Genomic DNA, 57,671 nt, shown 5'->3' with positions numbered 1-57,671 from the left:
GATCGTGAAGATATCCATCGAATCTTCCAAGCTGTAAATGATAAGATTCTATCCGATCTGACCGTAACCAAGTAAGGAATTGAGATGTATTACTTGACGGGAATTATACGATAGTAATCAAGGAAATAAGTTGAGCCTGTCTGTCATGCGAAAAATGCCAGGTCCTAATCATAGGGCTTGGCATTTTTCATAAGTACGTTCATGAGAGTACAGAAGCATACAGCCTTTATGAAGAAGCCAACAGCCTGGCAGGCCAAAAAATATTTTTTTGCCGAATACACTTGTAATTAGAGCGCTTCCATATTAAAATGAAATCAATCCCACTTGTACGTACAACTAATCATTTTTCATCATAATTATGAGAAATAGATTGGATTGTACGTACATAATAGTTTATCTGTTAACACAGCTACAATTATATTTATTTCCTGACAGGAGGAATTTTTAATTATGAAACCGTTTAAATTTTGGTTTGCTACAGGAAGTCAGCATTTGTATGGACCCGAGACACTTGATCAGGTACAAGAGCATTCTCGTCAAATTGTAGAGGGATTGAACCAAAGTGGTCATTTACCATTTGAAGTGGTATTAAAGCCGGTTCTGACGAATTCTGACGCGATTCGCCGTCTTATTATTGATGCGAACGGGGATGACCTGTGCGCAGGGATTATTACCTGGATGCATACATTTTCTCCAGCGAAAATGTGGATTGCTGGCTTGACGCGTTTGGCAAAGCCTTTGCTGCACCTGCATACTCAATTTAACCGTGATATCCCTTGGGATAGTATTGATATGGACTTTATGAACCTGAACCAATCCGCGCATGGTGACCGTGAATTTGGCTTTATCGGTGCCCGTCTGGGTGTAACTCGCAAAGTCGTCGTAGGCTATTGGGAGGAAGAAGGCGTTCAGAAACGCATCGGCGGTTGGATGTCCACGGCTGCTGCTTATAGCGAAAGCCAAAATCTCAAAGTAGCCCGTTTTGGTGACAATATGCGTGAAGTAGCTGTAACCGACGGCAACAAAGTATCTGCTCAGGCCCAGTTGGGCTGGTCGATCAACGGCTATGGTGTGGGTGATCTGGTTGAGGTCGTTAATAGCGTGTCAGAGGGGGATATCAACTCTCTGTTCGAGGAGTATAACGAACTGTATGAGTTGTCCGCAGAAGCCAAGCAACCGGGTACAGTACGTGATTCCATTTTGGAGCAGGCCCGTATTGAGCTGGGCTTGAAAAAGTTTTTACAGGACGGAGAATTTGGAGCCTTTACGACAACGTTTGAAGACCTGCATGGTCTGAAACAACTGCCTGGTTTGGCGGTTCAGCGATTGATGGCCCAAGGCTACGGATTCGGTGGCGAGGGTGACTGGAAAACGGCAGCGTTGACGCGCCTGATGAAGCTGATGGCGAATAATGTGGATACTTCCTTTATGGAAGATTACACATATCATTTGGAGCCGGGCAATGAGCTGAATTTGGGTTCTCATATGCTGGAGGTCTGTCCGACGATTGCTGTAAACAAACCGCGTATTGATGTTCAACCATTGGGTATTGGCGGCAAAGCCGATCCGGCTCGTCTTATTTTTGAAGGCAAACCGGGTAAGGCGCTCGTAGCATCCATCATTGAGCTGGGAGGACGTTACCGTCTGATCATTAACCAAATCCATGCTGTGGAAAATAAAAAGCAAATGCCGAAGCTGCCTGTAGCCAGCGTGTTGTGGAAACCAGAGCCTTCGCTTGAAGTATCTGCAGAAGCATGGATTCATGCGGGTGGAGCGCATCATACGGTGTTGTCCTATGCTGTAACCACTGAGCAGTTGCTGGATTATGCAGAGCTGACAGGCATAGAAGCCGTCGTTATTGACAACAACACGAACATCCGTCAGTTCCGTCAGGAGCTGCAATGGAATGAACTGTACTGGCGTAATAAATAATGGTTGCAATAAATAACAAGCTTCTTGTTAAAGCAGCTTATTCATAGGATTTATCAGCGAACAGCCGCATGTTATGCGGCTGTTTTGCGTATGTTTTAGCAAGTATAAAACACTTTTTAAAATTAATATTTGACAATGAGAATCATTATCAAATATTATTTGAGTAGTAGGAATGAATGCATTCCATATGCCAAACAAAAGTGAGGGATGAACTTGGGTAAAATCATGATTGCTTATGCCAGTATGACTGGTAATACAGAGGAAATTGCGGAATTGATCGCCGAAGGCGTCCGCCAGGCAGGACATGAGGCGGAGTTGAAGGCTTCGTATGATTGCAGCGCGCAGGAACTGCTCGGTTATGACGGATTCCTGTTGGGTGTATATACATGGGGAGATGGTGAGCTTCCTGATGAATTTTTAGATTTTTACGAGGAACTGGATGAGCTTGATCTATCCGGTAAAAAGACCGCTGTATTTGGCAGCGGAGATACATCCTATACACAATTCTGCGGCGCGGTTGATCTGGTAGAGGAAAAAGTCAAAGAACGCGGCGCAACTGTTATTCAGGAGAGCTTGAAGATCGAATTCAACCCACTGGACGATGAGAAGGAAAATTGCCGGGCTTACGGAAGACAATTTGCACAGGCTGGTATTGGGGTGTCCTGAGAAGAGAGCGAGGGATAGGTATGCGCAATAGCGATAGCTTAAGCGGCTTTCCTCTTCTGCACGACTATCAGCTTGAAGAGATGTGGAGAACTCCGCAGTCTACCCGTCAATCACAGGGAAAACGCGGGCGTGAAGGCTGGAATTGGAGGCAACGGGTTCAATATGCGGTAGGGCATGCGCTAAATGAATACTTCGGAATGGAAGTAGAGGTGCGGCGGGAAATCCCCGTCCAGTACGTGCTGGAGAAATGGTGGCCCAAACAACCAACCGGCTTCGAATCGTTGTTCCATTACTGGGACGTTAAAAATAAAGTGTCAGGCGAGCTGTCTAAAATTTGTGCATTATATAGGGACTTGTCAGTGCCGGTGATGTTGTATGAGCAATTTTGCACGCCGGTCCCTGAGCTTGAGGTCGACATTTCACTTATTGTGCAGGCTGCCTGGCAACTGTCAGCTGGAGCCGATTCCTTGCTGATTCAGAAATACATCGTGGATTATAATCCCAACGTTATTCATACATTTCAACATTTGACGAATGTTTTTTGTTATTATGCATTTGGCGCTCTTCCGCAGCTTATTGAGGTCTACTGTCTGCTGGAAGGCAAAAAAATCCGCTTTATCCCGGGTCCTGCTTCTTTACAGCAATCTCTGGATTACGTTCGGCTATTGCGGGATTCCAGAGAGGATGTACACGCGACAACAGAACGATGTCGTTGCGGAGCCTGCCCGGGGGGACAACGATCACAGGGCAATAGCAACAGGCTGGATAAGAACAAAAAAGAGCAGCAGGAGGCCAAAAACCGTAAAGAACGGTCAGGGGGACCTTTGCTTTTCTCTTAGTTTATTTTTTGAAACCCTTTAAATGTAAGTAATACCTTTTCGTTGAAAGAGCCTTGTTTCCCAAGGCTCTTTTTTATGAAAATTTTTTTGAAAACTGAAAATTTATATTGCCTGAATAGATAAATATAACTATAATACTTCAATGTACGATATTTATATGAAAATATTTAAATATAAAAGGAGACGATGTGTGTGAGCATAGACAAGGATTACCTATGTACATAGATAATGTTCTTTCTTTTTGCATGGTATGCTGCCATGTGCTTATTTTACGTTCTCGGTTTGGTTTGATGGTCTAATATTTCAAAATTAAAATATTAGCGTTGAATAATAAAATTTTTTGGACAACAGGGGTGGAAGAAGTGAGTAAGAAAACCGTACTGCCAATTCTCATCGTACTGCTCGTTCTGAGCGGTGGAGTCATTGGCTACTATTATTGGTATCAGACAACACACTTTGTTAAGAGTGACGATGCGCGCATTCAAGCGGATCAGTATAAGGTAATGCCGCAAATTTCCGGAGAGATTACACACATTGATGTGGAGGAAGGCGATGTCCTTCAGCGTAATGAACCGATTGCCGAGCAGGATGTATCGGGGCTGGATTCCAGCATGATCAGCAAGTCCGTACTGCGTGCGCCGATCAACGGTACCGTCATTAAGATTTATTCGAAGGAGCATGAAATCGGTTCTCCGGGCAGTGCTGTTGCGACCATGGTTGATATGAACAGCCTGTATGTCTCCACGAATATTGAAGAAACCGATATTGACCGTATTAAACCGGGACAGCTTGTTGACATTACGCTTGATGCAGCAGGTGACAAGACGATTCAAGGCAAAGTGCGTAAAGTGGGAGAAGCCTCGAATGCGGTGTTCTCGCTCATTCCTGCGGTAAACACAAGCGGTAACTTTAACAAGGTGACCCAGCGTGTGCCTGTAGAAATTGCTGTTAACAAGCCGAAGGATATGAAGCTCATTCCAGGAACGAACGTGGAAGTTAAAATTCATACACCTTAAAAGGAGGGGTCCATGTGGCTGCCAATGAAACTGCTGCTGCTCCTTCGACAGATTCTTCCAAAGAACGCTGGCTTGCTTTTTTTGCCATCGTTTTAGGCGCCTTTGTCGCCATTCTGAACAACAGTCTGATCAATGTCGCCATTCCTCGATTGACGACGGACTTAGGATCAACGACGACACGTATTCAGTGGGTTATTACAGGTTACACGCTTGCATCTGGTGTAATCGTCCCGATTACCGGATATATGGAGCAGCGCATCGGATACAAAAAGTTTTTAATACTTGCGCTCAGCGTGTTCTCGCTGGGAACGGGAATATGTATTTTTGCATGGAGTGATTCTTCCCTGATCGCAGCACGGGTGCTGGCTGGTCTGGGAGGCGGTGTCATTATGCCGCTGAGTATGACGATTATTTACAAAATCATGCCGCGTGAACAAATCGGTATGTCCCTTGGGATATGGGGGATCGCCGCAATGGCGGCTCCAGCCGTTGGACCTACACTGAGTGGCTATTTAATTGAATGGCTTAATTGGCGTTTCTTGTTTATTGTCAGTGTGCCGGTAGCTTTATTTGCAATTTTAATGGTTATTCTTCTGATCAAGGAGCCGCCTAAAGTAAAACCAAAGCCGTTTGATTTACCTGGTTTTTTGCTGGCCGCAACTTGTGCAGGAACACTCTTGTACGCATTGACAAACGGACAGCATGATGGCTGGACTTCTTTTAAAATTGTATCTCTACTGTTCGTCGCCTTCTGGGCGCTTGTCTTTCTCATTTATGTAGAAAGCGGAAAAGACAATGCTGTAATCGAAATTTCATTATTCAAAAATTCAAAATATACGATTAGTGTCATTGCCTCTAGTTTTGTCATGATGGGGATGTATGGAGGAACTTTTTTGACACCGTTGTTTTTGCAAAATATTCAGCATGTGTCACCAATTGATACCGGAATCATCCTCATTCCACAGGCGATTGCAATGGCGGCTATGATGCCGATTGCGGGGCGGTTATTTGATAAGTTCGGCATTGTACCTCTGGGACTTGTTGGCCTGACACTGACCAGCTTTATGACATACCATTTGCATCAACTTACGCCAGACACACCGCATATTTGGCTGGAAACCGTAATGGCATTCCGAGGTCTTGGAATCGGTATTTGTATGATGCCATTGTCTACCGTTGGTATGAACGCAGTTCATCCGAGCAAGGTAGCGAATGCGTCTACAGCATCCAATCTGGTGCGTACCGTTGCAGCATCTATGGCCATTGCAGTGTTGACAGCGATTATGCAAAGCCGTTCGGCAGCTCATGCCCAACAAATTTCGGAGACTGTTACACCGGACGCGGCTCATGCGCTGCAAGCGACGTTGGGCAGCTCTTGGGTGTCATCTGTAAGTGGTTTAATCACGCTGGATGCCACATCGAGAGGGATTGGGGATACGTTCCTCATTTCATCCATACCGCTGTTTTGCACGATTCCACTGATCTTTTTGTTTATTCAAAGGAAGAAAGCAAAGACACAGCCGGAGGCTTAATCAAAATAACTACAAAATATCGACTGGATGGCTTACATTATTTCCACGGACAGAAAGAAAGGGAATTATCATGAAAATATTGAGAGTAGAAAGTACATTAGCGGCCTTGGTGCTCGGCGGCGCAGTGCTGGCAGGCTGCTCCAGTAATAGCGGAGCGGCGCAGGATATGGTCGTGCCTGTCAAGATTAGCCAAGCGCAGCAGGGTATCATTGGGCAAGGGAACATTTATACAGGAACGGTAACACCTTCGGAGACGGTGAATATTGTGCCAAAAGTGGGTGGTAAAGTAGTTGAACTACCTGTGGATATTGGCTCAGAGGTCAAAAAAGGTCAAGTGCTGTTCAAGCTTGATGACAAGGACATGCGGAATAATGTAGCGAAAGCCCGCGCCGCAGCAGCCGCGGCAGCAGCAGGAGTGAGCTCAGCTCAGGCGTCTCATGAATCGACGATGGTTCAAGCCAACTCAGGCGTAGTACAATCCAAAAGCGGCGTGATTCAGTCCCAAAGCGCAATCAATCAGGCGCAGGGAGCCATTAATCAGGCTACTACAGCCGTAGAACAGGCGACACACGGCGTCTCCTCGGCCGCCAATACAGTGAAGCAAACGCAGCAAGCGCTGGCGGATGCTCAGAAAAATGTAACGCGTACTCAAAGCCTGTTTGATGCGGGTGCGAGTACTCAAGCACAATTGGAACAAGCAAAAACAGCCGTTGTGAACGCTGAAGCGGCATACAACAATGCGCAAAACGCACAGGCTAATGCCCGGGACCAACTGGTAGCTGCTCAGAAGGCGCTCACTACGGCCCGTAACAGCTACGATTCAGCAAAAAACAGCTACAGTAATGCTAACAGCGGCTACAGCAATGCACAAAATCAACTGAAGGTATCTCAAAATACAGCGGTTATCGAGTCCAGCCAACAGTCTCTCAATCAGGCTCAGCTCAATGTGAGCATCGCTCAGGACGCACTCGACGATACAGTGATTACATCACCGATTAACGGTATTGTAGGTACGAAAAATGCAGAAGTAGGCGAAATGGTATCCGCACAGGCGCCTGCGCTGGTCATTGCCAACCTGAGTACAGTTAATACACTGATCTATGTACCGGCTGAGCAAATCAACAATGTAAAAGCAGGCGACAAGGTACAGGTACGTGTAGCAGCTTCCAATATTGTGACAACAGGTACCGTTAAAAATGTAAGCCCGTTGGACGCAAGTGGAAAAGGATATCCTGTGAAAATTTCGGTGGCTAATCCGGACGTGAAACTGAAATCCGGTATGCTGGCTGATATCAGCTTTGTCGCTGCAAATGCGCAAGAAGGTATTGTCGTTCCTACCGCAGCGATTCAAAAGGATCAAGGTAAACAATATGTATACGTTGTAAATGGTGACCATGCGAAACGCAAGGAAGTGAAGACGGTTCAGACGACAGGCTCACAAACACTGGTTACCAGTGGCTTGAGCAACGAAGAGAATGTAATCGTGAATAATCTGGCGTTGCTGTCTGATAACTCACCGATCACCATTAGCCAATAATTCGGCTTCAAAATCTCTTGTATTATATAGTAGAGATTTATTAGGGAGTATAAGCGCAGGGCAGACCGGAGCAGTTTTACCGGGCTGCCTTGTTTAATTTCATCGCTTACATTTTACATAGGATTGATGTCGTCAGGGGTCTATTTTTGACGAACATTGGTATGATAGGATAGACTAAACTGGAAATAGATAGTTTACGAGATAGGGATTTATTACATTTTCAGATCAGTGATCGGAGGTATTACGAGATGGAAGTAAAGCTGGTTGTGGATTATGAAGCTTATGAGAATGGTCAAACGATGGCTAAGTCTATTGAAGAACAGGCAGGTAAGCCAGAGAGCGCGGAAATTACAGATTTGATTATTGGAGACTGGGGCGGAGCCTATGAACAATCACCGGAGGATTTTATTCCGGTACTGGTAAAGCACAAAGATCAATTTCCGAAGCTGCGTAAGCTGTTTATCGGGGATATGGAATATGATGAGTGTGAGGTTTCGTGGATTAACCAGACGAATCTGTCTCCGCTGTTGGAGGCGTTTCCAGCTTTGGAATCCTTTTATGTCAAAGGAAGTCAGGACCTGAGCCTGGAGCCGTTACGGCATAAAAACCTTCAGGAATTGGTTATTATTTGCGGAGGTTTACCTGCGAGTGTCCTTCAGGAAATTCGTAATGCCGAGCTGCCTGAGCTGCGCAAGCTGGAGTTGTATTTGGGCGTGGATCAATACGGTTTTGACGGTGGTATGAAGGATGTATTACCGTTTCTGAATGACAATCTTTTTCCAAAGCTGACCTATTTGGGGCTGAAGGATAGTGAAATACAGGATGAAATCGCGATTGCTGCGGCAAACGCACCTGTGATTGGACAACTGGAGGTACTGGATCTGTCTCAAGGCACGTTGTCCGATAAAGGGGCTGAGACACTGCTCGCTAGTGAAAGTATCAAAGGGCTAAAGCATCTGGATTTGAGCTATCATTATATGTCGGATGAAATGGTAAAACGTTGGAAAAACTCCGGACTGTCTGTGAATGTAGAAGATCAGCAGCAAGCGGACGAGGAAGATGATTGGCGTTATCCATCGTTGACCGAGTAATCCATAAAAAGGACTCTTTACGATCAAGCTTATTCAAAAATTAAAGTGAGGCGTCTTTATGGTTGGGATATCAGACAGCAATATCAGCGAGCCGTTTATTTTGTTTGGCAATCCGGGGAATCGGCGGACCACAGGATTACAGGAGGCGCGAAGCAGATTGAAGCTGCCGCCCGCTGTTGAGATTTCCTATAAAAATGTGCTGGAAGCCATCCGGGAGAAGCAAAGTCTGGGGGAGTTGTTGGCCCGAATAGCTGCACAGGCTGCGCCAGACAGCGTAAATGCTAGTGTTTATGTGCAAGAGAGCATTCGCCAGTTACAGACGGGAAGGGCGGACATTAGTCCGCTGCTTCGTCTGGATGCACCCGGTGAAAGCTTTGAGGTAGAGCGTGAATTGATCGCTTTGGGCGCCTCGGATGCAGAAGGAGACGATTCTTTGTTTCTGTGTGCAGAATCAGCACATGGCACAAGTATATCTTCGGCAGAAGCGCGAGCCCTGCTGGAGCAGCACGGTCGTATTTGGCACCCGGCACAATGGTTCCGGGGCTATTGCCGTCTGTTGGCGTGGCTGCGGTATGAAGCGGCCCTGCTATGGCCCTCCTTGCGCTGGATGAATGACCCGGCGGAAGTGGCTGTGATGTTCGACAAACGGCATTGCAGCATCTTATTGGACAAGGCGGGTATAAGGGTACCACCTGTGCTTGTATCATCAGAGGGTACCTTTCGTGATGTTGCTGATCTGCACGCGGCGATGAAGGAGAGCGGGATTCACCGCCTGTTTGTGAAAATATTTTGCGGGTCTGGTGCTTCCGGTGTAATGGCCTATCAGGTGCATCCGCGGACACGGGCAGAGCTGGCAGTAACCACCATTGGAACGGAAATCGTACACGGTCAGCGTGTGTATTACAATGCGGGACGCTTGCGCCGTTATACGGACAAGCAGGATATTCATGCTATCCTGGGCTGGCTATGCTCGGAAGGGGTGCATGTGGAACGCTGGATACCTAAAGCGAGTCTGAACGGACGTGTTTACGATGTACGCCAGCTTGTTTGCGAATCAGAGGCTTGTCATGCCGTTTTACGTTTAAGCCGAAGCCCAATTACGAATCTGCATTTGCGCAATGAACGGCTGTTGCTGGAGGACGCCGGGTTGCTGCAGGATACGGTAGAATCGGTTCGGCAAATTGCGGAAGCCGCGATGAGCGCTTTTCCGGCCTCTATGGTTGCCGGGCTGGATGTGCTGGTTCCTGCACATGGTGGTCGTCCCTACGTGCTGGATGTAAATCCGTTCGGCGATCTGTTATACCGGGTGAAACATCAGGGGTGGAATCCATATGAATGGGAAATGCTGCATCTCGCCAATGGGACTGCAACTTTGGAAAGGAAAGGCTTATTATGACCGATATGAACCAGATTGTCGGTTCTCATGATATTGTCATGATTACGCTTGACACGCTGCGTTACGATGTAGCCAAGCTGGAGGAAGAAAACTGTCCGAACCTGTGTGGCTCCGGGCCGTGGGAAAAACGCCATACGCCGGGCAGCTTTACCTATGCTGCACATCATGCGTTTTTTGGCGGATTCTTGCCTACACCGGCTAATACGGATAAGGCATCTCACATACGGCTGTTTCATACTAAAGATACGGGACTGCGTACGCATCCGCATACGTGGCTGTTTGATGCACCGGATATTGTATCCGGGCTGGCGGGTGAGGGCTACCGGACTATTTGCATCGGCGGTGTTATTTTTTTTACGAAAAAAAACAAGCTTGCCAAGGTGCTGCCGGGGTATTTTCAGGAAAGCTACTGGCGTATGACCTTCGGCGTTACGAATCACCGTTCAACCGAGCATCAGGTAAATCATGCCCTAAAGCTGCTGGAGAAGGCAGACCCGGCGCAGCGGCTGTTTTTGTTCCTGAATGTGTCAGCTATTCATGGCCCTAATCACTATTTTCTGGAGGGCTCAGCCAAGGATTCGGTGGAGTCCCAACGCGCAGCCTTGCGTTATGTGGATGGGCAGCTTGGACGTTTGTTCGACGCATTACGAGAACGGGGAAAGACGTTTTGCATGGCCTTTTCCGATCATGGTACGGCTTATGGGGAAGACGGCTACGAAGGGCATCGTCTGGCGCATGAGGTAGTATGGAATGTACCTTATCGCGAATTTGTATTGTAGGGAAAAAGAAATGATAGACTGCACTGGTAAAATGTAAAGAATCAATCCAGCGCGAGGAGGGAGCAGAAATGAAAGCCATGAATCTGAATCACTCGCTTCTAACGGGAGCAGGAGCCAATCCCCCTGCGGGGCTGGACACAGGCTCAACATCTAGGTCTCTATGGCCTGAGAATCCTGTTGAATGGGCACGCACGATCCGTGAAGCTCCCTACCGCTCCTATTTGTACTCTTACCCGCATAAAACGGCCTATCGGCCTTTTGATACACCGCTCTCCTTGCAAGAGTTGTGGGAGAAGGAGGAGCTGGAGAGCTATTTTTTGTATATGCATATTCCGTTTTGCGCGGCTCGTTGCGGGTTTTGTAATCTGTTCACTTTGCCGGACAAACGGCTGGATGTGCATAAGGAGTATGTGGATGCGCTTGAAAGACAAGCTAGGCAATGGGCACCAATTATGGGCGGTCGGCCTTTTTCACGCTTTGCGATCGGCGGCGGCACGCCAACCTTGCTGGAGGCTCCTTTGGTTGAACGATTGTTTGATATTGCTGAGAATATAATGGGCTTAGACCCGGAACATGCTTCCATTTCGGTGGAAACGTCACCGGATACGGTAACCGAAGATCGGCTGGAGGTGCTCAAGCGCCGCCAAACGGACCGTGTCAGCATGGGAATCCAGAGCTTTGTGGAGTCGGAGAGTGCGGCCATATACCGCCCTCAGAAGCCCAAGCTGGTACGCGAAGCGCTTGCGCGGCTGGTAGAGTACGATTTTCCGCTGTTGAACGTGGATTTGATCTATGGTCTCCCCGGTCAAACGGCAGAAACCTGGCTGTATTCTCTGGAAGAGGCGTTATCATACGAACCGGGTGAAATTTTTATTTATCCATTATACATTCGGGAAAATACGATTTTAAAGCCGGGCTATACCGGGCTGGAGCATGATATTCGTCTGAGCTTGTACGAAGTAGCACGTGAAAGACTCCAACAGGCGGGATATGTGCAGTACTCCATGCGTCGTTTTGCCAAAAATGAGGATGCACCCGGCAAGGAGTTGCTGCCATATAGCTGTCAGGAGGAAGGCATGGCCGGTCTGGGCTGCGGTGCGCGTTCTTATACGCGTAATGTCCATTATGCCAGTCGATACGGTGTTAGTGCAGTGGCAACGCGTGGCATTATTGCTGATTATGTCGCCGCCGAGCGTCATGATCTGGCTGACTACGGCTTTATTTTAAATGTGGAGGAGAGCAAGCGGCGCTTTATTCTTAAGGCGCTTCTCCATCGGGAAGGTCTGGAGCTAGCTGCTTATGCGGCGCGCTTCGATGCGTCTCTGGCGGACGATTTTGCAGGAATGTCCTTGCTATTGCAATCTGGTATGGCGATGGTTGTGGATGGCACACTGCGACTGACCGAGGAAGGAATGGCTTATTCCGATGCGATTGGCGATTGGATGATCTCCACGGCAGTACGGGAGCGGATGGAAGGCTACGTAGGCGCATGAGAGCAACCCTATATTATCGTGGCTCGTTGACTTCCTGTAACTATGCTTGCCCTTACTGCCCGTTCAGCAAAAACGTGGATAGTCGTGAAACATTGGACAAGGATCGGGCGCAACTGGAGCGTTTTGCCGATTGGGTACGGGAGCAGGGAACTTTGGGACATCGACTATCCGTATTCTTTAATCCGTATGGAGAAGCTCTCATTCATTCCTGGTACCGCAAGACCATGATTGAGTTTTCCCATATGGCGCATGTGGATAAAGTGGCTGTACAGACGAATCTGTCCACTAAGCTGGATTGGGCCAGGGAACTGAATCCGAAGACGGCTGCGCTGTGGGCGACGTATCATCCGGGAGAGACGAAGGAGCAGGCTTTTATATCTCAAGGAATGAAGTTATATGAACTTGGTATTTCCTATAGTGTCGGCACCGTGGGACTGAGACAGGCTTTTCCCGCTATCCATTCCTTGAGATCACAGCTTCCGAAGGATGTTTATTTGTGGGTTAACGCCTATAAAGATCGACCCCATTATTATACCGAAGCCGAGATTGATGAATTAACGGCTATAGATCCCTATTTCCAATGGAATTTGCATGATTATAGTAGTCAGGGACGGGCGTGTCGCGCTGGAGAGGATGTATTTTACGTACAGGGTGATGGGCGTGTAAAACATTGCTATCAGGATCGGCGAGTGCTGGGTCACTTGTACAGAGATGGCCTTGAAGGACTAAGTGCTAAGCGTCCGTGCCGGATGAAGGAATGCGGCTGTTATATCGGGTACATTCATATGGAGGAGCAGCCATTTCGGGAAATGTACGGCAGTGGTCTGCTCGAAAGGGCGCCCCAGGTTCCGGTATTCTCAGTTCCACACATTTAGCTATGTCCTATAGAACGCAAGAAAAAGAACCGACCCTTGCATCAAGCGAAGGTCGGTTCTTCCGTTTCACTGCATATTCTGTTAGATGTCCCTATGCGTTATTCCATCAAGTCTGGACAATGGCAGTGATTTCTTCGTCCAGATCCAGTCTGACTTGCTCGCGATAGGCACGGATATTGTACTCGGAATGCAGGTATCTCAGGATAGCCTCGATCATGTTGGCTTCCACCAGATACTGGCTGCGACCCTGTACATGGACTTCTGCCGAGTATCCAGTATCCTCTTCCCAGCTTAATTCTACTGTCACATCAGTGGGCTGGACGCCTTTGCGTTCAGCCATATGCAGACAGATGGCGTTGATAATTTCATCCATACTTAAAATCATAGCTTAGTAACGTCCTCCACGGGAATCATCAGGTCTGCGACGATTTTTAATGGCACGGTAGATACCTACTCCAACCATGATCAGGACGTATATAGCGAGAACGTTGACCGCAAGGCCAAGCAAGCTTCCCAGTGCGCCCATGTTGCCGAACAATCCGCCGAATAGCATACCTGCCAAACCACCCAGCATCATGCCTTTCAGGAATCCGCCGCCACCGCCAAGGAATCCACCCGTTCTGCTTGTATTACCCGCAGTTGCACTGGATTTGGTGCCGCTATCGGACTTATTGACACCGTTGCTGTTTGTGGCCTTGCTCGGTGTAGATTGGTACGTTTTTTGCCCGGATTTAAATCCGCCGCCTCGCCTCGCGTCGGCTGTAGATGGTGCGACCATAACAATCAGCAGGGTAAAAGCCATCATCAGCATCATCATATTTTTCAAAGTAAATGTTTTTTTCATGTAAATATAATCCCCCTTGGTATGTTGGTTTGATATAGGTCAAACAGCCGCTTACCAGTAATACGAAACGGATAGAAAAGGGTTTCAAAAAATTTAAAACATTCAAATTTTATTGATATATAAAGCCTATGCATGATTGGACTAAAGCATTCAGTCTTATGGTTTAAGTGAAAATGGATTAGTGTCCGCTCTTACATCTCCGGCAAGCAACATACGCAGTACCATTTGGCACCACTCCAGACCCGCTTTGGCATTCATAAGCCCTTTTTGCACGAGAATGTAATCGCCGAAGTTTTTGCTGCCAAAATGCAGATCCTCGTCGGGAATGTCGTTCAGAATATCCTCAAGGTGCCTTATTCGCTGAATAAAATGACGTTTGCGTTCCTCCAGCATACGGTTGGCACTGCTTTTGTCCGTCAGCCAGAGACAGAACAGCCGCAGAGTTAATTCGTCCCGTGTGACCGGAGCGGCCAGTGATTCCTGGGACCATTGCTGAAGCATATGAATTCCCTTGTCTGTAATGGTATACATTTTTTTATCAGGTTTGTCGGACTGCTGAATCCAGCGGGAAGCAAGCAATTCCTTGCTTTCCATACGCGCTAGCAGTGGATAGATCTGACTGTGCTTAGCCTGCCAAAAAGGCTGGATACGCAGCATCAGATCATAGCCGGAGGATTCTTCTCTGGCGAGAAGGCCCAACAGACCATACGATAGTAAATTCATAGATTTTATCTCCTTCATCCATCTTAATAACGGTTATAACGGCTCTACGGCAGGTGTTCTGCCGCTTCATGAAAAGTGTACACTGAAACTGTATGGTTTGACAACTTTCAGATAGGCCGTTCACAGGTTAGCCAAAATTAACTCCGATCACCATACACTCATATGTGCTTATTTTCATAAAAAAGAGGGTATCTTTAGGTCGTAGAATACGGCCTAAAGATACCCTCTTAAATGTTAATTATAGGATTTTTACTGCTTATTTCCATCAACAACCAGCGTTAACTCCCCGGTGTCCGGATGGATGACCATACCGTGAACAGGCGCATTAGGCGGGAGCAAGGGGTGGTTTTTAATAAGCTTTACGGTACTTCTAACCCCTTCCTCGATGTTATCAAAACCTTTCAGCCATTTGTTTAGTTTAATCCCTGAATTTTCCAGAGTGCTTAGTACCTCTTGTGAAATCCCACGCTCCAGCATTTCATTGACCATGTGGTCGGCATTCAGCGCGGCCATACCGCATTCGTAATGGCCTATGACGAGCACTTCATCCGCTCCCAGCTCATATAGGGCAACGAGCACACTACGCATAACGCTTCCAAAAGGCTGGGAGATAATCGCACCCGCATTTTTAATAATTTTGACATCACCATTGCGCAGGTTCATGGCTTTGGGTAGCAGTTCGGTTAGACGCGTATCCATACAGGTAATAATGACCATTCTCTTATTAGGGAACTTGCCTGTACGATAGGCTTCGTATTCTTTGTTTTCCACGAAAACGCGGTTGTATTCCAAAATCTCTTTGATGTGATCCACGATTGTTCCCTCCGTATACTGTTTAATGTTGAACCATTTTTTTTTTGCAGACCAGCATGGAAGAAGCCTAATTCCGATCCACACGGACCGGCAATCAGGCTTTACTCCTTGGAAAATATGTACAATCCGACGGATTCCAAAGCCTCCAGGAGCTGGTCGTACAAGTTGTGTGTTGATTATACTTTTTAATATAAGTATCATCAAGTATAAGAAGTATAAAGTTTTATCCATTTTTAGATAAAGAGGTGACCTCAATTATGGTGCAACAGACGTTGAATCAATTGTTGGCTTTAAAAGAATTAGCACACAAAATCAGAAGTTATGGTGAAGCCGTAGGCTTATTACATTGGGATTTACGGACAGGTGCTCCGCGCAAGGGCATTGACATTCGTTCGGAAACATTGGGGATGCTGTCTACTGAAATGTTCAAGCTGGTTATTTCGGATGAAATGGGGCAATTGCTGCAATTTTTTGCCGCAGAAGACAAACTGGAGCAACTGGAGGACAATGATCGCAGACTGGTGGAGGAATGCCGCAAAAATTATGAGCTGAACCGTTCGGTTCCGGCTGACCGTTATCGGGAATACAGCGTACTCGCTGCTCAGGCGGAGAGCAAGTGGGAGGATGCCAAGGAACATAGCGATTTTGCCGGATTCGAGCCTTATTTGTCTAAAATCGTAGAGATGAAGCGTGAGTTTATCGGTTATTGGGGTGTTAAGGACACGGAATACGATACGCTTTTGGATCAATATGAGCCCGGGATGACGGTTGAAAAGCTGGATGCTGTGTTTGATCGTCTCAAAAAGCGCCTTGTGCCACTATTGTCTAAAATTCAGGCATCACCCAACCAGCCGGATTCGAGCTTTCTGGACGGTGTGTTTGATGTGAAGCAGCAAGAGAAGTTCGGCCTGTTCATTCTGAGACAAATGGGCTATGACTTCGACGCAGGTCGTTTGGATGAGAGCGTGCACCCTTTTGCAACAGGATTAAATCCGGGTGATGTGCGCATAACAACACATTATTTGCAAGATGATGTGACTAGCGCAATTTTCAGCTCATTGCATGAAGGTGGTCATGCGCTGTATGAGCAAAATATTGCGCCTGAGCTGGCAGGATCGCTGCTTTCCGAAGGAACCTCCATGGGGATTCATGAATCCCAGTCTCGCTTGTGGGAAAATATGATTGGACGCAGCAGTGCTTTTTGGGATCGGTATTATGCTGACCTGCAAAAGCATTTTCCAGACCGTCTGGCGAAGGTTACAGCAGAGCAATTCTACCTGGCCGTTAACCGTGTGGAAAATTCACTGATTCGTATTGAAGCGGATGAGTTGACATATAACTTACATATCATTATCCGCTATGAAATTGAAAAAATGCTGTTTAACGAAAAACTGGATGTGAAGCGCCTTCCAGAAGTATGGAATGCAAAATATAAGGAATATCTGGGACTTCTCCCGTCGGATGACGGGCATGGCGTTTTACAGGATGTTCACTGGTCCGGTGGTGATTTTGGTTATTTTGCCTCTTACTCGCTTGGCAATATGTATGCAGCACAAATTTTGGCGACACTGCGCAAGGAGCTTCCAAATCTGGATGAGCTGATTGCTGCGGGAGAGCTGGAGCCGATCAAGCAATGGCTGACCGAACGGATCTACCGTTATGGCAAGAGCCGGACGCCGTCCGAGCTGATTGTAGCCATTACAGGTGAGGATCTGAACCCGGATTATCTGGCTGATTATCTGGAAGAAAAATACACCTCCATTTACAAGCTATAACATCATCATTTGTGCATCTACCCCGCGTTCATGGGCGAACGTGGGGTTTTTGTATGAGATTAACGATTACATCGACAGCCGCATAACAATATATGAAGTCTATAATGCAAAAAGGTGGGGAGGGAACAGGGATGAACATCGGCGCTCGTTTCAAAGCTGTGGCGGCTGCGGCACTGCTCGGATTGCTGCTGCTCGGCGGGTGCGCACCCAAAGAGGGGCAGACGATTGAGATCAGACTGGGCGAAGTAGCCCGAACGGTCTTTTATGCGCCACAGTATGTAGCCTTGAGCCAGGGGATGTTTGCTCAGGAGGGACTGGATGTCCAACTGGCGACGATTCCCGGTGGCGACAAGACGATGACGGCGTTGTTGTCCAATCAGGCGGATATCGCGCTTATTGGTGCGGAAACATCTATTTATGTGTACCAGCAAGGGGCAGAGGACCCCATCATTAATTTTGCCCAACTGACGCAGACGGACGGAACCTTTCTGTTTGCCCGGCAAACGCAGGGTAGCTTTGACTGGGAAGAGCTGAAAGGACAAAATTTTCTTGGACAAAGAAAGGGCGGAATGCCACAAATGTCGTTGGAATTTGCGCTGCGCAAACACGGCATTGATCCACACAAGGATTTGAAGCTGATTCAAAATATTGATTTTGCCAATGTTGCCTCTGCTTTCGGTTCCGGTACGGGGGATTATGTGCAGTTATTCGAGCCCCAGGCATCTATTTTCGAAAAAGAAGGTCGGGGACGGGTAGTGGCCTCCATTGGTGTGGAGAGCGGCGAGCTACCCTATACCGTATATATGGCGAAACAAAGCTATCTAAACGAAAATGGTGAGGCCACGCAAAAATTTACAAAGGCTGTATACCGGGCACAACAGTGGATTGCTACGCATTCACCGGAGCAAATTGCCGAAGCCATTACGCCCTATTTTAAGGATACAGATCTGGCGGTTCTGACCAGTAGTGTCAAGCGTTACAAGGAACAAGGCACCTATGCTGTGAACCCAATAATTGAGGAAAAAGAATGGAAAAATTTACAGGATGTCATGGCTTCGGCGGGTGAATTGAAAAGTCCGGTTGCGCTGGATCAACTGGTGAATCGGAGCTTTGCAGAGAAGGCGATTGCAACAGACTCATCGGGGAACGCTGACCAGCCTGCAAAAGCGGGAACAAGTGGAGTCACAGATACAGGCGTAGATGCCGGAGGCTCGCCATGATCGAAGAACGGAGTAGTCTCACTTTGGCTGCAACGGTCCCGGTTGTGGAGCTGAAGCAAGTGACGCATGTGTATGTAACGGACCGTGAGGCGTCGCTGGCGGTTGAGAATATAGACTTTGCGGTAGGGTCAGGGGAGTTTATCAGTCTGGTTGGCCCGAGCGGCTGCGGAAAGACGACAATCCTGTCCATGATCGCCGGTCTATTGCGCCCGGCGGCGGGTCAGGTGCTGCTGCAAGGCCGACCTGTAAGCGGTCCGAGTACGGAGGTCGGCTACATGTTGCAGCAGGATTATCTGTTTCCGTGGCGTACGATCATGGATAATGCGCTGCTGGGTCTGGAACTGGGCAACCGGGTAGATGAGGACTCGCGTGAACGGACCCGACTGCTGCTGGAAGGCATGGGGCTGGGAGGAAAGGAGCATCTGCATCCGTCCCAGTTATCCGGGGGGATGCGCCAACGTGTGGCACTGGTACGGACACTTGCGACCAATCCAGGGCTGCTGCTGCTCGATGAGCCGTTCTCCGCGCTGGATTATCAGACCAAGCTCCAACTGGAAGATCTGATTGCCGAAACCTTGCGTGAGCGGGGGAAGACGGCTATTTTGGTCACACATGATTTGGCCGAGGCGATTGCGGTCAGCGACCGGATAATTGTGTTGGGCCGAAATCCGGGCCACATCCGGCGTACCTTTGAAATTCCGGATTCGATCCGGGAAGTTCAGCCTTTTTATGCGCGCGAGCAGCCGGGCTTTAATGAGCTTTTTCATGAAATATGGGGTGAACTGGAGGTTTCGGGAGCAAAGGAGTGAATCAAGGATGAAGGACGAATCGGACCGGCTTGGACAGCACTGGATTCAAGGGCTGTATCAGGAGTATCGACGCAGAAGGCGTTCGGAGCGGCGGTTGGTAACGGGTGTACAGACAGCTATTTTAGTGTTTTTATTCGTGTTGTGGGAAATTGCGGGTCGGATGAAATGGATTGATGTACTGCTGTTTAGCTATCCAAGCAAAATATTTTCCCAAATTGGCAAGGATGCGGTCAGCGGCGAGCTGTGGGGGCATGTCGGTGTCACGGTTGGAGAGACGTTAGCGGGTTTTTTACTTGGGACGCTGCTGGGAACACTGCTGGCTGTGCTGATCTGGTGGTCACCGTTTTTGTCGAAGGTGCTGGACCCCTATATGGTCGTGTTCAACAGTATGCCCAAGGTGGCGCTGGGCCCGATTTTTATCGTCATGTTTGGGGCGGGATTTACCGCTATTCTAATGACGACCCTCTCAATTACGGTCATTATTACGACGTTAGTCGTGTATAACAGCTTTCAGGAAGTCGATTCGAATTTGATCAAGGTGGTTCGCACATTTGGTGGATCGCGGCGCGATACGTTTAGCAAGGTGATTCTGCCTGCATCCTTTCCGGCTATCGTCTCTACACTGAAGGTGAATGTCGGCATGGCCTGGGTTGGCGTGATCGTCGGTGAATTCCTGGTGGCTAAAAACGGGTTGGGCTATTTGATCATCTACGGCTTCCAGGTATTTAATTTTACCCTGGTGATGTCCAGTCTGCTTATCATTGCCGTTGTAGCAACACTGATGTATCAGGCGGTCGTGTATGTCGAGCGTCTGTTGCTGTCTGATCGTCCCCAGCGATAAGAATCATACTTCTATACATTTGTGTAAAACGTGAAAATAAAGTACCATGAAAATGAAAATGATTCAAAATTTACGAAAACAGATTTCATCCAGAGAGGACAGAATTTTTTCATGGGCTTTCGTACGATTAAAACGGCTATTGCCGCATTAATGGCCGTACTCATTGCGGATGGTTTTGGCATTCATGGAGCTACCTCGGCAGGGCTTTTGGCTATTTTGGGGGTGGATGTCACGCGCAAGAGAAGCCTCCGTACCATTTCGGCGAGATTTTTTGCATCCGTCGTGGGGCTTCTTTTTGCTTGTGTTTTGTTTGTTCTATTCGGATTCCATGATTGGGTACTGGCATTATATATTTTAACGGCGTTTCCGGTCATTGTACGGGTGGGCTTTAAGGAAGGAATCGTCACGGGTTCGGTCGTGGTTTTCCGCGTGTTCAGCGGTGGTGTGATTGATATGCAGGTGCTGCTGACCCAACTGTGTCTGCTGGTCATCGGATTAGGGTCCGCGATGGTCGTCAATTTGGCCTACATGCCGCGCTCCGATAACACCATGCAGCAAATCCGGCAGGAGGTAGACCGGACGTTTTCCATTATATTCAGAAATATGGCCAATACATTACGCAGTCCGGCATACATATGGGATGGCAAGGAAGTTATAGAGGCAAACAGCGTCATAGCCAGAGGGGTGACCGAGGCAGGGCGTTCATTGGAAAATCAGATGCTTCGTCCGCAAGAGGGCTGGAATGTGTACTTTTATATGCGCAGGGAACAGCTGGAATCCATTCAAAATATGATGCAGTTGATCTCGCAGATGTACCAGCATATGCCGCAGGCCAAACTTTTAGCCGAGCTATTTGATCAGCTCAGCAATGACGTTCTGGCCGGACATTATACGGGACAGACGGAGAAGTTGCTGGAGCAGGTACGTGAGGAATTCAAAAAAATGGAGCTCCCCTCAACCCGGGAGGAATTCGAAATTCGTTCGGCATTGTTACAGCTTACACATGAATTACATCAGTATTTGAAAATCGCCAAAAAGGACAAGGCCCCCACTCCAGTCAAAGCTTAGAGTCGAGGGCCCCAACTAAAAAGCTACTGTCTAACGATGGACAGTAGCTTTTTTTTGTTCAGTGATGACGGGCGGAGCAGGAAGGGGGCGTTTGTGCCGAATTCGACCTGCGATCCATAAGGCAACGGTGATCAGGCAAGGATAAAGCATGGCCCAGCCGACAAAAGGAAACACCACCGCAGTCGAGATGAACGACACCCAACTGATGGCTACACCCCAGCGATTACCTCGTAGCAGCTTGATACCCGCAGCACACCCGCCCAGGTAGGTCAGGATAAAAGTGGCGTTGGGGAACTGAATCAGGTTGGTGAGTGAAACAGTACCGCTACCGTAAAGGGACATAATGACGACGAAACAAAGGAAGAGAAACACGATACCCCCAATTGGCGTATGAAAGCGCCGGGATAAGAGACCCATCCAGCGGAAGGCATGGCCTTGCCGGGATAAAGCATATGCGACGCGTGAAGCAGCACCAACATAAGCAATAATCGTAGCTGTACATATAAAGATGCCTGTCAAGCCGGCTATCACCGCGCCCCACGGACCAATGGCCCGGCTAATCACCCATACGAGCGAAGCGTCCGATCCGCCTGCAAGGTAGCTTTGCGTCCCGACTGTAGCCAGTGCAGTAAGAAAATAAAGCAAACCGACGATAACGGCTGCTACGGTGACACCCTTAACAGCCGCCCGTTGTGGATTGGTGAATTCCTCCGACAAATGGGAGACAGCCTCCCAACCGATGAAGCACCAGAACAGAATTGCTGCCGCCTGACCAACAGGAAGCCAGCCGTGCGGAGCAAACGGTGTGAAGTGTACCGATTTCATTTGTGGCAGCGCTGCGACAATGGCGAAGATAAGGACAGCAACGATAGCAATGACAACGGCGATCTGAATACGTCCCGCAACCTTCATACCGATCCAGTTAATGATCAGTCCAACCGCCAGCATGGCGGCGGCCAATCCCATCCGGCTTCCCTCTCCCCAGCCCATGGCGGCGGTCATATAGCCAGCTCCGGTGAGTGCGGCAACAGGCGCCCCAATCGGAACTGACATCAGAAAAAACCATCCGATATAAGAGCCTGCACGCGGCGAAAAAGCCAGCGAGACAAAATGCGATACTCCTCCAGCGTTCGGGAATTTGGCGGACAACAGTCCCATAGATAGAGCCATCGGCAAGATGAGCAGGGTCATAAAGCCCCACGCCAATAGGGAGGCCGGACCCGCCATTTCGGCGGCAAGACCGGGCACAATCAATATCCCCGAACCCAGCACCGCCCCGATATATAGCGCAATGGCCTGTGGAAGACCAATGGTAGATTGCAGTTTATGTTCATTTGTCATTCAGGTAAGCCTTCTTTCTCTTGTCATTTCCTTCAGCTTATCAGATAATCAATCTATCGGAAAAACGGAATATAACGATGGCTTGTATCGAAAAAAACGATCGAAGGAGCAATTTATGGAATCACGGCATTTGTTTACGTTTTTAAATGTGGTTGAGGCAGGCAGCTTTACCCGGGCGGCGCGTATATTAGACTATGCACAATCAAGTATAACTGCCCAAATTCAGACGCTGGAGACGGAGCTGGGCACACCTCTTTTTGACCGCATAGGTAAGAAAATCATGCTGACAGATGCCGGACGACGCTTGCTGCCCTATGCGCAGGAAATTTCCAAGATGCATGCCCTTGCCAAGGATGCGCTACGTTCGGAAACCGTGCTGACGGGCACACTGAAAATCGGAGCGCCAGAGTCGCTGGCGGCTTTCCGCCTGCCGAGCCTGATCCGTGAGTACAGGGAACGGTATCCAAAGGTGAAAATCGTGCTTAAACCGGGAGAATGCTGGGAATTGCGCGATATGACCCGCTCAGGTGAGCTGGATTTGGCCTTTTTGCTTCAGCCGGAGACGGAGGATAGAGAACTGCATGTCACTACACTCATTCACGAGCCGATGGCATTGGTCGCGCCACTGGGTCATCCATTAGTTTCCTATAATAACGTGGAGCCCGTTGACTTAAAGGACGAAACCATTTTGCACACAGAGGCGGGCTGCACCTATCGTATCCTTTTTGAGCAATATTTGAATAGACACGGTATTTTTGCAGACCCGAGTCTGGAGTTTTGGAGTATTGAAGCGATCAAGCAATGTGTCATGGCCGGATTGGGCGTTGCGCTGCTTCCGCTGGTTACGGTGCAAAATGAATTGCGTGAAGGGAAGATGGCGCGTTTAAGCTGGGATGACAGCGAACAGCAGGTGGCTACCCAGGTCGCCTATCACACGAAAAAGTGGAAATCCCCGGCGCTCAGCGAATTTTTACGGATTGTCGAGCAGCATGTAACACAATGGCGTGCATGAGTTCAAGCCGTTAGAGCATAAGCTTATACAAATAATATTTTTTCCTTTTCGCCTATTCACTCAACATTCGCCTACTTCCTGCATACATATGTATGGAATGATTGATTGTATGGAGGAGGTTCAAGAATGGCATTGAGTCATAAAAATCGTAGAGAGATTATTACAAAAGCGATCTGCGGTAAAGGTCGCAAATTCTCTACCGTAACCCATACCGTAACTCCGCCTAATAATCCGACCAGCATTTTGGGGGCGTGGATTATTAACCACCAGTATGAGGCTGTGGCGGCTGGAGACGGCATTGAGGTGGTGGGGACGTATGATATCAATATCTGGTATTCATACGATAAAAACTCGCAGACCGATGTGGCTAAGGAAACGGTGTCGTATGTGGAAAATGTGCCGCTCTCGTATCTTGATCCGAAACACCGGGCGTCTACAGTGGAAGTATCCGCCGAGGCGACACAGGAGCCAAGCTGCGTTGAGGCCAGTGTGTCTTCAGGGGGCGGCAGCGTAATTATCCGGGTCGAGCGGGAATTTGCGGTGGAGCTGGTGGCGGAAACGAAGATTGTTGTAGAAGTATTCCCGAATGGAAGCAGTGACGATTTTGACAAGGACTATGATTTTGGAGCGGAAGAAGGGGACTATGAGGAGCTCGACCCCGACCTCATCGACGACGAGCTCTGACGGAAGTAACCAAAAAGAGGGCCGCTTTACTCTTTGCGCCGGCTGAGACTGCGCAGGGAGCAAAGGCCCTCCTTTTTCTTGTTATAGGGAAGGGGAATTTTCCAGTCGTCCGTAATCTGGTAGGGAGGGGTAAGATGATGCAGCAGGCGGGACAGGCGCTCAGACGCTTCAGACAGATGCCGGATGATGAAAAGCAGCGCAGGCTGGAACGTTCCGGCATATCGGTTCGCTGGATTGACGACAACGCAGCAGATTTTGCGGTAGGCTATGCAGTGCAAATCCATCAACTGCGAATGCTGGAAATTCGAAGACGCACAATTGAAGGACACTCCAAAGTCCGCGCTTATGATCCGACTGCGCTGGATAGCAGCTCTCAACTGTCCATCAGAATGGAGCGATTGGCTGTGCGTACTTTGTACACACTCGGCCTCGACAGCGGTGAAGTGGCGCTGACACTGCTGGGCGAGCGCAGTTGTCAGGTACGTGAAGTCGTGGCGCAGCCATGGCTAAATGGTAGACGCCTAGACACGCTATATGAAGCCGCAGCTCGTGAAGAACAAGACCCTCCAGCAGCACAAGGGGATAAGCAGCTGCTAATCGGGATGGACCCTGAATTTGTGCTGGTCCGCATGCCGGAAGGACGGGTCGTACCGGCTTCACGATATTTGGGCCGCCTTGGCGTGGCAGGATGCGATGCGGTTACGCGCCGGGGGCGGACATTGTACCCGGTCGCTGAGCTTCGACCCACGCCAAGTGGCGATCCGGCCCTTTTACTGACACATTTACGCCATGCCTTTGCGGCGGCAGCCCGACGCATTGCCGACCGTACGCTGATTTGGCAAGCGGGCGGGATGCCGCAGTCGGGTTTTCCGCTGGGAGGGCATCTGCATTTTAGCGGAATTCCGCTGAACGGGGCACTGTTGCGTGCGCTGGACAATTATTTAGCGCTGCCTTTGGCGTTGTTAGAAGATAAACGAGCAGCTCGGCGCAGACCGCATTACGGCAATTTGGGCGATTTTCGCCGCCAACCGTATGGAGGTTTTGAATACCGTACACTACCCAGCTTTCTCGTTTCGCCACAGCTCGCGAAAGGCGTGATTGGAATGGCATTTCTCATCGCGTCTCAATATCCGCGTTTGCAGCGCAGGCCGCTGGATGAGGAAGAGGCTCATAGAGCGTTTTATGAAGGAAATCGGATCGTGCTGGGGGAGTATATGGAACCTCTTATTTTGGATATTGTTTCACTGGATGTATATCCGCAATATAAAGCTTATGTCGGTCCATTGCTGGACAGCCTGCGTCAGGGAAAACAATGGGATGAATCGCGGGATTTGCGTCCGTTCTGGAAGCTTTCGTAAAATGTGTGACGTTGTCTGCGATGCTTTCATGTTATCGACTGTCATTTTTGCTATAATGAAAGGTAATGTAAGTTTAAACGGAACAATGTATGGGGGTTAGTAAAAGGTATGGCCAAATATACACCAATGATTGAGCAATATTTATCGATAAAAGATCAGGCGCAGGATGCGTTTTTGTTTTTCCGCCTGGGGGATTTTTACGAGATGTTTTTTGATGATGCGATTCTTGCATCTAAGGAGCTGGAGATTACACTTACCGGACGTGAGGGTGGCGGCACGGAAAAAATTCCGATGTGCGGCGTGCCTTATCATTCGGCGGAAAATTACATACAGCGCCTTATAGAAAAGGGCTATAAAGTTGCCATTTGCGAACAGATGGAGGATGCCTCGGTTACGAAAGGGATGGTACGGCGAGATATTGTCCGTGTCGTCACTCCGGGTACGGTAATGGAAGGCAAGGTGCTGGGTGACAAATCCAACAACTACATGGTATGTGTCACCGAGACGGACGGGATGCTGGCACTGGCGGCTTGCGATTTGTCCACAGGTGAGCTGTATGTGACCTCTGTACCGGATTCGAAGGAATGGCTATTGGATGAAATTAATATTTATGAGCCATCAGAGATGCTGGGGGACGGTCATCTGCTCGATTTTGTGACCTCCCGAATGTCACCCGTAGGACGGCGTGTTGTATACACAGCCTGGGACAAGTCTAAGGATGATCTTGTGCGTGGTCAATTTGGTGAAGCAACGTGGGCCAGACTCAACGAGGAACGTAGGCATTGTGTATCGCGTTTGATTGCTTATTTGAATGAAACGCAAAAAAGATCGTTAGGCCAGTTGACACAGATTTCTGCTTATGAGCCGAACCATTTTATGATTCTTGATCCATTTACCCGCCGTAATCTGGAACTGGTGGAGACGGTTCGTGAGCGCTCCAAGAAGGGCTCGTTGCTGTGGCTGCTGGATCGGACGGAGACGTCGATGGGAGCGCGGTTGCTGCGACGCTGGATCGACAAGCCGCTGCTTAGCAGTAATCTGATCGAGGAACGGCTGGAAGCGGTGGACAAGCTGTACCATCAGTTTATTTTTCGGGAGGATGTGCGTGCACAGCTCAAGGAAATTTACGATCTGGAGCGCTTGGTTGGGCGAATTGCCTTTGGCAGCGCCAATGCACGCGACCTGATTGCACTCAAGCTGTCATTGACCCGGATTCCGGCTTTGCGTGAGTTATGCGCAGAATCGGAATCGGAGACACTGCGCCGAATTGCCCAAACGCTGGATAGCTGTACAGACTTGTGCGCGTTGATTGAGGAAGCCGTGGCGGATGAGCCGCCTATTTCCGTAAGGGACGGCGGCCTCATTAAGGAAGGCTACCATCAGCGTCTGGACGAGCTACGGGAAGCTAGTGTGAACGGCAAGCGCTGGATCGCCGAGCTGGAGGCCAAGGAACGTGTAGCGACTGGCATTCGGTCGCTCAAAATCGGGTACAACAAAGTATTTGGCTATTATATCGAGGTAACCAAATCCAATCTGGCTTCATTGCCGGAAGGACGATATGAACGCAAGCAAACGCTGGCGAATGCGGAACGTTATATTACACCGGAGCTGAAGGAAAAGGAATCTCTGATTTTGGAAGCCGAGGATAAGATGGTGGACCTGGAGTACTCTCTCTTCTCCGAGCTTCGCAGTAAACTAAATACTGAAATTCCACGTCTGCAAAAGCTGGCAGAGCGGGTGGCTGAAATTGACGTGTACCAGTCACTGGCATCGGTCAGCGCAGAGCGTGGCTTCGTCAAGCCTGAACTGACCACGGGATATGATTTCGTAGTGGAGCAGGGGCGGCATCCCGTTGTGGAAGCCGTGATGAAGGATGGCAGCTTTATCGCCAATGGTACGGCACTGGAAGAAAAAGATGCGCATATTTTGCTGATCACCGGTCCGAATATGGCCGGGAAAAGCACGTATATGCGTCAGGTCGCGCTTATCGCAATCATGGCGCAGATCGGCTGCTTCGTTCCGGCTGCACATGCCAAAGTGCCGATGCTGGATCGCATTTTTACGCGCATCGGTGCAGCGGATGATCTGATCGGTGGACAGAGTACGTTCATGGTGGAAATGGCTGATATTCAGGTCATGACAGACAAGGCGACTCCGCGAAGCCTCATCATTATTGACGAGTTGGGACGCGGTACGTCCACCAGTGAAGGGATGGCGATTGCGCAGGCGGTCATCGAGTTTGTGCATGATACGATCGGCTGTAAGGCGCTGGTGTCTACGCATTTTCATGAGCTGGCTCATTTGGAGCAAAGCCTGTCCTCGCTGCGGAATTACTCTATGGCAGTACAGGAAAGCGGCGACAAGGTGAATTTCCTGCGCAAGCTCATACCGGGTGCGGCCAGTAGCAGTTACGGTATTTATTGTGCCCGTCTTGCAGGTTTGCCGGATAATATCATTGAACGCGCGAACGGGCTGTTGCACGGCTTTGAGCACGCAGCTTCCCAAGTAACGGCAGGCACCGAGGTTGTTGCAGCAGCGAGGGAAAACGTTGTAAGAGAAGCTGCATTGCAGGCTCCATTTGTGTCACAGCAAGCCACCGTTGTAAAAGAAGACACTCAGCAGGCTGTGGAAGACTCCAGTGTGCTGGACCATACGGCTACCGGAGTCGTACAACTGTCCATTTTCGGAGAGCAAGAGCTTGCTCCTGCCAAGCCGCAGCTAGAGACGGCCGAGGTTAATCCGATTGTGCGCCAGATTTTACGCAAGGTGAAAAACGCCGATGTCATGAACATGACACCTTTGCAGGCGATGCAGTTGTTAAATGAACTGAAAAACAAGGCTAACGGCCTGTAGTTCACGATATGATATTTCCAGTTTTTCATCACACTTTGAGGTCAGGGGGAGGTTAAAAGGATGTCTAAAATTCGGGTACTGGATGAGCATATTGCCAACCAGATTGCTGCCGGTGAGGTTGTGGAACGTCCAGCCTCCGTCGTGAAGGAACTGGTGGAAAATGCGATTGATGCGGGCGGTACGCGCGTAGATGTATGGGTGGAAGAAGGCGGGCTGCAAAGCATCCGGGTGACGGATAATGGCAGTGGCATTGAGCCTGAAGATGTGGAAACGGCGTTCTATCGGCATGCGACAAGCAAAATCGGACATGGACGCGATCTGTTCCAGATCACGAGCCTGGGCTTCCGTGGAGAAGCGCTGCCGAGTATTGCGGCTGTATCGAAAGTGGAGCTGCTCACAGCAGCCGCAGATGACGGACGTGCCCGCAAATTGATTATTGAGGGCGGCAAGCTGGTACTGCACGAGGATGCAGCCGCCCGGCAAGGGACGGATTTTACCGTCCGGGAGCTGTTTTATAATACACCTGCAAGACTGAAATATATGAAAACGATCCAGACGGAGCTGGGGCACATTTCGGATGTGCTTTACCGAATGGCGCTTTCGCACCCGGAAGTTGCCTTCACTTTACGACATAACGGGAATACACTGCTTCAAACGCTGGGTAATGGTGATTTGCTTCAGGTGATTGCTGCTGTTTACGGAACTTCTGCGGCCAAATCCATGCTGCTGCTGGAAGGAGAAAGTCTCGATTACCGTATTAGCGGCTATGTCAGCCGCCCGGAGTGGACCAGATCGAATCGAAACGCCATCTCGACGGTGGTGAACGGGCGCTTTGTGCGCAGCTATGGGCTGAATCAGGCGTTGCTTAAGGCGTATCATACGCTGCTGCCGATCAATCGTTTTCCACTGGCTGTGATCCAGTTGGAGATGCATCCTTCACTGGTGGATGTTAACGTTCATCCCGCCAAGCTGGAGGTGCGTTTCAGCAAAGAAGCAGAGCTGTTTCAGTTGATTGAGGATTCGGTAAAAGCTGTTCTAGGACAGCAGGTGCTGATTCCGAAGGCAGTCAAGCGCGAAATCGGCGGCAAGGATAGCGGCTCGTTTGTGCAGGAGCAGTTTCATTTCTCGAAGGGAAACGGTATGGAAGGAAATTCTTCTGCTGCCGAGAGCCGAGTGGAGGCGCAGCCGCTTACCGGAGCTTACCCAGAGAGCCGTGACCCTCGCCAATCTATTCGGCTGGATGGAAATGAGGAGAACCGTGGGCATGGGGCGGATCGTGAGCAACATCAAGATAGGGAGAGGCTCCCTGTCAGTGGTCGGGTGAATCCGCCTTCTGGGCAACGTGTCAGTGACGAAGAGTTAGATGCAGATTTTGTGGATGGAAACGATGGAAATGGCGTTAGAGGGAGCGCTCCATTGCCTGATGGTGCTGCCGGGCAGACGCCCGATACTCAAGAAATACTAGGAAGTAGAGCCGTATCAGGCTCATCTTCCTTGTACAGCGGCGGAGTACAGGAAGCGGCAGCTTCTGTGGCTTATCGGCCTTCTGCTTCACCGGGTGCAGGAAACGCTGTGGATTCCCGCTATTTCACGGATCAGAAGCCACGTCAGTCACGACTGAATGCAGAGCAGTTGGCGGTGGTATCGGGTGAGGCTCCCGAACTGCCCGCTTTTCCTGAGCTAAATTTGATCGGTCAGCACCATGGAACCTATTTGATTGCGCAGAACGATCAGGGGCTGTATTTAATTGACCAGCATGCAGCGCATGAACGGGTTAACTACGAATTTTATTATGAGAAATTTGGAAATCCCGAGGCCGTATCGCAGGAGCTACTGCTGCCGATTACATTAGAGTTTACGCCTTCAGAGACGGAAAAGCTGAAAACAAGGCTACACTGGTTTGAGCAGGCCGGAGTGTATTTGGAGCATTTTGGTGGTCAAACCTTCCGGGTTAGCTCTTATCCTTACTGGCTTCCTCAAGGAGAAGAAGCGGATGTTATTGAGGAAATGGCAGGATGGGTACTGGATGAAAAAGCAATTGATCTTGCTAAGCTACGGGAGGCAGCCTCGATCATGTGCTCCTGTCGGGCTTCGATTAAAGCGAACCAGAAGCTGACCGACCGACAGGCTGTCGTATTGCTGGAGCGTTTGGCGGCATGTAGACAGCCGTACACCTGCCCGCATGGGCGACCTATCGTTGTATCCTTTTCCACATATGATTTGGAGAAGCTGTTTAAAAGAGTAATGTAAGGGAGTTTATATATGTTGCAGGATCGGGAAAACCGTGAAGAAGAAAGGCAGGCAAGGCTTCGGAAGGAACAAGCCGATTTACTGGTGACGACGGGGGATTCTCCCTCGGCTGAGGTTGTGCAGCGGGCGGAAATGCTTGCAGCCGAGCTGGGGGTGTTGTATGCCCCCCGTCGTGGTATATCGGTAGCAAGGCTGACTGCTGCTCATAAAGTTCGTCAGGCGCTGGTGCTAGTGCAGGGCGGGGTGAGGCTGATTAGTCCGGAACAACCACCGATGACTTTTCACCCAAGTATGGGCTTCATCCGCGCCAAGCGGGTGTTGAAAGGGGAGCCTGATCCGATGTTGACCGCCGCTCGGCTCGTTCCGGGGGACACCGTGCTGGATTGCACCGCAGGACTCGGAACGGATTCCCTCCTGTTTGCAATTGGAACAGGAAGCTCTGGACAAGTAGTTGCGGTGGAAAGTTCTTTTCTTGTCTATGCTTTAATCAAGGATGGAATGAGGCATTACCGTTCCGGTAACGCAGCGGTAGATGCGGCATTTTCCGGCATTGATGTTCGTTTTGGTCATCATTTGGACTATTTGCGGAGCTTGCCGGATCGCAGTGTGGATATTATCTATTTTGACCCGATGTTCCGTGATCCGTTGCTCGATTCCAGTGCCATCGGTCCATTGAGAGGGTTGGCTAACCCGGATGCGCTGGATGAGGAAAGTATTGCTCAGGCAAAACGGATTGCAAGGAAAACAATTGTATTGAAGGAAAAACGGGGCAGCGGGGAATTTGCCCGCCTCGGCTTCCGTGTGGAGCAACGGGGCACAACGAAAACAGTGTACGGAGTGATTGATATTGACAGCGGCATCTAAACTACTTGTTCTTGTTGGCCCGACAGCGGTCGGCAAGACAAAATTAAGCATCGAGATGGCACGGCAATTTGACGGGGAAATTATTTCCGGAGATTCCATGCAGGTGTATCGTCATATGGATATTGGAACTGCCAAAATTTCCGAACAGGAAATGGAAGGAATTAAGCACCATTTGATTGATATTCATGAGCCGGAATACCCATATTCGGTAGCTGCATTTCAGGAAGATTGCCGTCGCCTTATACCGGATATTCATGCCAGAGGAAAACTACCGTTTATCGTAGGTGGGACTGGTTTGTATGTGGAGTCTGTCTGCTATGAATACCAGTTTTCCGAGGTTGGAGCTGATGAAGCTTTTCGTCAGGAACAGCTTGATTATGCCGAGAAATTTGGAGCCGAGGCGCTTCATGCGCGACTACAGGCGGTTGATCCCGAAAGTGCACGTCGTCTGCATCCCAACGATCGTCGCCGAGTCGTTCGAGCATTGGAAATTTATCATGTTAGCGGAACGACTCTTAGCTCGCAATTGGCCAATCAAAAAAAGGAATCTCCTTATCAGCTATGCATCGTAGGTTTGACAATGGATAGGCAAATGCTATATAAACGTATTGAAGACCGAATTGACGGGATGCTCGATCAAGGGCTTGTTGCTGAGGTAACCTCCTTAATGGAACGGGGAGTGCGAAGCGATGCCATCTCCATGCAAGGTCTAGGCTATAAAGAGATATCCTCCTACCTGCGAGGAGAGGTGTCTTTGGAAGAGGCGGTGACTTGGCTAAAACGGGATACGCGTCATTTTGCGAAGCGGCAGCTCTCGTGGTTTCGCCATATGAAAGATATCCAGTGGGTAGATGTCACCGATTTCGGAAATTTTTCTGCTCATGCAGCCCGAATACACGAAATTATAGCAGGAAAGTTCCGGACAGACCTTGAATATACTTCAAAACAATCCAAATGATTATTGGGGGTACGGCTAAAATGAACAAGTCCATTAATATCCAAGATACGTTTCTGAATCAATTGCGCAAGGATTCTATACCGGTAACGGTGTACCTGATCAATGGATTTCAGGTGCGGGGAACGATTAAAGCATTTGACAACTTCACAATTGTTATCGACTCGGATGGAAAGCAACAGTTGATCTACAAGCATGCTATTTCCACTTTTACACCGCAGCGCAATGTGTCGCTTGTGCAGCAACAAGATAACGCAAGCGATAACTGATTACGGCCTGACGGTCGCCCGGGTTGATGAAACTTTTCAAGCGTCCGTCTCGTCTAACCGTATAGGAATGTGACCGGGAGCAACCTGAACAGGGTTGTTCTTTTCATTCCGTTTGCTTTCATGCTGCCGACAGCAAGCTATATATACTTTCGGCAACATATGATTATTCGCGAAAGGGAGTCAGGGGAATGCCAAACGATTCATTGTCCAGATCCGGCAATCGCAATAGAAACACACCTAAAGAGAAGCCGAAGGGCAAGAAAAAGAAAATTACAGGTAAGCAAATTGGATGGACACTGTTTATTACGGCGGCGTTAGCCATATTTTGCGCGCTTGGTGGATATTTGTTTGTCATGGTTAATGGTGAAAAAATCTATAAGGCCAATCAAGACAAAATTACAGTGAATGAGACATCGAAGGTTTACGATCGCAACGGCGTGCTTATGGGTGAGCTATCCGTACAAAAAAGTGATCCTGTCACAAGTGAAGAAATACCAGACCTGCTGAAAAAGGCCTTTGTGGCAACTGAGGATAAACGGTTTTATGAGCATCAGGGTGTCGATATTTGGTCCATTGGCCGGGCGGCTGTTAAGGACATCGTAGCCCGTTCGGCAGTTGAGGGCGGCAGTACGCTGACCCAGCAGTTGGCGAAAAACCTGTTTTTGACGCGTGACAAGACCTTTTTCCGTAAAGCGACCGAAGTATCCATTGCGATGGCCCTGGAGCGGAATTTGAATAAAGAACAAATTATTACGCTTTATCTGAACCGTATTTGGTTTGGACGTTCTTACTCCGGTATCAAAGCGGCGTCGGAAGGCTATTTTGGAGTGTCAGACTTAAATAAATTAAAGTTATGGCAGATCGCTACATTGGCAGCTATTCCAAAAGGGCCTTCCAAATATAATCCAATTAGTAATCCGGAAAACTCAAAGGAACGACGTGCAGTGGTTCTCCAGTTGATGTTCGAGCAGGGAATGATCGGCAAGCAGGAAATGGAAGAGGCCAAGGCTGTAGATTATGATTACAAGCAGCCGGAAAAAGTTCAAAAGTATCAGAATTTTATGGAATATGTGATGAATGAGGCGGAGGAAGCCCTGCCGGAAGTCAGCGGAGACGACTTGATCGTTGGTGGATATAAAATTCATACGACGATGGATGCTCAGGCCCAAAATGCGTTGGATCAGGCGATGGCAGATGATGATATGTTCGAAAAAAGTCCGGACGATCAGCCTGTTCAGGGTTCCATGGTCATCATTAACAACCAGACGGGCGGAATTGCCGCGATGGCACCCGGACGGGATTACAAAAAGGGAACCTTTAACCGCGCAACACAAAGCCGTAGACAGCCAGGCTCGGCCTTTAAACCTATTGCGGCGTATGCGCCGGCTCTCGAATCTGGCAAATTTACAATGGATACACCTTTGAGTAATGAGCGACAGAGTTTTAACGGGTACAGCCCGAAAAACTTGCACGGTTACTCTTCGACCATCAGTATGACTGATGCGATTACCAAGTCTGAAAATATCCCGCCAGTATGGCTGCTGAACCAAATTGGTGTGGAAAAAGGAGTTCAATTCGCGGAGAGCGTAGGAATTCCGATGGACAAAAATGATCACTCGCTCGCTATCGCTTTGGGTGGATTAAGCAAAGGAACGAATACCCTTGAAATGGCACAGGCGTACAGCTCTTTTGCCAATAACGGACAGTTCCAAAAGGCTTATTCTATCAAGCAAATTAATGATAGTGATGACAAAACGGTTTACACTCACAAAGAAGAGTTTAAAACCGTAATGAGCGAGAAAACAGCTTATGAAATGACGCAGATGATGCAAAATGTCGTCAATAGCGGTACTGGTCGTAAAGCCCGTATTGATTGGCCTGTAGCCGGTAAAACGGGTACAACCCAGAGTGGAATCAGCGGTAACAGTGGCAACCGTGATATCTGGTTTGTCGGTTATACGCCGGAATATACTGGTGCGGTATGGATGGGCTATGACAAGCCGGACAGCAAGCATATGCTGAGAAACTACAGTGGGCAGTCGGCAGCCTTTTTCGGAAGGGTCATGGGTGAAGCCCTCAAGGGGCACCCGGTTACGCAATTCAGCCAGCCGAAGGGATATGAACCGCCAGTTGAGCAGAAGCCAGATGAGCCAGTTCAGGTTACCGCTCCAAGCGGACTGAGCGGGTCTTATAGTCAGGACACCCAAATTGTATCGCTGTCCTGGAATGCCGCAGCGGGAGATAATATGCAATACCGTGTGTATCGCAAGGAGGCTTCCGAAGGGGGCTTTACGGCGATTATGGAGGCGATGAAAGGCACGAGTGGTGAAGATACATCTCCATTAGCCGGAGCCAAGTATGATTATTATGTAACGGCTTATGGAGCGGATGGTAAGGAATCTGGTCCATCGAATACAATCCGTGTGGAAATTCCGGCAGAGACCACTCCGGTAGATCCTCAGCAGGAAACCGATCCGAATCAGAATGGAACATTACCGGATAACAGCGGGACTACAGATGGTCAGAACGGCACCGATCAGGGGAATACATTCCCTGGAGGTACCGATAATGGTACCAGCCCGGGACAGGTTCCGACGACTCCTGGAGACACTAGCGGTACAGGCAATAATACTGGCAGCTCTGGCACCGGAAGTGACCCGAGTCAGGGGAATGGCCAGACAACAACACCGGATGCAGGTACCTTCAATAGTGATACAACGGTGAATCCAGATAACACGGATTCACCTACCACAGGAACCACAACGGATGGAAGTCAGGAAACCAATTCCAACGGTCAGCCGAACTCCAATCGTGGACATCGCAATCGGAATTAGAAGGCATATGTTGTATGCAAGTTGAATTTGTCTCAAACCAAAGGTATTTTCGGACCATTTCATGGTCTGAGAATACCTTTTTTGCTGTGATGAAGAGTGCTATTTTTGAGTGTACAGTTTAAATATGGTAAGCTGGTTTTACCAATGTTGGAGAGGAACATCATTTATGAAGCGCAAATTCGGAGACCGGGCCAACTGGCGCAGAATAACGAACCGCAAGTTTGCTTGCCGGTATGTGGAAAGTGACGTGTTTACAGGATATGTGACCTTGTATACCATTTTGAGTCTCAAGGAGCCGTTATGGAAAAGCTACGGCGGTCATACGTTTTGCATAGCGGATAAAGGTTATTCCTGGTTGCAATATTACCCGAAGGGTGAGCATTATGTTGTGACTGCTATGTTCGACAATCGGGAGCAGATTGTGGAATGGTATATTGATACCTGCCGTAATCAGGGTGTGACCGATCAGGGAGTTCCCTGGTTTGACGATTTGTATTTGGATGTGGTGGTACTTAAAAATGGCGAAATCTTTTTGGTGGACGAGGATGAGCTAGAGGATGCGTTACAGCGCGGGCATATCTCGGCACAGGAGGCAGAATTGTCTAATCGTACGGCGGCTGACGTTTTACGACGAATAGATGCCCATACATTCCCCTATTTTAAAATGTCGCTGAAACACCGGGAAGAATGGTTTCACAATGGTGATTTTAAGAGGGATCGGTGAAGGTTTTGCAGTGGATGAGAAGCACTGGGCGAAAAGAATCTGAATTAAAAAGCAGGCTGAGCCGCCCGAAGAAAAAGTTTACAGTAGCCAAACGTCTTATGATTTGTCTGCTGTTCATCTTTATAATCGGTTTGGTATGGGCGGGTATTCGATTTTGGAATATGAATAACGCAGCCTCTACCACTCCGCTTCAGCAGGCGCAGGTAGGTATTGTACTTGGGGCGTCCATGTGGGGAGCAGAGCCAAGTCCTGGGCTGAAGGAGAGGTTGAACGAAGCCTTGCAGCTATACCGCAACGGGACAGTGAAGCATCTGATTGTAAGCGGGGGATTGGACAAACCAACTTACCCCTATACGGAAGCTGAGGGGATGCAACGCTATTTGGTCGACAGAGGTGTTCCAGCGCAGCATATTGTGTTGGAAAATCATGCAACTAGCACCTACGAAAACCTGTTATATAGCCAGCGTATCATGAAGAAGTATGGTTGGACCTCAACCGTGATTATTACACATAGCTATCATGGTCCACGGGCGCTGGAGATTGCCCGATTTTTGAATTTAGATCATCCCCAGATGGCTCTGGCGGAATCCAAAGTGCTGAATATGCCGCTTCACCAGTCAAGAGAGGTGCTGGCTTACACCAAATGGACGCTGCAACGGTGGTGGCTTGGTGCCCAAACTTGGATGTCCTGAAATGTACATCGTTTTTCCATAAAGGTCTCATCTCCATATACAAAATGCTTCTGCGTGAGCTTTCGTCGCTTTTGTGCTAATAAGGACATGCCGGACCGAATACATTAGTAGGGTAAGCTGTGCCTGAAGAAATGTTGAGGTGATGGATGCATGAACGGACGGGGAATCGCCGCGGGCAAGCGGACGGAGGAGAGACCTTCCAGGCAAATCAATGTCGTGCTGCGTAGCCCGGAGCCGATAGCTTCGGTAAATGTTGACGAGACGGATGCAGCAACTTCGACCAAGTCGCAGGCGTTACCGCAGTATCTTAGTCTCTATCAGGAAATTCAGAAGGAACTCGATCATCTCGTCGGTCTGGATAACATCAAAGAACTGGTATTTGAAGTATATGCATTTTTGCAAATTGCCCATATGCGTACTGATGCGGGACTGTTGAGTAATGCGCACGTATACCACATGATTTTCAAAGGGAACCCGGGTACGGGGAAAACAACGGTAGCCCGCATTATCGCTAAAATGCTGCAAAAAATGGGGGTACTGAGCAAAGGCCATCTGATTGAGGTGGAAAGGGCTGATTTGGTAGGCGAGTATATTGGGCATACAGCGCAAAAAACGCGGGATCTGGTCAAGAAGTCTCTGGGTGGAGTGCTGTTTATTGATGAGGCATACAGTTTGGCGCGGGGAGGGGAAAAGGATTTTGGAAAGGAAGCTATTGATACCTTAGTAAAATCCATGGAAGATCAGAAAAATCAATTTATTTTGATCCTTGCCGGATACTCGGGTGAGATGGACTTCTTTTTGCGTACAAATCCAGGCTTGCCTTCCCGTTTTCCCATCCAGCTTGATTTTCCGGACTATACCGTGGATCAGCTTATCCAAATTTCCGAAATGATGGCCAAAGAACGGGATTATATTCTCATGCCCCAGTCCATACTCAAAATGAAAGAGCATCTGTTGAATGAACGCAACGACAGTCTTCATGCATTCAGCAACGCGCGTTATGTCCGCAATGTAATCGAAAAAGCGATTCGGCATCAGGCTGTCCGGTTGCTCAATCAATACAGGAGCGGGCAGCCGGGAAAGCAGGAACTGATGACGCTGCGTCCTGAGGATTTGAAAATGGACAAAAGATAGGCGATAATAGAAATCTGAACCACATCGAATTGTATAACATCAAACGGGGGCCGGCCTGAATATCAGGTCGGTCTCTGTGCGAGAGTTAACATGGAAAATAAAGGAGCAAACAATATGGCGAACTCCACTTATGATACACAAACCGAAATGCAGGATAAGGCGGTACTGGTCAGTCTGATTACGGATGAAGTCAAGCGTTCTGGCATCAATACAGAATACTCTCTGAATGAACTTGTGAAGCTGGCTGAGACGGCTGGTGTTGAAGTGCTTAGCGTTTTGACCCAGAACAAGGAAGTAAAGGATTCCAAATGGTTTATCGGCAAAGGTAAGGTAGAAGAACTGCGTGCGGCTGCCGAGGAATTGGGCGCGAATACGGCTATTTTTGATCAGGAGCTGTCGGGGGCTCAGGTGCGTAATCTGGAAGAAAGTCTGGATCTCAAAATTATCGACCGTACGCAGCTCATTCTGGATATTTTTGCCCAGCGTGCGAAAACACGGGAAGGTATTATTCAGGTTGAGCTGGCGCAGTTGTCCTATTTGTTACCCCGTTTATCTGGTCACGGCAAAAATCTGTCACGACTCGGCGGCGGTATCGGAACACGTGGTCCCGGTGAAAGCAAGCTGGAGACAGATCGCCGTCACATCCGTGATCGTATCAGCGATTTGAAGCGTCAGTTGGAGGAAGTGACCCGTCATCGTTATTTGCACAGAGAGCGCAGACAAAAGAGTGGTATTGTGCAGGTGGCGCTTGTCGGCTACACGAATGCGGGTAAATCAACGCTGTTAAAGCAACTGACGGCGGCTGATGTATATATTGAGAACCAACTGTTTGCGACACTGGACCCTACCTCCAGAACGATGGAACTGCCGAGCGGCAAAGAGATTATTCTTACAGATACAGTTGGTTTTATTCAAAATCTGCCCCATGATTTGGTTGCTTCTTTCCGCGCTACTCTGGAGGAAGCGAATGAGGCGCATCTTATTTTACACGTGGTGGATGCTTCTTCGGATATGCGTGACGAACAGATGAAAGTCGTGGAAACGATTTTGCAGCAACTGGGGGCTGCGGACAAGCCTCAGATCGTATTGTTTAATAAAAAGGACGCTTGTACTCCTGAGCAACTGGAAATGCTACCTTCCGGCGATGGCTATTTGAAAATTAGCTCATTTGACGAAAGTGATCTGTTGCGTCTTCGTGAGCTGATACAGGAGCATCTGAGCGGAGATACGCTGAGATTCCGCATACCGGCAGAACGTGGGGACCTGACATCGGTTCTTTATCGGATCGGGGATGTACTTGTGACTGAGTATGATGGCAATGATGTCATTTATGAGGTAGAAGTTCAACGAAGCGAGTATGAAAAATATGGTCATGCCCTTAAGGACTTCACAGAAGGTTAACATCTGATGACGTTTTTAGGTCAATTCAATGATAATGCAGATCATTCAAAGCAAACGGAAGTATAACATCAATAGTCTAAGGCTGCGTAAGAGAGAGGGTTAGAAAGGTAAAATGGTAGTTTTTAGTCCAGAAATCCAACATATTCAGGAAACAGCAGAGTGTAAAATACAGGAACGGCTACAGCGTATAGATCATATTGTAGATGCAAATCAGTGGAAGGTTATTCAGGCATTTCAGCGGAAGCAAGTGAGCGATTTTCATTTTGCTGGGTCTACGGGATATGCGTACAATGACCGGGGGCGTGAGGTACTGGAAGAGGTCTACGCCGATGTGTTCGGTGCCGAGTCGGCACTGGTACGCCCGCATTTTGCCTCGGGAACGCATACGATTTCAATTGCTTTATTCGGCGTTCTGCGTCCGGGTGATGAACTGTTGTATATTACGGGGCAACCGTATGACACGCTTCACAAAGTGATTGGCAAGCCCGGCGACGGGACCGGGTCATTGCAGGATTTTGGCATTACTTATCGAGAAACTGCACTGACAGCCGAAGGTAAAGTAGATTGGACAGCGGTGGAAGCTGCAATCCATGCCAATACGAAGGTGATCGGTATCCAGCGTTCACGTGGCTATGATTGGAGAGCTTCCTTTAGTGTGGCAGATATCGAGGAAATGACAGCCCGTGTAAAGGCGATTAAACCTGACGTTATTGTCTTTGTGGATAATTGCTATGGTGAATTTACCGAAAAGCTGGAGCCTACTCAGGTCGATGTCGATTTGATGGCAGGTTCACTAATTAAAAATCCCGGCGGCGGCATTGCCGAAACGGGAGGATATATTTGCGGTAAACAAGAGTATGTGGAACTGGCGGCCTACCGCTTAACTGCGCCTGGAATCGGTGGAGAGGTAGGAGCTATGTTAGGTACTACGAGAGGCATCTTTCAGGGCTTATTCCTCGCCCCAACATTGGTTGGTCAAGCAGTTAAAGGAAGTATATTTGCGGCTGCGGTCTTTGAGGAAATGGGCTTTGAAACAAAACCTGCCTGGCATGAGGAGCGCACTGATTTGATTCAGGCCATTTCTTTTAGCGGACCTGAGCATTTAATTGCTTTTGTTCAAGGAATTCAGCGTGCCGCCGCCGTGGATAGCCATGTGGTACCGGAGCCGTGGGATATGCCGGGCTACGAGCATCCGGTTATTATGGCCGCAGGCACTTTTATACAAGGAGGAAGTCTGGAATTATCCGCAGATGCTCCGATTCGTGAACCCTATATTGGTTACATGCAAGGGGGCTTAACATACTCTCATGTGAAATATGGAGTGCTGATGGCCCTGCAAACGATGAAAGAACGTAAATTATTGTGAGTTTTTCTAACATATCATTGACACTTTGCATCAGCTAAATGTACAATAAGGTGAAGAATAGATCACTGGAAGGTTGATGACAAATGGGCGACGAAATTCGCAGAAACATGGCCTTATTTCCAATAGGTATTGTCATGAAGCTAACGGACTTGTCAGCACGTCAGATTCGTTATTATGAACAGCATAACTTGATAGTTCCTGCCCGTACGTCGGGTAACCAACGTCTTTTTTCTTTTAATGATGTAGAGCGTTTGCTTGAAATCAAGGCGTTGATTGAGAAGGGTGTTAACATTGCGGGAATTAAACAAGTCATGAATCCGGTCACCAAGGAATCGGAAGAAGCGACGGTTATTACTGCAGATACGGAAGTCAAACGCCGTGAAATGTCCGATACCCAACTTCACCGCTTGCTGAAACAACAGCTTGTGGCAGGTAAAAGACCAGGACAGGTATCCCTGATCCAAGGTGAATTATCACGTTTTTTCAATAAGAGATAATGTATAGCCTGCATTTTGGCATACTACCGTTTTACTTGAAGACTAGACCTCATTTATTTAAGACAATTACGGAACAGCTAATTTGTATATAGTCGCTACAGAAAGGGAGAGGTTAGTGTGAGTTATACCAGAGAAGATATTCTTCGGATTGCCGAAGAAGAAAATGTTCGTTTTATTCGTTTGCAGTTTACAGATTTGCTTGGTACGATCAAGAATGTAGAAATTCCGGTTAGCCAGTTGCCAAAAGCGCTGGATAACAAAATGATGTTTGACGGTTCTTCCATTGAAGGTTATGTGCGCATTGAAGAATCTGACATGTACTTATACCCGGATCTGGATACATGGGTAGTATTCCCTTGGGTAACCTCGGATCGTGTAGCTCGTTTGATCTGCGATATTTATAAGCCGGACGGAATCCCCTTTGCTGGAGACCCGCGCGGTATTTTGAAACGTGTACTTAAGGAAGCAGAAGAGATGGGCTATACTTCGATGAATGTCGGACCTGAGCCTGAATTCTTTCTGTTCAAAACCGATGAAAAAGGCGAACCGACTACAGAGTTGAATGACCAAGGTGGATATTTTGACTTGGCACCGATGGATCTGGGTGAAAACTGCCGTCGGGAAATTGTTCTTAAGCTTGAAGAGATGGGCTTTGAAATTGAAGCGTCCCATCATGAAGTTGCACCCGGTCAGCATGAGATTGACTTTAAATATGCAGATGCAGTCAAAGCTGCCGATCAGATCCAAACGTTCAAGCTCGTTGTTAAAACCATTGCACGTCAGCACGGTCTGCACGCCACCTTTATGCCAAAACCTTTGTTTGGCGTGAACGGCTCCGGTATGCACTGTAACCAATCGTTATTCAAGGAAAATGAAAACGTATTTTATGATGAATCAGACGAACTCGGATTGAGCCAGACAGCCCGCCATTATATGGCTGGTATTCTCAAGCATGCACGTGCGATGGCAGCAATCACGAATCCAACGGTGAATTCATACAAACGTCTTGTACCGGGTTATGAAGCTCCTTGTTATGTTGCCTGGTCTGCCAGTAATCGTAGTCCGATGATTCGAATTCCGGCATCTCGTGGTCTGAGTACCCGCGTCGAAGTTCGTAATCCTGACCCGGCTGCGAACCCTTATCTGGCACTGGCTGTGATGCTGAGAGCCGGTTTGGATGGCATCAAACGTCAAATGGCTTTGCCAGCTCCGATTGATCGTAACATCTATGTTATGTCTGAGGAAGAACGGATTGAAGAGGGTATTCCAAGCCTGCCTGCGGACTTGAAGGAAGCTCTGTCCGAGCTGATTCGAAGCGAAGTTATCTCGGATGCTTTGGGTGACCACGCGTTGGCTTACTTCTACGAGCTTAAGGAAATTGAATGGGATATGTATCGCACCCAAGTACATCAATGGGAACGTGATCAATATCTGACGCTTTACTAAAACATAGAATCCCTTGGCGCTCTAAGCGTTGAGGGATTTTTAATTTGGGGTAGGTAAAGAATTTTATTAAGTTGATTTATAATTGCCCCCAAATTGCCCCCAAAATTTTTATTATCGAAATAACTTTTCAGTAAAAGATTCATATTTCTCCATGTTATTCATCTCTATTTTTTTAGATATATTTGCATAGATGTCCGAAGTTATTTGAATGCTACCGTGACCCAAACGTTCCTGTACATATTTCATTTCTGCCCCAGCTTAGAGATGTAGTACTGCGTGGGTATGTCGAAGTGAATGGTAGGTAAGGGTGAAAGTCCTGTTGGGCGATGAGTTGTTAGTGGTTGTAGACTATGGAGGCACTGTAGAAAAGCTTTCACCAGAGTCAGTCAAAGTCAATGGAAAATATATATGAGGGGTTAGTTTGAATTTAGAGTAGATGTAAATGGCTCTGTTGGTTAACTGGTATGAGTTTTTTTGAGTAGGACAGGGTTCCCCTTACGTTGTTAATAAAGTAACAGGAGAGACGTCGAGTTCCAACAATTGCGGAATTGTCCAGCGAGTTGTCTGTTTGGGAGCAGGCCCACAATCAGAGTCAAAAGGGAGTCGTTTGGCAGTTTACTACCTCGACGCCCGCATCAAGTTAAAGCGTCTTTATCCACAATTTAAAGACTGATGGAATACTAGCATGATCTTTTTGTACTAAAAAACCTTGAGAATGGCGGTTCTCAAGGCTTCCATATTCACCGGGCGGTCCGCATCGGATTCCTGCTCTCGCAAGGCACCTTGGTCTGGCACAGTCCGCAGCCGGCACCCGATTTGGCCTCACCGCCGTTTAGCACCGCAAAGTCCCGCGATGCCTGGCCATACACAAATTTCATGCAGGCGATTTTGTCATGTCCGCCCTCCTTGCTGATGGCCTGAACAGGGCAGCGGGTAATGCATACGCCGCAGATGCCCTTGCTGCACAGCAGGCAGTTTCCGGTATGGCCTGTGGCTGAAGTTGCTCTGGTATCAGGCGGCACCTTGAGATCGGTCACCACGGACAGCAGGCGGATGGCAATTCCTTTTTCGGTGATGAATCCGTCATTGATACTGAAGGTGCCGAGACCCGCAGCATATGCAATGTGGCGCTCCGACCAGTTAGAGACCGGCCCTCCTGCGGCGCTATGGATGCTGTACCAATCCGTATCCAGCGGGGCAACCGCACGGTAACCAAGGCCTGTTAAGTATCCCGTCAAATGCTGCCTCGCAGACTGTACAAAATATTCATCGCCGAAGGTCCGCAGCAGCGCCCATTCCCTGGAGGCTCTATCTTTTTGCGCACGATTAGCCTTGCGGATCGTCTCGCTGATCGGCAGCACAACGCTGATAACGGTGCCTCCATCAAAACTTCCCATTCCAAATGAACGTTCAAATGCTTCCTGCGGCGTGGCGTGGTCGGGCCCCACCACTCTTTTGTACTCCTCAAACAAAGGATCATCGGCCTTGGCAAATTGAATAATCGGCTCCTCGTAATAAGGAATCTGCAGTTCTTCACATATATTGCCTTTGTCTTCGCTCACATAGGCCTTTATCTCGGCGGTGATGATTTCTCTCATATCCGGTACGGATTCAACCATCCTATCCACATCCCTCTCCGTGGTTTTTGTTCACAGCAAAGCTTCCTTTCAGAAGCCTTGTAGCGGGCTAACGTATATCACTGACCTCTTACTACAGCTGGCAGTATTTCTCCGATGACCGCCCGGCGATGCCCAAGTGCAATACGGTCGCTATCATAGCATTCCAAAGACATTTCTAGCCTTCATACGCGATAAACATTTCAATCTTTTTCGTGTATATGCACGAATTGAGCAAAACACCTCATGTATGAGAGGGCGGCTAATCACAAACCCAAATTTTCAATATTGGATAAGAGTGCGGTCAGTATCTGCAGTTCCCCGTTTCCCAATGACTCCTGCAAAAAATGCTGCGCCTCCTCCCAAAGCTCTGCTGTGTCGTTATATATCGTTCTTCCACTCTCCGTCAGAGTAAGGCAGCGGTTGCGACTGCCCTCAGCAGATGTATCCTCCACATACCCGCTATGCTCCAGCGCCTTCAAATTGCGCACAATCGTGGTTCGGTCGAGCCTCATCTCCAGTGCCAATTCACTTACACTTGCCGGTCCTAGCGCAGTTAAGTGCTTGAGCAGCGAGAATTGGCCAATATTGAGTCCGCTCGGGGCCAGATACTGGTCGTACAATCGCGTAACAGCCATCGAGGAACGGCGCAGATTGATGCAGGTACAGACTGAGGCTGATCGCTCCTGCGAAGATTTCTTATTCTTCCTTGTCGTTGTCATAGGTTCTCCTTACTTCGCGCTGTTTCGTGTATCTACACTATTTCAAAAATAATAGGTTTTGTCAGGGAGATTTGTCACAGCAGTCGCATTGAGGTCTCCGTGACCGTATTTAGCCCGATCAACGACATGGTGATGAACTTAGCTGGATTAAGCTGGAGAATATCGTTTCGGCAAATTAAAAATAATTACCTCACATAATACATAAATAATTCCAATTAAATTAGTAATTGGATTGCCTCTAACAAGTAACAACTATAGAATTAAAGGATATCTATTACCATTTACGTGAAGGGGATATGTGTTATGTGGGAGCCGATACGGTTCTTACTTTTTTCAACTATAGAAACGTTTGCGGCGTTTGTTTTAATGTTAACTATATTTAGACTTAGGGCTTTGGATTATATATGGCCTGCATTATTTATTGGATTGATCATGAATTTACAGAGTTTCATTCTGAGAGAAGAAACATCTTTATCTTTCTTTGCTCCAACCATAAACATTATATTGTTCATTTTTCTTATAACTACTGTTGTAAATATTCCAGTTATTTGGTCTGCTATAATTTCCATTACAGGCACATTTTTGTATACGTTATTCCAAGCGGTAATTATAGTGATGCTCTTTGGAACATTAACAACAGAAATGCAGACCTCAGCAGAGGGATCATTGGCGCAAGCAGTAACCAGTGCATGGGTACTCGCTATATCGTGGTTTTTATATAAATTCAACATTGGATTTGCAGCAGATTACGAGAATCTAAGGTTTAGATGGGAACATGTATTGGTTATTTTTTTAATCATCGGAGTATTAGCTGCCTGTACTTTTATGTTTTATTTTAATAACTTTCCATTAAGTATATTATTTATAGCATTGGCATCTGGAATGTTCCTGTATTATGCGTTAAAAACGGAGCGTGAGTATTATAAAAAGCCTTGATTCCATCGCCCTTGATATTGCCACACATATAAAAAATGTTGTGCCAGATCATCCATCCTCTATAAATGTTTTAAAGCACGGAATAGCCGTGGTGATTAATACAGCGTCAATCATTTTGTTAACAATTGGGATTTCGTTATTGACAGGGCAGGTGCAGGGAGCTATATTGGCAATGTTATCTTTTTCATTATTACGCCAAGTTGTAGGTGGGATACATTTAAAAAGTAGTATGGTGTGCATTATTGTATCTACAGTTTTACTTACCGCTTTATCCTTCGCAAATCTGAACCACAATTTAATTGTTGTTACGTCGATATTAAGTACTATACTAGTCTTGCTATATGGTCCGTCTCGGATAGAGGGGAAGACTCGTATACCAAAGCGGTACTACCCGTTGTTAAAAGCTTGTGGGGTTGCCTTGATCGCCCTTAATTTGTGGCTGGGTTTACCGGTAGTATCTGCTAGTTTTTTTGTTCAGAGCTTAACACTAATAAGGAGGAGGTTGTAAAGAAATGGAGAATCTTAAATTCAGAAAATTAAAGATTAGTATGTACTACAATGTTGCTGTTCTATTAACTACTCTCGCAGTTGCTTCTGTGAGTACAGCGAGTTTATCCTGGATTCATAATCCCGAGCCACCGGAAGAGTTGTTAAAATAAGTGGGGTGTGATTAAATTGTTAAACCTAACGGTAGCAACAGATCCCGAGGCTATTAGTGGTGGAGAAAACATACCAGTAAATAAGGTTCTCTATATATCTAGAGTTCGTAAGAGGAATCAAATCATGGTTCACACGTTCGATAAAATCTTCTATATGACAGGGACGCTAAAGTATTGGGAAACGTTCCTTAACAATAGCGGGTTTAAATTTTTGAATGTAGATAGAGGCAAAACGTTAAATGTGGAAAAAGTCAAAATTGTGAACGGTATTTTCAAAGACGCTTACTTCGAGAGTGAAATAGCTAAGCTGTCACAGCGATGCCCTATTGCTTATCATCGCTATAACGAAGTTATAAAGGAATTGGAGATTATGAACCCAAATATAATATTTACAGGAGCTGCTACTACATAGTGGCTTTTTTTGTCGGAAATAATTGTCTTATAATACCGAAATATGAAACACTTCAGCACCTGAATTTATGTTGTTAATGTCCCTGTTTTTTGGGATTTAGTATATATGAGAGGTTTGATGCCTAACTATAGAAAAGGAGATGTGAGATTTTCTCCCTCCGTTTGCCTAAGCAACAGTCAATCATGTAGATCTTCCATGTTGCCATTAGGTATTGGGGAAGCACTCATAGCATGCTCATAAAAAACATCTTTTTTCCAGCAATGATTTGGGAAATGAATGCAGCCATTTTTCACCCCATACCCAAATATACTTTTAAGGTTTGCATGGAGAGTATACAGGATATAGACTCGTCAGAAAACTACTTTTTAATGACACACTTGGGAGAGGTTTTTTATGGTAAGGTCATTAAACAAAGAAAACGACATGAACAAGTGTATCAATGGGAATGTGATCAATATCTGACGCTTTACTAAAACGTGAAAACCCTTGACGCTCTAAGCGTTGAGGGATTTTTAATTATGTGGGGAGCAGGGAGGGAAGTTAAGCAATATCATGAGGTTTGCCCCCAAATTGCCCCCACGAAACAATATTATTGCAGAGATTTTCGTGAGATTCGTATGGAGATGAATTCGATACCAGTGGGGTTCCTTTCGTATTTATCTGGATGAATATTCGCTTACTTCAAATGTTAAAATTCTGTTGAAAATGATAAAGTCCTTCCGGCTGCTAAAGGGTCCTTTATTATTGACATGCTTGTCAATGGCATAAGATGCTGTGCCTGACCCGGCCTGTTTTGCTTCGTACCAAGAGATGAATGAGTTAACCTTTGCAGGAGAAACACATTGATCGTATTGTGGGATGGTGTATACCGTGGCGCAAAAAAAAGCGGGAAGAAATCCTTCCCGCTTAAGAATGATCTTTAACGTCTGCGTTGTCTATCATTTACGCTAAACAGATTAACAGCCAGTGCATTACCTCTAGCGCGCGCAAAGGCTCTTTGATTTGAACGGATCGATAATCCTCTTCTTCTCACATGACGTTTGAAATGTTTTTTACACATGATATCACCTCCCTTCACAGGAAAAGAAGGTACGATGAATCTTAGAAGCGTTTATGATTCCGCTTACGGTTGCGCTTGGAAATTTTGATGTTCAATGCATTGGTGGCTAGTGCGTTACCGCTTCTTGTTTCGGCAGCAGCGGCTTGAAAGACTTTTACGACCAGAAATTTGTTCTTACCAATACGATGCTTATACGTTTTGACTCTATTTTTGATCATCTGCATATCTCCTTTGCTAAGGTCTACTTTATTCATATGTCAGTAGCACTAACAATGTATCAGCATAAATCTATTAAAACCAAAAAGAAGCTATTACCTATGACCCTGTTATTCAGAAACTAATAAAGTATAAAGGTAAGGAATGCAAAAAAACTCGTGCTTACCTGCCTTATCCTTACCAACTTTACGTTGTAGGAAAAGTTACAGCAGATCAGCACGAGCAAAATGATAAAAAGTGAAGATAACAAACGGGGAGAAGTATATTACTTACTATAAAGGGCTTTAAGTTTTTTCTGGTAATATGTTTCCTGCTCAAGAATGTGATTCATTTGTTCAGAAAGCTCTTTATATTTTGGACTGTCCTCTGGGTAGTTATTTCTTTCGGAAAGTACAGCTTCAAGTTGCTTTCCCAATGATTTAAAATGGATAATTATTTGTATGTAATGAATGCGATCAAAGGTTGTTCTGGTTGAATTCTCCTCAGCATACACATAATCCATTGTTGGAGCTGTAAAACCTATTACGATAAAAGTCACAATAAACACTGAAATTATAATTTTTTTCATTTAATTCTCCTTAATAAAACTATAAATATTAATATACCATATTTATCTAAAATAATTACAAAGTTATTTTTGATCCGCCAATAAGCAGAACAGTAATTGCAGATTGCAGATATATACCGATTAATCCATGGGCTATCAAAAGGGAAAAGGATAGTAGTGAGGTTAGATTCTATGTACATAAGATCAATACAAAACCGGCTTGCTATGGGCAGCCGGTTTTGTTGTAGCGAAAAGAATAACGAGGCTGAAAAATGAAAAATCAGTGGAAGTCCCGGAAGAGTCCTACAACCTTGCCCAAAATACTGACGTGCGTCAGACGAAGCGGTTCAAAGGCCGGATTTTCCGGCTGAAGTCGGATATGATCTTTTTCCTTGTAAAAAGTTTTAACAGTAGCTTCGTCCTCGTCCGTCATGGCGACGACAATGTCGCCGTTATCGGCTGTCTGCTGCTGACGTACAATGACATAGTCTCCGTTGGCAATACCAGCCTCAATCATGCTTTCTCCTACAACAGATAACATGAATATTTTATCCTCACCAACAAAATGTTGGGGAAGAGGAAAGTAATCTTCAATATTTTCTGTTGCTGTAATAGGCAGACCGGCTGTTACTTTGCCGACGACCGGAACACGACTAATAGAGTAATTAATCAAGTTGCTGTTATCCGATTCGTCTTGGCCGAGTAACTCGATAGCCCGTGGTTTCGTTGGATCACGACGAATCAGTCCCTTTTTCTCCAGACGATCCAAATGACCGTGAACCGTAGAACTGGAGGCCAATCCGACAGCCTCACCTATTTCGCGTACAGAAGGGGGATAACCCTTTAGACGCACTTCATTTCGGATAAATTCAAGAATGGCCTGCTGGCGGCTTGAAATCTTAGACATACCGTATCAACCCCATTTAGTAACGTTTGGGAAAATTATAGCATAGAACCTCCGTTCGTACAAACATAAGTTCTAAATAATCCCTAAAAATAATTACGAACTTTTGTTCTCTTTTCTATTGAACAAAACAAATGTTCGTGTTATATTGTGAAAAAACATAAGAACAAACGTTTGGAGGACGCAGCCAATGATGAAATATAGCACATATCAAAGTGTTTTTCCAATGAATTTAGAAAAGATGCAAAATGTCCGGAATGAGAGAAGGGCGCAGCTTGTACGGACCATTTCCAACAGTCTCCTGTCCAAACTTCTTATTCTGGTTATCGTTGCCTGGATTGCGGGTGCAGGTGTACTGACGGTATTCGCGGCTCCTTCTGTTTCGAATGAAGAGGTGGCCAAACTTATTGTACAACATGGGGATACATTGTGGCAGATTGCCTCCAATCATAAACCGGAACGAATGGATACACGGGTATATATAGAAGGAATTGTTCGGATTAACGGACTGGAAGATCGGGGAGTGCAGGCGGGCCAGGTTTTAAAGCTTCCGCATTTCTGATCTGTCACGATTAGAGCTTGTCAGGGAACGTAATGAGGGAACCTTGACAAGCTCTTTTCTACATGTCAAAGTGTATTATATCTTTGCTTATATGGAGGGGACAGAATTTGGATATAGACAGCTTGGTACAGCGCATCAATGAATTGGCTCGCAAAGCAAAAGCCGAAGGATTGACGGAAGAGGAAACAACAGAGCGCGCCAATCTTCGGGAAATTTATTTGGATAACATTCGCCGTAATTTCCGGCAGCAACTTGATACGATTGAAATTGTGGACGAAGATACATCGAAGGGAAATGGTGGGCTGACGCATTAATGTTGCTGAAGCGGCTTAGCCCACGTAATTTGCTTTTCGTTTTTTTAGGTATCTATTTTTGGTATCTATATAGATTAGGATTGGTGGCAATTGTTTTTACGCAATATATTTGGGAAGGGAATTGAGAGATGGCCCGGTCATTTGAAAGAAAAGTTCGCAAAAACACAGCGCATTTGAATAAATCGCGTAAAAAGCAAGGTATTCAAACCATTAGTGGTGCCGGTTCTGCAATGGATATTTTCCGTGGACGTAATTTTACCGTGCCAATCATGCTGGCTGGACTTGCAGTTTTGTACATGCTCATGAGTTATTTTTTGACTAAGACTGGCATGCGGGGAATGGACTGGCTTGTATTCGGTTTGTATTTGATGCTGGCTGTTATCTTTTTCATCCGTCGTCCTTATTTGAAGGTTGGAAAGAGCACGCTGTATATGCTGAAGGGTGGCAGAGAGCGTCCAATGACAGCAGAGGATATGAAAGCCATCAAGATTGAAAAGGGTTACGTAACGGTTGAAAGAAAAGGTAAAGGTGGCAATTTTATTTTCACAAAATCACTGGGCCGTTATGATACGGATGCCATTGCAGAGCGGCTTGAGAAGTTTGCGCTATCTAATCAGGTTCAAATAGACAAAAAATAACGACTTCTTTGGTACGAATCGTTTAAATTGTCTGTGGGCTGTAGCCTCTGTAAATAAGGTCGCATGATGTTATCTCATATAACACATCGCGGCCTCTTGCTTAATATGGGCATAACGATTGGAATGCTTGTAGACGCGACAAGGCAGAACAAGCGTACATATAAAGTGGAAAGAGAGTGGATAATTCAGATGACGATTCAGGCGGTAATGTTCGATCTTGATGATACACTTCTGTGGGATGAGCGCAGCGTAGAAGAGGCATTTGACGCGGCGTGCCAGACAGGTTCCCAGGAAGCAGGCGTTGATCCGAAGGCTTTGGAAGAAGCAGTCCGCAAGGAAGCGCGTGCTCTGTATGAGTCTTATGAAACCTTTAGTTTTACTCAATTGATTGGTATTAATCCGTTTGAAGGATTGTGGGCGAATTTTACGGCAGGAGAGCAGCCTGAGTTCCGGCAATTGGAACAGTTGGCCCCTGCTTATCGAAAGGAATCTTGGCGTAGAGGTCTTCAAAAGCTGGGGATTGATAATGAAGAGTTGGCGCAAAAGCTGGCAACCCAATTTGCCTTGGAAAGACGCTCCCGCCCCCATGTTTATGAAGAAACATTTGAGATTCTGGAGCAGCTAAAAGGGCAGTATAAGCTGCTTTTGTTGACAAACGGTTCCCCTGATCTACAACAGGAAAAGCTGGATGGGGTTCCGCAGCTAGCCCCATTCTTTGATCACGTTGTTATTTCAGGTTCGTTTGGTAAAGGAAAGCCTGATCCGTCTATTTTCCAGCATGCTTTGGGACTTCTCGGTATTGAGCCTGAACATGCTTTAATGGTGGGGGATAAGCTGACGACTGATATTCAAGGGGCTCTGACGGCAGGTGTGCACTCCGTGTGGGTGAACCGAAACGCCAAAACCAATACTACAGAAATCAAGCCAAAGTTCGAAATTAAGCATCTGTCCGAATTGGATGGGATTATTCAATCGTTTAAGTAAGTGCTTTTCGGCTCTTATTTATAGTAACAAGTTAAAAAAACTCCCTCCGCTCAGGTGTCTCAGAGCAGAGGGAGTTGCTTTATCCACATTAGGATGAATTCGCTATTATAGTATTATGCCTTAATAAACGATGAATCTTCAAACGGCTCGGCAATCCAGCCATTTTCTTCGATGAACAAACGTACTGCGACGATCTTCTGATTTTCCATTAAGGTGAAGAAGTGAGGAATATTTTCTGGTACCGAAATAACGTCACCAGGTGAAAGCTCAACATTAAAATATCCGATTTCTTCAGGACCTTTAATGATGAAAATGCCTTTGCCTGCCACAATAGCACGAATTTCATCTTCAGTATGCGTATGAATTTGCTCAAACTTGGCAAGCAGCTCATCCAGATTCGGTGTTGCTTCGGACAGGGTGATAACATCCCATATTTTATACCCGCGACGGGCGGCTAAATCCTTGATTTCGGGTTCAAAAGTGCTTAGAACAGCCGCTTTTTGCTCATCCGTCAGGATAAAGTTTTCTTGCAGCTCCCCGGCCAGCTTGGAAGCATCCCAATGCTCGTACAATACCTCTTGGCTCTCCAAAAATTCACGTACCTTGTCTTCATCGCTAATTCGTACATTCGTATTGCGTATTAGGATTTCAGCCATCGGTTATCCCTCTTTTCCACTTGGTTTAATGTTGTATACAGGATACCATGTCTTGAATCGTTGTACAATATTGGTTTGTAACAATTTATACTACAAACTGTAAAAATGAATATCGAGAGTGGCTTTTGTACGGAAGAAGCCGTATAAAACGTATGATTTTACTTCAATCTATCTAAATGATACGGTTTCTGCTAAACTAGGATTTAACGTTTTGCGGGGGTGAAGAGATTTTGGATAAAGTTAGCTTACAGGATGCATTACAACGAAGAATACTCATTCTTGATGGGGCCATGGGCACCATGATCCAGCAAGAGGATCTTTCCCCCGACGATTTTGGTGGGGAAGAGCTGGAGGGCTGCAACGAGATGTTGGTCTTGACCAGACCGGATGTCATTCAAGGGATACATGAAGCATACTTGGAGGCCGGATCAGACCTGATTGAAACGAATACTTTTGGAGCGACATCCGTTGTTTTGGCGGATTACGATATACCGGAGCGTGCCCGTGAGATTAATCTCGTTGCAGCTAGATTGGCGCGTAACGCGGTGGATAAGTACAGCACACCGGACAAGCCTCGTTTTGTTGTAGGAGCCATGGGACCGACGACGAAAACATTATCCGTGACAGGTGGTGTTACGTTTGCGGAGCTGATCGAGAGCTATGAAGAGCAAGCCTTGGCGCTAATTGAAGGCGGCGTGGATGCCCTGCTTTTGGAGACGTCGCAGGATACGCTTAACGTCAAAGCCGGAAGTATTGGAATTCGGCAGGCTTTTGAGAAGACGGATATGGAGCTTCCCATAATGATTTCGGGAACGATTGAACCGATGGGAACGACGTTGGCAGGGCAAAATATCGAATCCTTCTGCATTTCGCTGGAACACTTGCACCCGGTGTCGATCGGGCTGAATTGTGCTACAGGACCGGAGTTTATGCGGGATCACATTCGCTCTCTCTCCGATATGTCCTCAGCAGCAATTAGCTGTTATCCGAATGCAGGTTTGCCTGATGAAAACGGTCAATATCATGAATCGCCTGATTCATTGGCCCGTAAAATGGCCGCTTTCGCCGAAAAAGGCTGGCTGAATATTGCAGGAGGTTGCTGTGGTACCACGCCTGAGCATATTCGGGTTATGAGTGAACGTATGGCGCAGTTTGAGCCGCGCCCGCTGGCAGGTCATCACCCACCGGCTGTATCGGGTATTGAGCCTGTCTATATTGAACAGGAAAATCGTCCCTATATGGTTGGTGAACGAACAAATGTTCTCGGCTCCCGCAAATTCAAGCGTTTGATCGTGGAAGGCAAATATGAAGAGGCATCTGAAATTGCCCGCGCTCAGGTAAAGAGCGGAGCGCACGTCATAGATATTTGTGTACAGGACCCGGACCGCGATGAAATGACGGATATGGAAGCCTTTTTGAAGCTGGTCGTGAATAAGGTAAAGGTTCCTCTTGTAATTGATACCACGGATATTCAGGTCATTGATACCGCCTTGCAATATTCGCAAGGAAAGGCGATCATTAACTCCATTAATTTGGAGGATGGCGAAGAGAAATTCGAGAAAATGGCAGCTCTTATTCATAAATACGGCGCGGCTGTTGTTGTTGGAACCATTGATGAACGTGGTCAGGCTATTTCACGTGAGGATAAGCTTGAAGTGGCAAAACGTTCTTATGATCTACTGGTGAACCGTTACGGTCTGGCACCCGAGGATCTTATTTTTGATACACTCGTATTTCCCGTCGGAACAGGTGATGAGCAGTACATCGGTTCGGCCAAGGAAACGATTGAGGGGATTCGGATTATTAAAGAGGCACTTCCAGGGGTTCACACCATTCTGGGTATCAGTAACGTGTCCTTTGGCTTACCGGAGGCGGGGCGTGAAGTGCTCAATTCCGTCTATTTGTACGAGTGTACCAAAGCAGGCTTGGACTACGCGATTGTAAATACGGAGAAGCTCGAACGTTATGCTTCGATACCCGAGCATGAACGGAAGCTCGCCGAAGACCTGATTTATAAAACGAACGATGAAACTTTAGCCGCTTTTGTGGCTGCTTTCCGTAATAAGAAAGTGGAGAAGAAGGAGAAGGTGTCCAATCTGTCGCTCGAAGAGCGGCTGGCTTCCTATGTAGTAGAAGGCAGTAAGGAGGGACTGATTCCGGATCTGGAGCAAGCGCTCGCCAAGTATTCTTCGCTGGAGATTATTAATGGGCCACTGATGAAGGGTATGGAAGAGGTAGGCCGTCTGTTTAACAATAATGAATTGATCGTTGCAGAGGTGCTGCAAAGCGCTGAAGTCATGAAGGCGTCGGTAGCTTACCTGGAGCCGTATATGGAGAAAAATGAATCCTCGGTAAAAGGTAAGATTTTGCTAGCTACGGTCAAAGGCGATGTGCATGACATCGGTAAAAACCTGGTGGAGATAATTCTATCCAACAATGGTTACCATATTGTAAATCTGGGTATAAAAGTACCACCAGAACGCATTATTGAGGCTTACCGTGAAGAAAAGGCCGACGCGATTGGCTTATCCGGTTTGCTTGTTAAATCGGCTCAACAGATGGTGTTGACTGCACAAGATTTGAAAAATGCGAATATTGATATCCCGATTATGGTTGGCGGAGCTGCTTTGACGCGTAAGTTTACCAAAAACCGTATCCGTCCAGAGTATGACGGACTGGTCGTCTATGCCAAGGATGCTATGGATGGTCTGGATATCGCGAACAAGCTGATGAATCCTGAGTCCCGTAAGAAAATGGCTGAGGACATGGAGGCCGAGCGAGAGGCGGAAGCTGCGACGATCGTGGAAACTAAGCAGTTGCCTAAGCTAACCCGGGCGGTTCGCTCTAACATTGCTCAGGATTTACCTGTTTATTTGCCGCCGGATACGGATCGTCACGTACTGCGCAACTATCCGCTCAATTATATTTTGCCTTATGTGAATATGCAGATGCTGATGGGGCATCATCTTGGTTTAAGAGGAAATGTAGAGCAGTTGCTGGCTTCGGGGAATCCGAAAGCGACTCAGTTGAAGGAAACCGTAGACAGCATCATGTTTGAAGCCGTTACAGACGGGATTATTCAGGCACATGCCATGTATCGTTTTTTCCCTGCACAGTCCCAAGGAGATCAGATTTTGGTCTATGATCCAGCGGATACGAGCAAGGTACTGCACACCTTTACGTTTCCACGCCAACAGGTAGAACCTTATCTGTGTCTGGCTGACTTTTTGAAGTCGGTGGAATCCGGAGTTATGGATTATGTAGGTTTCATGGTCGTTACGGCGGGTCATGGTATTCAGCAGCTTTCCACGCAATGGAAAGAAAAAGGCGATTACTTGCGTTCTCATGCGCTTCAGGCAGTTGCTCTGGAAGTGGCAGAGGGGTTGGCCGAGCGGCTTCATCATATTATTAGGGACAGTTGGGGCTTCCCGGACCCTGCCGATATGACAATGAAACAGCGGCATGGTGCCAGATATCAGGGCATACGGGTATCCTTTGGTTATCCGGCTTGTCCTGATCTGGAGGATCAGGGGCCGTTGTTCCAACTGTTGAAACCTGAGGATATTGGCGTTGAACTGACAGAAGGGTTTATGATGGAACCGGAGGCTTCAGTATCAGCCATGGTGTTCAGCCACCCTCAGGCGCAGTATTTTAACGTCGAAAAGGTATAACACCTTTATCAGATGGGATAGCAAAGACCCTCCGAGCTTCGGAGGTTTTTTGCTGGTCAGCAGGAAGAAGGTTAAAGTCATGGAATTTTATTTTCTCGGCACGAATGCAGGTGTGCCAACGATCCAGCGAAACGTGACGTCTATCGCACTCCGTTTGCTGGAGGAACGAAGAAGCATGTGGTTGTTCGATTGCGGCGAAGGAACTCAGCAGGAGGTACTGCGTTCGCCGCTTAAGCTAAGCAGGCTTGAAAAAATATTTATTACCCATTTGCATGGAGACCATCTCTTTGGTCTACCGGGTCTGCTTTCAAGCAGGGCATATCAGGGAGGTACGACACCGTTGACGGTATACGGGCCACCCGGATTAAAGCAGTACATCGAATTATCACTGGGAATCAGCCAATCCCGTATCAACTACCAACTACATATTGTGGAGCATACGGGAGGGCTGTTGTTTGATGACGGGCAGTTCCGTGTGGAGTCGGCTCTACTGGACCATCGTATTGACAGCTACGGCTATCGTATTGTAGAGATGGATAAGCCCGGTAAGCTCAATCAGGAGCTGCTGGAGCGATACGGAATCAAGCCCGGCCCGGTGTATGGCAAGCTGAAGCGTGGAGAAAGCGTAGAGGTGGAGGGTGGAGTCATTCTTCATCCTGAGGATGTATTGGGTACACCGAAAAAAGGGCGTATCATCACCATTCTTGGTGACACGCGGCCTTGTCCGAATACCGTAGTATTGGCTCAAGATGCAACGGTTGTCGTTCATGAAGCTACTTTTCTGCATGAGTTGGCGGATACGGCGTATGAATATCATCATAGTACAGCACTTCAGGCGGCGGAAG

The 57,671-nt window shown here is 47.4% G+C and carries 54 protein-coding genes and 1 pseudogene (2 of these 55 running past the window's edge); 43 read left to right on the top strand and 12 right to left on the bottom strand.

Features of this window, described 5'->3' with window-relative positions; translation table 11 throughout:
• The 12 genes from E0698_RS07915 to E0698_RS07860 all read left to right on the top strand — a co-directional run.
• Positions 1-75, top strand: part of the annotated coding region (locus tag E0698_RS07915; protein ID WP_192511183.1) for a non-ribosomal peptide synthetase (this coding region is incomplete at its 5' end). 4,279 nt of the annotated region lie to the left of the window's left edge; 75 of its 4,354 annotated nt are in view.
• Between the two features lie 375 nt (positions 76-450).
• Entirely contained in the window at positions 451-1,932 is a 1,482-nt protein-coding gene (araA, locus tag E0698_RS07910) for an L-arabinose isomerase (protein ID WP_192511182.1), read from the top strand.
• A gap of 207 nt (positions 1,933-2,139) precedes the next feature.
• Entirely contained in the window at positions 2,140-2,598 is a 459-nt protein-coding gene (locus E0698_RS07905; RefSeq protein WP_043922447.1) for a flavodoxin, read from the top strand.
• Positions 2,599-2,618: 20 nt separating this feature from the next.
• A complete protein-coding gene (locus E0698_RS07900; RefSeq protein WP_192511181.1) occupies positions 2,619-3,437 on the top strand; it encodes a hypothetical protein in 819 nt (272 codons plus the stop codon).
• A gap of 362 nt (positions 3,438-3,799) precedes the next feature.
• Complete coding sequence (locus E0698_RS07895; protein ID WP_149094978.1) at positions 3,800-4,453, top strand: HlyD family secretion protein; 654 nt, start codon at positions 3,800-3,802, stop codon at positions 4,451-4,453.
• A 14-nt stretch (positions 4,454-4,467) separates the two neighbouring features.
• Positions 4,468-5,985, top strand: a complete 1,518-nt coding sequence (locus E0698_RS07890) for a DHA2 family efflux MFS transporter permease subunit (RefSeq protein ID WP_134914716.1) — start codon at positions 4,468-4,470, stop codon at positions 5,983-5,985.
• A gap of 70 nt (positions 5,986-6,055) precedes the next feature.
• Positions 6,056-7,522: an efflux RND transporter periplasmic adaptor subunit gene (locus E0698_RS07885; RefSeq protein ID WP_192511180.1), complete on the top strand. Its 1,467-nt coding sequence runs from the start codon at positions 6,056-6,058 to the stop codon at positions 7,520-7,522.
• Between the two features lie 248 nt (positions 7,523-7,770).
• Positions 7,771-8,613 carry an STM4015 family protein gene (locus tag E0698_RS07880; protein WP_134914718.1) on the top strand — a complete coding sequence of 281 codons (843 nt, stop codon included), beginning with the start codon at positions 7,771-7,773 and terminating at the stop codon, positions 8,611-8,613.
• A 58-nt stretch (positions 8,614-8,671) separates the two neighbouring features.
• The gene (locus tag E0698_RS07875; protein ID WP_192511179.1) at positions 8,672-10,009 is read left to right on the top strand and encodes an STM4014 family protein; all 1,338 of its coding nucleotides are present in this window, start codon (positions 8,672-8,674) and stop codon (positions 10,007-10,009) included.
• Positions 10,006-10,788, top strand: coding sequence for an STM4013/SEN3800 family hydrolase (locus tag E0698_RS07870; RefSeq protein WP_134914720.1), 783 nt, complete (start codon positions 10,006-10,008; stop codon positions 10,786-10,788). The genes E0698_RS07875 and E0698_RS07870 overlap by 4 nt, the downstream gene beginning before the upstream one ends.
• 68 nt (positions 10,789-10,856) lie before the next feature.
• The gene (locus E0698_RS07865) at positions 10,857-12,281 is read left to right on the top strand and encodes an STM4012 family radical SAM protein (protein ID WP_192511178.1); all 1,425 of its coding nucleotides are present in this window, start codon (positions 10,857-10,859) and stop codon (positions 12,279-12,281) included.
• Complete coding sequence (locus tag E0698_RS07860; protein ID WP_192511177.1) at positions 12,278-13,156, top strand: STM4011 family radical SAM protein; 879 nt, start codon at positions 12,278-12,280, stop codon at positions 13,154-13,156. Before E0698_RS07865 ends, E0698_RS07860 begins: the two co-directional genes overlap by 4 nt.
• Before the next feature lie 106 nt (positions 13,157-13,262).
• Here the strand turns inward: E0698_RS07860 and E0698_RS07855 are convergent, their stop codons facing one another.
• The 4 genes from E0698_RS07855 to E0698_RS07840 form a co-directional block, all read right to left on the bottom strand.
• Entirely contained in the window at positions 13,263-13,541 is a 279-nt protein-coding gene (locus E0698_RS07855) for a YxcD family protein (protein ID WP_192511176.1), read from the bottom strand.
• Between the two features lie 3 nt (positions 13,542-13,544).
• Positions 13,545-14,000: a hypothetical protein gene (locus E0698_RS07850; protein ID WP_044647776.1), complete on the bottom strand. Its 456-nt coding sequence runs from the start codon at positions 13,998-14,000 to the stop codon at positions 13,545-13,547.
• A gap of 156 nt (positions 14,001-14,156) precedes the next feature.
• Entirely contained in the window at positions 14,157-14,723 is a 567-nt protein-coding gene (locus tag E0698_RS07845) for a PadR family transcriptional regulator (RefSeq protein WP_192511175.1), read from the bottom strand.
• Between the two features lie 249 nt (positions 14,724-14,972).
• Positions 14,973-15,536: a beta-class carbonic anhydrase gene (locus tag E0698_RS07840; RefSeq protein ID WP_149094971.1), complete on the bottom strand. Its 564-nt coding sequence runs from the start codon at positions 15,534-15,536 to the stop codon at positions 14,973-14,975.
• A 257-nt stretch (positions 15,537-15,793) separates the two neighbouring features.
• On the opposite strand from E0698_RS07840, the gene E0698_RS07835 reads away from it, so the two are divergent.
• From E0698_RS07835 to E0698_RS07815, 5 genes are all read left to right on the top strand, one after another.
• A complete protein-coding gene (locus E0698_RS07835; protein WP_192511174.1) occupies positions 15,794-17,311 on the top strand; it encodes a carboxypeptidase M32 in 1,518 nt (505 codons plus the stop codon).
• Positions 17,312-17,442: 131 nt separating this feature from the next.
• Positions 17,443-18,531, top strand: coding sequence for an ABC transporter substrate-binding protein (locus E0698_RS07830; RefSeq protein ID WP_192511173.1), 1,089 nt, complete (start codon positions 17,443-17,445; stop codon positions 18,529-18,531).
• Complete coding sequence (locus tag E0698_RS07825) at positions 18,528-19,340, top strand: ABC transporter ATP-binding protein (RefSeq protein ID WP_192511172.1); 813 nt, start codon at positions 18,528-18,530, stop codon at positions 19,338-19,340. Before E0698_RS07830 ends, E0698_RS07825 begins: the two co-directional genes overlap by 4 nt.
• Before the next feature lie 7 nt (positions 19,341-19,347).
• Positions 19,348-20,181 carry an ABC transporter permease gene (locus E0698_RS07820; protein ID WP_192511171.1) on the top strand — a complete coding sequence of 278 codons (834 nt, stop codon included), beginning with the start codon at positions 19,348-19,350 and terminating at the stop codon, positions 20,179-20,181.
• Between the two features lie 111 nt (positions 20,182-20,292).
• Positions 20,293-21,249, top strand: coding sequence for an aromatic acid exporter family protein (locus E0698_RS07815; protein WP_192511170.1), 957 nt, complete (start codon positions 20,293-20,295; stop codon positions 21,247-21,249).
• A gap of 30 nt (positions 21,250-21,279) precedes the next feature.
• On the opposite strand, the gene E0698_RS07810 is transcribed toward E0698_RS07815, so the two are convergent.
• Positions 21,280-22,590 carry an amino acid permease gene (locus E0698_RS07810; protein ID WP_134914727.1) on the bottom strand — a complete coding sequence of 437 codons (1,311 nt, stop codon included), beginning with the start codon at positions 22,588-22,590 and terminating at the stop codon, positions 21,280-21,282.
• A 115-nt stretch (positions 22,591-22,705) separates the two neighbouring features.
• Here E0698_RS07810 and E0698_RS07805 point away from each other — a divergent pair, with 115 nt between their 5' ends.
• The 16 genes from E0698_RS07805 (at position 22,706) to glnA (ending at position 42,929) form a co-directional block, all read left to right on the top strand.
• The gene (locus E0698_RS07805; protein WP_149096511.1) at positions 22,706-23,602 is read left to right on the top strand and encodes a LysR family transcriptional regulator; all 897 of its coding nucleotides are present in this window, start codon (positions 22,706-22,708) and stop codon (positions 23,600-23,602) included.
• Positions 23,603-23,728: 126 nt separating this feature from the next.
• Positions 23,729-24,286 carry an outer spore coat protein CotE gene (locus tag E0698_RS07800; RefSeq protein WP_014281435.1) on the top strand — a complete coding sequence of 186 codons (558 nt, stop codon included), beginning with the start codon at positions 23,729-23,731 and terminating at the stop codon, positions 24,284-24,286.
• A 134-nt stretch (positions 24,287-24,420) separates the two neighbouring features.
• The gene (locus E0698_RS07795; protein ID WP_192511169.1) at positions 24,421-25,644 is read left to right on the top strand and encodes a putative amidoligase domain-containing protein; all 1,224 of its coding nucleotides are present in this window, start codon (positions 24,421-24,423) and stop codon (positions 25,642-25,644) included.
• Between the two features lie 108 nt (positions 25,645-25,752).
• Entirely contained in the window at positions 25,753-28,497 is a 2,745-nt protein-coding gene (gene mutS, locus E0698_RS07790; protein ID WP_192511168.1) for a DNA mismatch repair protein MutS, read from the top strand.
• Positions 28,498-28,557: 60 nt separating this feature from the next.
• Positions 28,558-30,747 carry a DNA mismatch repair endonuclease MutL gene (gene mutL, locus E0698_RS07785; protein WP_192511167.1) on the top strand — a complete coding sequence of 730 codons (2,190 nt, stop codon included), beginning with the start codon at positions 28,558-28,560 and terminating at the stop codon, positions 30,745-30,747.
• Positions 30,748-30,759: 12 nt separating this feature from the next.
• On the top strand, positions 30,760-31,611 hold the full coding sequence (locus E0698_RS07780; RefSeq protein WP_192511166.1) for a class I SAM-dependent methyltransferase: 852 nt from the start codon (positions 30,760-30,762) through the stop codon (positions 31,609-31,611).
• The gene (miaA, locus tag E0698_RS07775) at positions 31,595-32,569 is read left to right on the top strand and encodes a tRNA (adenosine(37)-N6)-dimethylallyltransferase MiaA (protein ID WP_134914732.1); all 975 of its coding nucleotides are present in this window, start codon (positions 31,595-31,597) and stop codon (positions 32,567-32,569) included. The genes E0698_RS07780 and miaA overlap by 17 nt, the downstream gene beginning before the upstream one ends.
• Before the next feature lie 20 nt (positions 32,570-32,589).
• The gene (gene hfq / locus E0698_RS07770) at positions 32,590-32,835 is read left to right on the top strand and encodes an RNA chaperone Hfq (protein WP_023989043.1); all 246 of its coding nucleotides are present in this window, start codon (positions 32,590-32,592) and stop codon (positions 32,833-32,835) included.
• Positions 32,836-33,023: 188 nt separating this feature from the next.
• Positions 33,024-35,669, top strand: a complete 2,646-nt coding sequence (locus tag E0698_RS07765) for a PBP1A family penicillin-binding protein (protein ID WP_192511165.1) — start codon at positions 33,024-33,026, stop codon at positions 35,667-35,669.
• Between the two features lie 166 nt (positions 35,670-35,835).
• A complete protein-coding gene (locus E0698_RS07760) occupies positions 35,836-36,393 on the top strand; it encodes a DUF402 domain-containing protein (protein WP_134914733.1) in 558 nt (185 codons plus the stop codon).
• Positions 36,390-37,085 carry a YdcF family protein gene (locus tag E0698_RS07755; RefSeq protein ID WP_187644990.1) on the top strand — a complete coding sequence of 232 codons (696 nt, stop codon included), beginning with the start codon at positions 36,390-36,392 and terminating at the stop codon, positions 37,083-37,085. The genes E0698_RS07760 and E0698_RS07755 overlap by 4 nt, the downstream gene beginning before the upstream one ends.
• A 150-nt stretch (positions 37,086-37,235) precedes the next feature.
• Positions 37,236-38,219 (top strand): AAA family ATPase, encoded by a 984-nt coding sequence (locus E0698_RS07750; protein WP_025684039.1) that lies wholly within the window; start codon positions 37,236-37,238, stop codon positions 38,217-38,219.
• Between the two features lie 114 nt (positions 38,220-38,333).
• Entirely contained in the window at positions 38,334-39,620 is a 1,287-nt protein-coding gene (hflX, locus tag E0698_RS07745) for a GTPase HflX (RefSeq protein ID WP_192511164.1), read from the top strand.
• A gap of 112 nt (positions 39,621-39,732) precedes the next feature.
• A complete protein-coding gene (locus E0698_RS07740) occupies positions 39,733-40,986 on the top strand; it encodes a methionine gamma-lyase family protein (protein WP_192511163.1) in 1,254 nt (417 codons plus the stop codon).
• An 83-nt stretch (positions 40,987-41,069) separates the two neighbouring features.
• A complete protein-coding gene (locus E0698_RS07735) occupies positions 41,070-41,483 on the top strand; it encodes a MerR family transcriptional regulator (protein WP_007430683.1) in 414 nt (137 codons plus the stop codon).
• Positions 41,484-41,600: 117 nt separating this feature from the next.
• Complete coding sequence (gene glnA / locus E0698_RS07730; protein WP_134914736.1) at positions 41,601-42,929, top strand: type I glutamate--ammonia ligase; 1,329 nt, start codon at positions 41,601-41,603, stop codon at positions 42,927-42,929.
• 740 nt (positions 42,930-43,669) lie between these two features.
• On the opposite strand, the gene E0698_RS07725 is transcribed toward glnA, so the two are convergent.
• Together E0698_RS07725 and E0698_RS07720 are read right to left on the bottom strand one after the other, a co-directional pair.
• Positions 43,670-44,548 (bottom strand): (Fe-S)-binding protein, encoded by an 879-nt coding sequence (locus E0698_RS07725; RefSeq protein ID WP_192511162.1) that lies wholly within the window; start codon positions 44,546-44,548, stop codon positions 43,670-43,672.
• Positions 44,549-44,811: 263 nt separating this feature from the next.
• The gene (locus tag E0698_RS07720) at positions 44,812-45,267 is read right to left on the bottom strand and encodes a MarR family winged helix-turn-helix transcriptional regulator (RefSeq protein ID WP_192511161.1); all 456 of its coding nucleotides are present in this window, start codon (positions 45,265-45,267) and stop codon (positions 44,812-44,814) included.
• A gap of 303 nt (positions 45,268-45,570) precedes the next feature.
• On the opposite strand from E0698_RS07720, the gene E0698_RS07715 reads away from it, so the two are divergent.
• From E0698_RS07715 to E0698_RS07700, 4 genes are read left to right on the top strand one after another with little or no spacing between them, the layout of a single operon-like run.
• Positions 45,571-46,203: a hypothetical protein gene (locus tag E0698_RS07715; RefSeq protein ID WP_192511160.1), complete on the top strand. Its 633-nt coding sequence runs from the start codon at positions 45,571-45,573 to the stop codon at positions 46,201-46,203.
• Entirely contained in the window at positions 46,181-46,711 is a 531-nt protein-coding gene (locus E0698_RS07710; RefSeq protein WP_192511159.1) for an accessory gene regulator B family protein, read from the top strand. The genes E0698_RS07715 and E0698_RS07710 overlap by 23 nt, the downstream gene beginning before the upstream one ends.
• 4 nt (positions 46,712-46,715) lie before the next feature.
• On the top strand, positions 46,716-46,862 hold the full coding sequence (locus tag E0698_RS07705; protein ID WP_192511158.1) for an AgrD family cyclic lactone autoinducer peptide: 147 nt from the start codon (positions 46,716-46,718) through the stop codon (positions 46,860-46,862).
• 7 nt (positions 46,863-46,869) lie between these two features.
• A complete protein-coding gene (locus tag E0698_RS07700) occupies positions 46,870-47,274 on the top strand; it encodes a LytTR family transcriptional regulator DNA-binding domain-containing protein (protein ID WP_337916182.1) in 405 nt (134 codons plus the stop codon).
• Between the two features lie 656 nt (positions 47,275-47,930).
• Here E0698_RS07700 and E0698_RS26690 read toward each other — a convergent pair.
• The 4 genes and pseudogenes from E0698_RS26690 to lexA form a co-directional block, all read right to left on the bottom strand.
• Positions 47,931-48,104 (bottom strand): annotated as a pseudogene (locus tag E0698_RS26690) (ran-binding protein 10); the annotation flags it as partial.
• A gap of 271 nt (positions 48,105-48,375) precedes the next feature.
• The gene (locus E0698_RS07695; RefSeq protein ID WP_162833922.1) at positions 48,376-48,552 is read right to left on the bottom strand and encodes a hypothetical protein; all 177 of its coding nucleotides are present in this window, start codon (positions 48,550-48,552) and stop codon (positions 48,376-48,378) included.
• A gap of 263 nt (positions 48,553-48,815) precedes the next feature.
• Positions 48,816-49,118, bottom strand: a complete 303-nt coding sequence (locus tag E0698_RS07690; protein WP_192511157.1) for a hypothetical protein — start codon at positions 49,116-49,118, stop codon at positions 48,816-48,818.
• A gap of 259 nt (positions 49,119-49,377) precedes the next feature.
• On the bottom strand, positions 49,378-50,004 hold the full coding sequence (gene lexA / locus E0698_RS07685; protein WP_013310545.1) for a transcriptional repressor LexA: 627 nt from the start codon (positions 50,002-50,004) through the stop codon (positions 49,378-49,380).
• A 190-nt stretch (positions 50,005-50,194) separates the two neighbouring features.
• Here lexA and E0698_RS07680 point away from each other — a divergent pair, with 190 nt between their 5' ends.
• The 4 genes from E0698_RS07680 to E0698_RS07665 all read left to right on the top strand — a co-directional run bounded on the left by E0698_RS07680 (position 50,195) and on the right by E0698_RS07665 (position 52,499).
• Entirely contained in the window at positions 50,195-50,563 is a 369-nt protein-coding gene (locus tag E0698_RS07680; RefSeq protein ID WP_192511191.1) for a LysM peptidoglycan-binding domain-containing protein, read from the top strand.
• A 107-nt stretch (positions 50,564-50,670) separates the two neighbouring features.
• Positions 50,671-50,877, top strand: a complete 207-nt coding sequence (locus E0698_RS07675) for a DUF896 domain-containing protein (protein ID WP_044648282.1) — start codon at positions 50,671-50,673, stop codon at positions 50,875-50,877.
• A gap of 128 nt (positions 50,878-51,005) precedes the next feature.
• A complete protein-coding gene (locus E0698_RS07670) occupies positions 51,006-51,515 on the top strand; it encodes a hypothetical protein (RefSeq protein ID WP_134914742.1) in 510 nt (169 codons plus the stop codon).
• Positions 51,516-51,704: 189 nt separating this feature from the next.
• Positions 51,705-52,499 carry an HAD family hydrolase gene (locus E0698_RS07665; RefSeq protein WP_189338293.1) on the top strand — a complete coding sequence of 265 codons (795 nt, stop codon included), beginning with the start codon at positions 51,705-51,707 and terminating at the stop codon, positions 52,497-52,499.
• 113 nt (positions 52,500-52,612) lie between these two features.
• On the opposite strand, the gene E0698_RS07660 is transcribed toward E0698_RS07665, so the two are convergent.
• Positions 52,613-53,155 carry a 1,2-dihydroxy-3-keto-5-methylthiopentene dioxygenase gene (locus E0698_RS07660; RefSeq protein WP_025685280.1) on the bottom strand — a complete coding sequence of 181 codons (543 nt, stop codon included), beginning with the start codon at positions 53,153-53,155 and terminating at the stop codon, positions 52,613-52,615.
• Positions 53,156-53,385: 230 nt separating this feature from the next.
• On the opposite strand from E0698_RS07660, the gene metH reads away from it, so the two are divergent.
• Positions 53,386-56,826 carry a methionine synthase gene (metH, locus tag E0698_RS07655; protein WP_192511156.1) on the top strand — a complete coding sequence of 1,147 codons (3,441 nt, stop codon included), beginning with the start codon at positions 53,386-53,388 and terminating at the stop codon, positions 56,824-56,826.
• Positions 56,827-56,905: 79 nt separating this feature from the next.
• Positions 56,906-57,671, top strand: partial view of a ribonuclease Z gene (gene rnz, locus E0698_RS07650; RefSeq protein WP_192511155.1) — the 5' portion only. Its footprint extends 167 nt past the window's final position; the window shows 766 of its 933 coding nt (coding positions 1-766); it begins with the start codon at positions 56,906-56,908; the stop codon falls past the right edge of the window.

Source organism: Paenibacillus sp. 23TSA30-6 (genome assembly GCF_014858585.1).
GTDB lineage: Bacteria > Bacillota > Bacilli > Paenibacillales > Paenibacillaceae > Paenibacillus.
This window is presented reverse-complemented; position numbering and strand designations above follow the sequence as displayed.

What these genes read in the sequence shown, in the direction of transcription:
- araA (WP_192511182.1), top strand. Translation starts at nt 451, where the DNA reads ATGAAACCGTTTAAATTTTGGTTTGCTACAGGAAGTCAGCATTTGTAT.
- E0698_RS07905 (WP_043922447.1), top strand. Translation starts at nt 2,140, where the DNA reads ATGAACTTGGGTAAAATCATGATTGCTTATGCCAGTATGACTGGTAAT.
- E0698_RS07900 (WP_192511181.1), top strand. Translation starts at nt 2,619, where the DNA reads ATGCGCAATAGCGATAGCTTAAGCGGCTTTCCTCTTCTGCACGACTAT.
- E0698_RS07885 (WP_192511180.1), top strand. Translation starts at nt 6,056, where the DNA reads ATGAAAATATTGAGAGTAGAAAGTACATTAGCGGCCTTGGTGCTCGGC.
- E0698_RS07880 (WP_134914718.1), top strand. Translation starts at nt 7,771, where the DNA reads ATGGAAGTAAAGCTGGTTGTGGATTATGAAGCTTATGAGAATGGTCAA.
- E0698_RS07875 (WP_192511179.1), top strand. Translation starts at nt 8,672, where the DNA reads ATGGTTGGGATATCAGACAGCAATATCAGCGAGCCGTTTATTTTGTTT.
- E0698_RS07870 (WP_134914720.1), top strand. Translation starts at nt 10,006, where the DNA reads ATGACCGATATGAACCAGATTGTCGGTTCTCATGATATTGTCATGATT.
- E0698_RS07865 (WP_192511178.1), top strand. Translation starts at nt 10,857, where the DNA reads ATGAAAGCCATGAATCTGAATCACTCGCTTCTAACGGGAGCAGGAGCC.
- E0698_RS07860 (WP_192511177.1), top strand. Translation starts at nt 12,278, where the DNA reads ATGAGAGCAACCCTATATTATCGTGGCTCGTTGACTTCCTGTAACTAT.
- E0698_RS07855 (WP_192511176.1), bottom strand. Translation starts at nt 13,541, where the DNA reads ATGATTTTAAGTATGGATGAAATTATCAACGCCATCTGTCTGCATATG.
- E0698_RS07850 (WP_044647776.1), bottom strand. Translation starts at nt 14,000, where the DNA reads ATGAAAAAAACATTTACTTTGAAAAATATGATGATGCTGATGATGGCT.
- E0698_RS07845 (WP_192511175.1), bottom strand. Translation starts at nt 14,723, where the DNA reads ATGAATTTACTATCGTATGGTCTGTTGGGCCTTCTCGCCAGAGAAGAA.
- E0698_RS07835 (WP_192511174.1), top strand. Translation starts at nt 15,794, where the DNA reads ATGGTGCAACAGACGTTGAATCAATTGTTGGCTTTAAAAGAATTAGCA.
- E0698_RS07830 (WP_192511173.1), top strand. Translation starts at nt 17,443, where the DNA reads ATGAACATCGGCGCTCGTTTCAAAGCTGTGGCGGCTGCGGCACTGCTC.
- E0698_RS07825 (WP_192511172.1), top strand. Translation starts at nt 18,528, where the DNA reads ATGATCGAAGAACGGAGTAGTCTCACTTTGGCTGCAACGGTCCCGGTT.
- E0698_RS07820 (WP_192511171.1), top strand. Translation starts at nt 19,348, where the DNA reads ATGAAGGACGAATCGGACCGGCTTGGACAGCACTGGATTCAAGGGCTG.
- E0698_RS07815 (WP_192511170.1), top strand. Translation starts at nt 20,293, where the DNA reads ATGGGCTTTCGTACGATTAAAACGGCTATTGCCGCATTAATGGCCGTA.
- E0698_RS07810 (WP_134914727.1), bottom strand. Translation starts at nt 22,590, where the DNA reads ATGACAAATGAACATAAACTGCAATCTACCATTGGTCTTCCACAGGCC.
- E0698_RS07805 (WP_149096511.1), top strand. Translation starts at nt 22,706, where the DNA reads ATGGAATCACGGCATTTGTTTACGTTTTTAAATGTGGTTGAGGCAGGC.
- E0698_RS07800 (WP_014281435.1), top strand. Translation starts at nt 23,729, where the DNA reads ATGGCATTGAGTCATAAAAATCGTAGAGAGATTATTACAAAAGCGATC.
- E0698_RS07795 (WP_192511169.1), top strand. Translation starts at nt 24,421, where the DNA reads ATGATGCAGCAGGCGGGACAGGCGCTCAGACGCTTCAGACAGATGCCG.
- mutS (WP_192511168.1), top strand. Translation starts at nt 25,753, where the DNA reads ATGGCCAAATATACACCAATGATTGAGCAATATTTATCGATAAAAGAT.
- mutL (WP_192511167.1), top strand. Translation starts at nt 28,558, where the DNA reads ATGTCTAAAATTCGGGTACTGGATGAGCATATTGCCAACCAGATTGCT.
- E0698_RS07780 (WP_192511166.1), top strand. Translation starts at nt 30,760, where the DNA reads ATGTTGCAGGATCGGGAAAACCGTGAAGAAGAAAGGCAGGCAAGGCTT.
- hfq (WP_023989043.1), top strand. Translation starts at nt 32,590, where the DNA reads ATGAACAAGTCCATTAATATCCAAGATACGTTTCTGAATCAATTGCGC.
- E0698_RS07765 (WP_192511165.1), top strand. Translation starts at nt 33,024, where the DNA reads ATGCCAAACGATTCATTGTCCAGATCCGGCAATCGCAATAGAAACACA.
- E0698_RS07760 (WP_134914733.1), top strand. Translation starts at nt 35,836, where the DNA reads ATGAAGCGCAAATTCGGAGACCGGGCCAACTGGCGCAGAATAACGAAC.
- E0698_RS07750 (WP_025684039.1), top strand. Translation starts at nt 37,236, where the DNA reads ATGAACGGACGGGGAATCGCCGCGGGCAAGCGGACGGAGGAGAGACCT.
- hflX (WP_192511164.1), top strand. Translation starts at nt 38,334, where the DNA reads ATGGCGAACTCCACTTATGATACACAAACCGAAATGCAGGATAAGGCG.
- E0698_RS07740 (WP_192511163.1), top strand. Translation starts at nt 39,733, where the DNA reads ATGGTAGTTTTTAGTCCAGAAATCCAACATATTCAGGAAACAGCAGAG.
- E0698_RS07735 (WP_007430683.1), top strand. Translation starts at nt 41,070, where the DNA reads ATGGGCGACGAAATTCGCAGAAACATGGCCTTATTTCCAATAGGTATT.
- E0698_RS07725 (WP_192511162.1), bottom strand. Translation starts at nt 44,548, where the DNA reads ATGGTTGAATCCGTACCGGATATGAGAGAAATCATCACCGCCGAGATA.
- E0698_RS07720 (WP_192511161.1), bottom strand. Translation starts at nt 45,267, where the DNA reads ATGACAACGACAAGGAAGAATAAGAAATCTTCGCAGGAGCGATCAGCC.
- E0698_RS07715 (WP_192511160.1), top strand. Translation starts at nt 45,571, where the DNA reads ATGTGGGAGCCGATACGGTTCTTACTTTTTTCAACTATAGAAACGTTT.
- E0698_RS07705 (WP_192511158.1), top strand. Translation starts at nt 46,716, where the DNA reads ATGGAGAATCTTAAATTCAGAAAATTAAAGATTAGTATGTACTACAAT.
- E0698_RS07695 (WP_162833922.1), bottom strand. Translation starts at nt 48,552, where the DNA reads ATGATCAAAAATAGAGTCAAAACGTATAAGCATCGTATTGGTAAGAAC.
- E0698_RS07690 (WP_192511157.1), bottom strand. Translation starts at nt 49,118, where the DNA reads ATGAAAAAAATTATAATTTCAGTGTTTATTGTGACTTTTATCGTAATA.
- lexA (WP_013310545.1), bottom strand. Translation starts at nt 50,004, where the DNA reads ATGTCTAAGATTTCAAGCCGCCAGCAGGCCATTCTTGAATTTATCCGA.
- E0698_RS07680 (WP_192511191.1), top strand. Translation starts at nt 50,195, where the DNA reads ATGAAATATAGCACATATCAAAGTGTTTTTCCAATGAATTTAGAAAAG.
- E0698_RS07670 (WP_134914742.1), top strand. Translation starts at nt 51,006, where the DNA reads ATGGCCCGGTCATTTGAAAGAAAAGTTCGCAAAAACACAGCGCATTTG.
- E0698_RS07665 (WP_189338293.1), top strand. Translation starts at nt 51,705, where the DNA reads ATGACGATTCAGGCGGTAATGTTCGATCTTGATGATACACTTCTGTGG.
- E0698_RS07660 (WP_025685280.1), bottom strand. Translation starts at nt 53,155, where the DNA reads ATGGCTGAAATCCTAATACGCAATACGAATGTACGAATTAGCGATGAA.